Annotated in this window: 43 protein-coding genes, 3 tRNA genes and 1 pseudogene (2 of these 47 cut by a window edge); 32 read left to right on the forward strand and 15 right to left on the reverse strand. The window is 56.3% G+C overall.

Annotated elements, in window-relative coordinates:
* The 4 genes in view from recC to recD are tightly spaced (at most 56 nt apart) and all read left to right on the forward strand, a layout consistent with a single transcriptional unit that may run on beyond the window.
* Window positions 1–2,371, forward strand: the 3' portion of a protein-coding gene (recC, locus tag KW828_RS05235) for an exodeoxyribonuclease V subunit gamma (RefSeq protein WP_218335424.1). 998 nt of this gene lie to the left of the window's left edge; only the last 2,371 of its 3,369 coding nucleotides appear in the window; its start codon lies off the left edge, out of view; the stop codon is at window positions 2,369–2,371.
* A 56-nt stretch (window positions 2,372–2,427) separates the two neighbouring features.
* Window positions 2,428–5,313 (forward strand): pitrilysin, encoded by a 2,886-nt coding sequence (gene ptrA, locus KW828_RS05240; protein ID WP_218335425.1) that lies wholly within the window; start codon window positions 2,428–2,430, stop codon window positions 5,311–5,313.
* Window positions 5,310–8,852, forward strand: a complete 3,543-nt coding sequence (gene recB / locus KW828_RS05245) for an exodeoxyribonuclease V subunit beta (protein WP_218335426.1) — start codon at window positions 5,310–5,312, stop codon at window positions 8,850–8,852. Before ptrA ends, recB begins: the two co-directional genes overlap by 4 nt.
* On the forward strand, window positions 8,852–10,678 hold the full coding sequence (gene recD, locus KW828_RS05250) for an exodeoxyribonuclease V subunit alpha (protein ID WP_218335427.1): 1,827 nt from the start codon (window positions 8,852–8,854) through the stop codon (window positions 10,676–10,678). Before recB ends, recD begins: the two co-directional genes overlap by 1 nt.
* A 28-nt stretch (window positions 10,679–10,706) precedes the next feature.
* Here recD and argA read toward each other — a convergent pair whose 3' ends face one another.
* The gene (gene argA, locus KW828_RS05255; RefSeq protein WP_218335428.1) at window positions 10,707–12,038 is read right to left on the reverse strand and encodes an amino-acid N-acetyltransferase; all 1,332 of its coding nucleotides are present in this window, start codon (window positions 12,036–12,038) and stop codon (window positions 10,707–10,709) included.
* 239 nt (window positions 12,039–12,277) lie between these two features.
* Here argA and amiC point away from each other — a divergent pair, with 239 nt between their 5' ends.
* Window positions 12,278–13,531 carry an N-acetylmuramoyl-L-alanine amidase AmiC gene (gene amiC, locus KW828_RS05260; RefSeq protein WP_218335429.1) on the forward strand — a complete coding sequence of 418 codons (1,254 nt, stop codon included), beginning with the start codon at window positions 12,278–12,280 and terminating at the stop codon, window positions 13,529–13,531.
* 63 nt (window positions 13,532–13,594) lie between these two features.
* Here the strand turns inward: amiC and KW828_RS05265 are convergent.
* The 3 genes from KW828_RS05265 to KW828_RS05275 all read right to left on the reverse strand — a co-directional run bounded on the left by KW828_RS05265 (window position 13,595) and on the right by KW828_RS05275 (window position 13,923).
* Window positions 13,595–13,671 (reverse strand) — tRNA-Met (locus KW828_RS05265).
* Window positions 13,672–13,717: 46 nt separating this feature from the next.
* Window positions 13,718–13,794, reverse strand: a tRNA-Met gene (locus KW828_RS05270).
* Between the two features lie 52 nt (window positions 13,795–13,846).
* Window positions 13,847–13,923, reverse strand: a tRNA-Met gene (locus tag KW828_RS05275).
* 211 nt (window positions 13,924–14,134) lie between these two features.
* On the opposite strand from KW828_RS05275, the gene mltA reads away from it, so the two are divergent.
* Both mltA and tcdA read left to right on the forward strand, forming a co-directional pair.
* Window positions 14,135–15,238, forward strand: coding sequence for a murein transglycosylase A (gene mltA, locus KW828_RS05280; RefSeq protein ID WP_218335430.1), 1,104 nt, complete (start codon window positions 14,135–14,137; stop codon window positions 15,236–15,238).
* A gap of 67 nt (window positions 15,239–15,305) precedes the next feature.
* Entirely contained in the window at window positions 15,306–16,112 is an 807-nt protein-coding gene (gene tcdA, locus KW828_RS05285) for a tRNA cyclic N6-threonylcarbamoyladenosine(37) synthase TcdA (RefSeq protein ID WP_218335431.1), read from the forward strand.
* On the opposite strand, the gene csdE is transcribed toward tcdA, so the two are convergent.
* Window positions 16,103–16,546 carry a cysteine desulfurase sulfur acceptor subunit CsdE gene (gene csdE / locus KW828_RS05290; protein ID WP_218335432.1) on the reverse strand — a complete coding sequence of 148 codons (444 nt, stop codon included), beginning with the start codon at window positions 16,544–16,546 and terminating at the stop codon, window positions 16,103–16,105. The two genes, tcdA and csdE, sit on opposite strands and share 10 nt — an antisense overlap.
* Window positions 16,543–17,751: a cysteine desulfurase CsdA gene (gene csdA / locus KW828_RS05295; RefSeq protein ID WP_218335433.1), complete on the reverse strand. Its 1,209-nt coding sequence runs from the start codon at window positions 17,749–17,751 to the stop codon at window positions 16,543–16,545. The genes csdE and csdA overlap by 4 nt, the downstream gene beginning before the upstream one ends.
* 192 nt (window positions 17,752–17,943) lie before the next feature.
* On the opposite strand from csdA, the gene KW828_RS05300 reads away from it, so the two are divergent.
* From KW828_RS05300 to rlmM, 4 genes are all read left to right on the forward strand, one after another.
* A complete protein-coding gene (locus tag KW828_RS05300; protein ID WP_088221435.1) occupies window positions 17,944–18,171 on the forward strand; it encodes a YgdI/YgdR family lipoprotein in 228 nt (75 codons plus the stop codon).
* Window positions 18,172–18,520: 349 nt separating this feature from the next.
* The gene (gene gcvA / locus KW828_RS05305; protein WP_072569937.1) at window positions 18,521–19,435 is read left to right on the forward strand and encodes a glycine cleavage system transcriptional regulator GcvA; all 915 of its coding nucleotides are present in this window, start codon (window positions 18,521–18,523) and stop codon (window positions 19,433–19,435) included.
* A 43-nt stretch (window positions 19,436–19,478) separates the two neighbouring features.
* Window positions 19,479–19,874 (forward strand): DUF423 domain-containing protein, encoded by a 396-nt coding sequence (locus KW828_RS05310; RefSeq protein WP_072569938.1) that lies wholly within the window; start codon window positions 19,479–19,481, stop codon window positions 19,872–19,874.
* Window positions 19,867–20,967: a 23S rRNA (cytidine(2498)-2'-O)-methyltransferase RlmM gene (rlmM, locus tag KW828_RS05315; protein ID WP_218335434.1), complete on the forward strand. Its 1,101-nt coding sequence runs from the start codon at window positions 19,867–19,869 to the stop codon at window positions 20,965–20,967. Before KW828_RS05310 ends, rlmM begins: the two co-directional genes overlap by 8 nt.
* A 40-nt stretch (window positions 20,968–21,007) precedes the next feature.
* Here rlmM and xni read toward each other — a convergent pair whose 3' ends face one another.
* The 5 genes from xni to queF all read right to left on the reverse strand — a co-directional run bounded on the left by xni (window position 21,008) and on the right by queF (window position 27,539).
* Window positions 21,008–21,763 carry a flap endonuclease Xni gene (gene xni, locus KW828_RS05320; protein WP_218335435.1) on the reverse strand — a complete coding sequence of 252 codons (756 nt, stop codon included), beginning with the start codon at window positions 21,761–21,763 and terminating at the stop codon, window positions 21,008–21,010.
* A 146-nt stretch (window positions 21,764–21,909) separates the two neighbouring features.
* Entirely contained in the window at window positions 21,910–23,277 is a 1,368-nt protein-coding gene (locus tag KW828_RS05325; RefSeq protein WP_218335436.1) for an L-serine ammonia-lyase, read from the reverse strand.
* 57 nt (window positions 23,278–23,334) lie between these two features.
* Window positions 23,335–24,624, reverse strand: coding sequence for an HAAAP family serine/threonine permease (locus KW828_RS05330; protein ID WP_218335437.1), 1,290 nt, complete (start codon window positions 24,622–24,624; stop codon window positions 23,335–23,337).
* Between the two features lie 589 nt (window positions 24,625–25,213).
* Window positions 25,214–26,578: a nucleotide 5'-monophosphate nucleosidase PpnN gene (gene ppnN / locus KW828_RS05335; protein WP_218335438.1), complete on the reverse strand. Its 1,365-nt coding sequence runs from the start codon at window positions 26,576–26,578 to the stop codon at window positions 25,214–25,216.
* A gap of 115 nt (window positions 26,579–26,693) precedes the next feature.
* On the reverse strand, window positions 26,694–27,539 hold the full coding sequence (queF, locus tag KW828_RS05340; RefSeq protein ID WP_218335439.1) for an NADPH-dependent 7-cyano-7-deazaguanine reductase QueF: 846 nt from the start codon (window positions 27,537–27,539) through the stop codon (window positions 26,694–26,696).
* A 68-nt stretch (window positions 27,540–27,607) separates the two neighbouring features.
* On the opposite strand from queF, the gene syd reads away from it, so the two are divergent.
* From syd to KW828_RS05390, 10 genes are all read left to right on the forward strand, one after another.
* Window positions 27,608–28,153, forward strand: coding sequence for a SecY-interacting protein (gene syd / locus KW828_RS05345; protein WP_218335440.1), 546 nt, complete (start codon window positions 27,608–27,610; stop codon window positions 28,151–28,153).
* Between the two features lie 654 nt (window positions 28,154–28,807).
* Window positions 28,808–29,137, forward strand: a complete 330-nt coding sequence (locus KW828_RS05350) for a YqcC family protein (RefSeq protein WP_218335441.1) — start codon at window positions 28,808–28,810, stop codon at window positions 29,135–29,137.
* Window positions 29,137–29,919 (forward strand): tRNA pseudouridine(65) synthase TruC, encoded by a 783-nt coding sequence (truC, locus tag KW828_RS05355; RefSeq protein WP_218335442.1) that lies wholly within the window; start codon window positions 29,137–29,139, stop codon window positions 29,917–29,919. Before KW828_RS05350 ends, truC begins: the two co-directional genes overlap by 1 nt.
* Before the next feature lie 16 nt (window positions 29,920–29,935).
* The gene (locus tag KW828_RS05360; protein WP_218335443.1) at window positions 29,936–30,385 is read left to right on the forward strand and encodes a flavodoxin; all 450 of its coding nucleotides are present in this window, start codon (window positions 29,936–29,938) and stop codon (window positions 30,383–30,385) included.
* Window positions 30,386–30,510: 125 nt separating this feature from the next.
* Window positions 30,511–30,897 carry a type II toxin-antitoxin system RelE/ParE family toxin gene (locus KW828_RS05365; RefSeq protein WP_218335444.1) on the forward strand — a complete coding sequence of 129 codons (387 nt, stop codon included), beginning with the start codon at window positions 30,511–30,513 and terminating at the stop codon, window positions 30,895–30,897.
* Window positions 30,897–31,226, forward strand: a complete 330-nt coding sequence (locus tag KW828_RS05370; RefSeq protein ID WP_218335641.1) for a DNA-binding transcriptional regulator — start codon at window positions 30,897–30,899, stop codon at window positions 31,224–31,226. The genes KW828_RS05365 and KW828_RS05370 overlap by 1 nt, the downstream gene beginning before the upstream one ends.
* 309 nt (window positions 31,227–31,535) lie before the next feature.
* Window positions 31,536–32,891, forward strand: a complete 1,356-nt coding sequence (locus tag KW828_RS05375) for an MFS transporter (protein WP_218335445.1) — start codon at window positions 31,536–31,538, stop codon at window positions 32,889–32,891.
* Window positions 32,891–34,231 carry a glucarate dehydratase family protein gene (locus tag KW828_RS05380; protein WP_218335642.1) on the forward strand — a complete coding sequence of 447 codons (1,341 nt, stop codon included), beginning with the start codon at window positions 32,891–32,893 and terminating at the stop codon, window positions 34,229–34,231. The genes KW828_RS05375 and KW828_RS05380 overlap by 1 nt, the downstream gene beginning before the upstream one ends.
* 21 nt (window positions 34,232–34,252) lie before the next feature.
* Window positions 34,253–35,587 carry a glucarate dehydratase gene (gene gudD / locus KW828_RS05385; protein ID WP_218335446.1) on the forward strand — a complete coding sequence of 445 codons (1,335 nt, stop codon included), beginning with the start codon at window positions 34,253–34,255 and terminating at the stop codon, window positions 35,585–35,587.
* 89 nt (window positions 35,588–35,676) lie between these two features.
* Window positions 35,677–36,828, forward strand: a complete 1,152-nt coding sequence (locus tag KW828_RS05390) for a glycerate kinase (RefSeq protein ID WP_218335447.1) — start codon at window positions 35,677–35,679, stop codon at window positions 36,826–36,828.
* Between the two features lie 47 nt (window positions 36,829–36,875).
* Here the strand turns inward: KW828_RS05390 and barA are convergent, their stop codons facing one another.
* Entirely contained in the window at window positions 36,876–39,650 is a 2,775-nt protein-coding gene (gene barA / locus KW828_RS05395) for a two-component sensor histidine kinase BarA (RefSeq protein WP_218335448.1), read from the reverse strand.
* A 57-nt stretch (window positions 39,651–39,707) separates the two neighbouring features.
* Here barA and rlmD point away from each other — a divergent pair, with 57 nt between their 5' ends.
* From rlmD to eno, 5 genes are all read left to right on the forward strand, one after another.
* Window positions 39,708–41,021: a 23S rRNA (uracil(1939)-C(5))-methyltransferase RlmD gene (rlmD, locus tag KW828_RS05400; protein ID WP_218335449.1), complete on the forward strand. Its 1,314-nt coding sequence runs from the start codon at window positions 39,708–39,710 to the stop codon at window positions 41,019–41,021.
* A 48-nt stretch (window positions 41,022–41,069) separates the two neighbouring features.
* Window positions 41,070–43,313 carry a GTP diphosphokinase gene (gene relA / locus KW828_RS05405; RefSeq protein ID WP_088221453.1) on the forward strand — a complete coding sequence of 748 codons (2,244 nt, stop codon included), beginning with the start codon at window positions 41,070–41,072 and terminating at the stop codon, window positions 43,311–43,313.
* A gap of 60 nt (window positions 43,314–43,373) precedes the next feature.
* Window positions 43,374–44,165 carry a nucleoside triphosphate pyrophosphohydrolase gene (gene mazG, locus KW828_RS05410; RefSeq protein ID WP_218335450.1) on the forward strand — a complete coding sequence of 264 codons (792 nt, stop codon included), beginning with the start codon at window positions 43,374–43,376 and terminating at the stop codon, window positions 44,163–44,165.
* A gap of 227 nt (window positions 44,166–44,392) precedes the next feature.
* Window positions 44,393–46,030, forward strand: a complete 1,638-nt coding sequence (gene pyrG / locus KW828_RS05415) for a glutamine hydrolyzing CTP synthase (protein ID WP_129363400.1) — start codon at window positions 44,393–44,395, stop codon at window positions 46,028–46,030.
* 78 nt (window positions 46,031–46,108) lie between these two features.
* A complete protein-coding gene (gene eno / locus KW828_RS05420; RefSeq protein WP_088221456.1) occupies window positions 46,109–47,407 on the forward strand; it encodes a phosphopyruvate hydratase in 1,299 nt (432 codons plus the stop codon).
* A 54-nt stretch (window positions 47,408–47,461) separates the two neighbouring features.
* Here eno and KW828_RS05425 read toward each other — a convergent pair whose 3' ends face one another.
* Window positions 47,462–48,286, reverse strand: coding sequence for a MurR/RpiR family transcriptional regulator (locus KW828_RS05425; RefSeq protein WP_218335451.1), 825 nt, complete (start codon window positions 48,284–48,286; stop codon window positions 47,462–47,464).
* A 170-nt stretch (window positions 48,287–48,456) separates the two neighbouring features.
* Here KW828_RS05425 and KW828_RS05430 point away from each other — a divergent pair.
* From KW828_RS05430 to queE, 3 genes and pseudogenes are all read left to right on the forward strand, one after another.
* Window positions 48,457–50,015: pseudogene (locus KW828_RS05430) on the forward strand (maltose/glucose-specific PTS transporter subunit IIC).
* Window positions 50,012–50,716 (forward strand): N-acetylmannosamine-6-phosphate 2-epimerase, encoded by a 705-nt coding sequence (locus KW828_RS05435; protein ID WP_218335452.1) that lies wholly within the window; start codon window positions 50,012–50,014, stop codon window positions 50,714–50,716. The pseudogene KW828_RS05430 and the gene KW828_RS05435 overlap by 4 nt, the downstream one beginning before the upstream one ends.
* Before the next feature lie 54 nt (window positions 50,717–50,770).
* Window positions 50,771–51,442, forward strand: coding sequence for a 7-carboxy-7-deazaguanine synthase QueE (gene queE, locus KW828_RS05440; protein WP_218335453.1), 672 nt, complete (start codon window positions 50,771–50,773; stop codon window positions 51,440–51,442).
* A 50-nt stretch (window positions 51,443–51,492) separates the two neighbouring features.
* On the opposite strand, the gene KW828_RS05445 is transcribed toward queE, so the two are convergent.
* Entirely contained in the window at window positions 51,493–52,971 is a 1,479-nt protein-coding gene (locus KW828_RS05445) for an FGGY-family carbohydrate kinase (RefSeq protein WP_218335454.1), read from the reverse strand.
* Window positions 52,961–54,259, reverse strand: a complete 1,299-nt coding sequence (locus KW828_RS05450; protein ID WP_218335455.1) for a nitrate/nitrite transporter — start codon at window positions 54,257–54,259, stop codon at window positions 52,961–52,963. The genes KW828_RS05445 and KW828_RS05450 overlap by 11 nt, the downstream gene beginning before the upstream one ends.
* A gap of 320 nt (window positions 54,260–54,579) precedes the next feature.
* Between KW828_RS05450 and KW828_RS05455 the strand changes: the two genes are divergently transcribed.
* The 3 genes in view from KW828_RS05455 to KW828_RS05465 are tightly spaced (at most 52 nt apart) and all read left to right on the forward strand, a layout consistent with a single transcriptional unit that may run on beyond the window.
* The gene (locus tag KW828_RS05455) at window positions 54,580–55,365 is read left to right on the forward strand and encodes an SDR family oxidoreductase (RefSeq protein ID WP_218335456.1); all 786 of its coding nucleotides are present in this window, start codon (window positions 54,580–54,582) and stop codon (window positions 55,363–55,365) included.
* A 52-nt stretch (window positions 55,366–55,417) separates the two neighbouring features.
* Window positions 55,418–56,872, forward strand: a complete 1,455-nt coding sequence (locus tag KW828_RS05460) for an FAD-binding oxidoreductase (protein WP_218335457.1) — start codon at window positions 55,418–55,420, stop codon at window positions 56,870–56,872.
* On the forward strand, window positions 56,869–57,671 hold the 5' portion of the coding sequence (locus KW828_RS05465; protein ID WP_371316089.1) for an MFS transporter. 619 nt of this gene lie beyond the right edge of the window; 803 of the gene's 1,422 nt are visible here — the first part of the coding sequence; its start codon is at window positions 56,869–56,871; the stop codon falls past the right edge of the window. The genes KW828_RS05460 and KW828_RS05465 overlap by 4 nt, the downstream gene beginning before the upstream one ends.

Raw genomic sequence — 57,671 nt, forward strand, 5'->3', positions numbered from 1 at the left:
GCTGCTCAATAACCTGCAGTCGGACATTCTGGAACTAAAAAACAGCGTCGTGGCAGGCGTGACCGCCGAGGAGTATGCGCGCAGCGATGCGAAACGCCTACTCGACCCCGCCGACCGTAGTGTCACGGTGCACGTCTGTCACAGCCCGCAGCGTGAAGTGGAGGTGTTGCACGACCGGCTGCTGGCGATGTTGCAGGACGATCCGGAACTCTCGCCGCGCGACATCATCGTGATGGTGTCAGATATTGATAGCTACAGCCCGTTTATCCAGGCGGTCTTCGGCAGCGCCAGCGGGGCGCGTTTTATCCCTTATGCCATTTCTGACCGCCGCGCCGGGCAGGCGCATCCGGCATTGCAGGCCTTTCTCAGCCTGCTGTCGCTGCCAGACAGCCGTTTCCAGTCAGAAGACGTGCTGGCGCTGCTTGACGTGCCGGTGCTCGCCGCGCGTTTTGAGATTGATGAAGAAGGTCTGCGTTATCTGCGTCAGTGGGTCAATGAATCGGGCGTACGTTGGGGGATGGATGACGATAACGTGCGCGAACTGGAATTACCGCCTACCGGGCAGCACACCTGGCAGTTCGGCCTGATGCGTATGCTGCTGGGCTATGCGATGGAGAGCCGCCATGGGGAGTGGCGCTCGGTGCTGCCCTACGATGAATCCAGCGGGCTTATCGCTGAACTGGTGGGGCATCTGGCTTCGCTGCTGATGAAGCTTAACCTGTGGCGCAAAGGACTGTCACAGGCGCGCCCGCTCGCCGAATGGCTGCCGGTCTGCCGGGACATGCTTAATGACTTTTTCCTGCCGGATGCCGACACCGAAGCGGCGCTGGCGCTGATTGAACAGCAGTGGCAGGCCATTATCGCCCACGGCGTAGGGGCGGAGTACAACGAGTCGGTGCCGCTGACTCTGCTGCGCGATGAACTGACGCAGCGTTTGAACCAGGAGCGTATCAGCCAGCGTTTCCTGGCGGGACCTGTGAATATCTGTACCCTGATGCCGATGCGATCCATTCCTTTCAAGGTGGTCTGTCTGTTGGGTATGAATGACGGCGTCTATCCGCGCACCCTGCCGCCGCTGGGATTTGACCTGATGAGTCAGAAGCCGATGCGGGGCGACCGTAGCCGCCGTGACGATGACCGCTATCTGTTCCTTGAAGCGCTGATTTCTGCCCAGCAAAAACTCTATATCAGCTATATCGGACGTTCTATTCAGGATAACAGCGAGCGTTTCCCGTCCGTGTTGGTGCAAGAACTGGTGGACTACATCGCCCAGAGTCACTATCTGCCGGGGGATGCCTCACTCACCTGCGACGAGAGCGCCGCACGCGTGATCCAGCATCTGACTCACCTGCATACTCGCATGCCTTTTGATGCGGACAACTTTGTCAGCGATGAAGTGCAGAGTTTTGCACAAGAGTGGCTGCCCGCTGCCAGCCAGCAGGGCGTGGCCCATGAAACCTTTATCCAGCCGCTGCCCGCGCAGCCGCTGGAGACGCTGGCATTTGAACAACTGCAACGCTTCTGGACCCATCCGGTGCGCGCCTTTTTCCAGATGCGTTTACAGGTCAACTTCCGCCCGGAAGCGAGCGATATTCCTGACGCCGAGCCTTTTATTCTCGATGGCCTTAACCGCTATCAGCTTAACCAGACGCTGCTCAATACGCTGGTCGAGCAGGAAGACGCCGAAAAGCTGTTTCGTCGCTACCGCGCAGCGGGAGAACTGCCGTTCGGGGCGTTTGGCGAAATCGTCTGGGAAACGCAGCAACAGGAGATGCAGGCGCTGGCGGATCGCATTAACGAATGCCGCATGCCCAGTGAGAGCCTGGAGATCGATCTGCTGTGTGGCGGCGTGCAGTTAACCGGCTGGTTACAACAGGTACAGGCAGATGGCCTGCTGCGCTGGCGGCCCTCGCTACTCAGCGTATCCCAGGGGTTGCAACTTTGGCTGGAACACCTTGTCTACTGTGCGAGCGGGGGAACAGGCGAAAGCCGTCTTTTCGTGCGCAAAGAGGGCGAATGGCGCTTCCCACCGCTTGAGGCGGAGCAGGCGCGCCACTATCTGGAGCAGATGATCGCCGGGTATCGTGACGGGATGTCGCAGCCCTTACTTTTACTACCAGAAAGCGGCGGGGCGTGGATAAAAGCCTGTTATGACGCGCAAAATGATGCCATGTTAAAGGACGACGCGACGCTGGCTAAAGCGCGCGCGAAGTTTCTTCAGGCTTACGAAGGCAATATGGTGGTACGTGGCGAAGGGGACGATGTGTGGTATCAGCGTCTGTGGCGCACCCTCGAACCGGAACACTTTGACGCCATCACCGCCCAGGCGGAGCGCTATTTACTGCCGCTCTATCGTTTCAGTCAGTCCTGATAAAAATGAGTCGCTGGCGAGGCCAGTACAGCGTTTGTTAATGATGAGGTTTGTGAATGCCGAGCAGCACCTGGTTTAAAGCATTGATCATTTTTGTCGCCCTTTGGGCACCGTTAAGTCAGGCAGACATCGGTTGGCAACCCGTTCAGGAAAGCATTCGCAAAAGCGATAAAGATAACCGGCAGTATCAGGCGATCCGCCTTGATAACGGCATGGTAGTGCTGCTGGTTTCCGATCCGCAGGCGGTCAAATCCCTTTCCGCGCTGGTGGTGCCCGTGGGTTCCTTACAGGATCCCGATACTCATCCCGGCCTTGCGCACTATCTTGAGCACATGACCCTGATGGGCTCGAAAAAATACCCGCAGCCGGACAGCCTCGCCGAGTTTCTGAAGTCGCACGGCGGCAGCCACAACGCCAGTACGGCGCCTTATCGCACCGCCTTCTATCTGGAAGTGGAAAACAATGCGCTGGAAGGGACCGTTGATCGCCTCGCAGATGCCATCGCCTCGCCGCTGCTCGACAAGAAATATGCCGAGCGTGAACGTAATGCGGTCAATGCCGAGTTGACCATGGCCCGCGCCCGTGACGGTATGCGCATGGCGCAGGTCAGCGCCGAAACCATTAACCCGGCCCACCCCGGTGCGCGCTTTTCAGGGGGCAACCTCGAGACGCTGAGCGATAAACCCGGCAGCCCGGTGCATGACGCCTTGCTGGCATTCCGCGATAAATACTACTCCGCTAACCTGATGAAGGCCGTGGTGTACAGCAACCGTCCGCTGCCTGAGCTGGCTAAAATCGCCGCGCAGACTTACGGGCGCGTACCGAACAAAAACATCACCCCGCCGGAAGTCACGGTGCCGGTAGTGACCGAGGCGCAAAAAGGCCTGATTATTCACTATGTGCCCGCCATTCCGCGTAAAGTGCTGCGCGTAGAGTTTCGCATCGACAACAACACCCCGCAGTTTCGCAGTAAAACCGATGAGCTGGTGACCTATTTAATCGGCAACCGCAGTCCGGGAACCCTCTCCGACTGGCTGCAACAGCAAGGACTGGTTGAAGGCATCCGCGCCGATTCCGATCCGGTGGTTAACGGCAACAGCGGCGTGCTGGCAATTTCCGCCACGCTGACCGACAAAGGGCTGGCCCACCGCGATCAAGTGGTCGCCGCCATTTTCAGCTACCTGAAACTGCTGCGTGAGCAGGGCGTGGATAAACGCTATTTCGATGAGCTGGCGCACGTGCTGGATCTTGATTTCCGCTACCCGTCGATTACCCGTGACATGAGCTATGTCGAATGGCTGGCAGATACCATGATCCGTGTGCCGGTCGAACATACGCTGGATGCGGTAAATATTGCCGACCAGTACGATCCAAAGGCGCTGAAAGATCGTCTCGACATGATGACCCCGCAAAACGCCCGCATCTGGTATATCAGCCCGGATGAGCCGCATAACAAGACCGCCTATTTTGTGAATGCGCCTTATCAGGTAGATAAAATCAGCGCGCAGACCTTCGCCGACTGGCAGCAAAAAGCTGCCGCCATTCCGCTGAAACTGCCGGAGCTGAACCCCTATATCCCGGATGATTTCACCCTGATCAAGCCGGGGAAAACCTTTAAGCACCCGGAGCTTATCGTGGATGAGCCAGCGCTGCGGGTCGTCTATATGCCCAGCCGCTATTTCGCGCAGGAGCCTAAAGCCGATGTCAGCGTGGTGCTGCGTAATCCGCAGGCGATGGACAGCGCCAGAAATCAGGTGATGTTTGCGCTAAACGACTATCTGGCAGGTATCGCGCTGGATCAGCTCAGCAATCAGGCGGCAGTGGGCGGAATTAGCTTCTCCACCAACGCCAATAACGGCTTGATGCTCAATGCCAATGGCTATACCCAGCGGCTGCCGCAGCTGTTTGAGGCGCTGCTGCAAGGCTACTTCAGTTATGAACCGACCGAAGAGCAGCTGGCGCAGGCCAAATCCTGGTATGCGCAGATGATGGATTCGGCAGAAAAAGGCAAAGCCTACGATCAGGCTATCTTGCCCGCACAGATGCTCTCCCAGGTACCGTATTTCCAGCGGGAAGTGCGCCGCGAGTTGCTGCCCTCCATTACGCTAAAAGATGTCGTGGCCTACCGTAATGCGCTGAAAACTAACGCCCGTCCGGAATTTCTCGTGGTCGGCAATATGGCGGAAAGCCAGGCGACAGCGTTAGCGCACGCGGTACAGAAACAGCTCGGTACGCAGGGCAACGAATGGTGCCGAAACCGGGATGTGCTGGTGGATAAGAAGCAGTCGGTCATCTTTGAAAAAGCGGGCAGCAGCACCGATTCTGCGCTGGCCGCCGTGTTTGTACCGCCGGGTTATGATGAGTTCAGCAGCTCAGCCTACAGCGCCATGCTCGGGCAAATCATCCAGCCATGGTTTTACAACCAGCTGCGCACCGAAGAACAACTCGGCTACGCCGTGTTTGCCTTCCCGTTTAGCGTCGGACGGCAGTGGGGCATGGGCTTCCTGTTACAAAGCAGCGACCGTCAGCCAGCGTATTTATGGGCGCGTTACAAAGCCTTCTTCCCGACGGCGGAAGCCCGACTGCGGGCGATGAAGCCGGAAGAATTTGCCCAGCTCCAGCAGGGTGTGATCGCGCAAATGGAACAGGCACCGCAAACGCTGGGTGAAGAAGCCTCGCAGATCAGCAAAGATTTCGATCGCGGCAATATGCGCTTCGATTCACGTGATAAAGTAGTGGCCCAGATAAAACTGCTGACGCCGCAAAAGCTGGCGGATTTCTTCCACCAGGCGGTGGTTGAACCCAGCGGAATGGCGCTGCTGTCCCAGGTTTCCGGCAGCCACGATGGCAAAGCCGAGTACGCGCATCCTGAAGGCTGGAAAGTGTGGGATAACGTCAGCGCGTTGCAGCAAACTATGCCTCTGTTAAGTGAGAAACAATGACCGAACCCGCCCAGACCCTTGATCCACTGCGCTTGCCGCTGACAGGCGAGCGCCTGATTGAAGCGTCGGCGGGAACGGGAAAAACCTTCACCATTGCCGCGCTCTATTTGCGACTGCTGCTGGGCCTCGGTGGCCCGGCGGCCTTTCCACGGCAGTTAAGTGTGGAAGAGCTGCTGGTGGTGACCTTTACCGAAGCGGCTACGGAAGAGTTACGCGGGCGTATCCGCAGCAATATCCACGAGTTGCGCATCGCCTGCCTGCGCGGTTCTTCTGATAACCCGCTGTATGTCAGCCTGCTTAATGAAATCCCCGACCGGCAACAAGCCGCCAGTTGGTTGCTGCTCGCCGAGCGTCAAATGGACGAGGCGGCTGTCTTTACCATTCACGGCTTCTGCCAGCGTATGCTGAGCCTCAATGCCTTTGAGTCCGGCATGCTGTTTGAACAGCAACTGATCGAAGATGAATCTCTGCTGCGCGCGCAGGCGTGCGCGGATTTCTGGCGTCGTCACTGCTATCCGCTGCCGCGGGAGATTGCCCAGGTGATCCATGCGTCATGGCAGGGGCCGTTGGATCTGCTGAAATCCATTAATCGCTATTTGCAGGGAGAAGCGCCGGTGATCAAATCACCGCCGCCGGAAAATGAAACCCTGGCAGAGCGGCATCAGCAGATCATTACGCAAATTAATGACATGAAAGCCCAATGGCTTGCAGCCTGCGACGAAATCGACGCGGTGATCGAGCCGTCCGGCATTGACCGACGTAAATTCAACCGCGGTAACCAGGGGAAGTGGATCGAGAAGATCACCGCCTGGGCGCAGGAAGAAACGCGCAGCTATCTGCTGCCGGACGCGCTGGAAAAATTCTCGCAATCGTTTCTGACGTCCCGCACCAAACCCGATGGCGTGGTGCCGGCGCACCCGCTGTTTGTCGCCATCGAGGCCTTCCTGGCGCACCCGCTGACGTTAAGCGATCTGGTGCTGGTTAAGGCGATGAAAGAGATCCGCGAAGCCGTAGCGCGGGAAAAACGCCGTCGCGGCGCGCTGGGTTTTGATGACATGCTGAGCCGTCTCGACAGCGCTCTGCACAGCGATAACGGCGACGCACTGGCCGCGGCAATTCGTCAGCGTTTCCCGGTGGCGATGATCGATGAATTTCAGGACACCGATCCACAGCAGTATCGTATTTTCCGCCGTATCTGGCGGCAGCAGCCCGACACGGCGTTGCTGCTGATTGGCGATCCAAAACAGGCGATCTATGCGTTTCGCGGCGCTGATATTTTCACCTACATGAAAGCCCGTAGCGAAGTCAGCGCTCACTACACGCTGGACACTAACTGGCGCTCCGCGCCGGGCATGGTGGCCAGCGTGAACACGCTGTTTAGCCGCATGGATAACGCCTTTATGTTCCGCGAGATCCCCTTCCAGCCGGTGAAATCCGCGCCGAAAAATAGCGCGCTGCGCTTTGAGTTTAACGGCCAGATGCAGCCTGCCATGAGCCTGTGGCTGATGGACGGCGATGGCGTCAGCGTCGGGGATTATCAGACCTTTATGGCACAGCACTGCGCCGCACAAATCCGCGACTGGCTGATCGCCGGTCAGCAGGGCAGCGCCGTGCTCCACGAGGGTAAGGCCAGCCGCGCGGTAAAAGCCTCGGATATTACCGTGCTGGTACGCAGCCGCCACGAGGCGGCGCTGATCCGCGATGCGCTGACCTTGCTGGCGATCCCTTCCGTCTATCTCTCCAACCGTGACAGCGTATTTGAAACGCCTGAAGCGCAGGAACTGCTGTGGCTGTTACAGGCCGTGCTGGCACCGGAACGAGAAAGCACGCTACGCAGCGCCCTCGCCACCTCGATGCTGGGTCTGAATGCGCAGCACATTGAAGCGCTTAATCTTGATGAGCAGGCATGGGATGAGGTGGTGGAAGAGTTCGATGGTTATCGCCAGCTGTGGCAAAAACGCGGCGTGATGCCGATGCTGCGGGCGCTGATGAAGCATCGCAACATTGCGGAAAACCTGCTGGCGACCTCCGGCGGCGAGCGTCGTCTGACCGATATTCTGCACATCAGCGAGCTGTTACAGGAAGCAGGCGCGCACGCCGAGAGCGAACATGCGCTGGTGCGCTGGCTGGCGCAGCATATCGCCGAGCCGGACAGCAACGCGTCAAGCCAGCAACTGCGGCTGGAAAGCGACAAGCATCTGGTGAAAATTGTCACCATTCACAAATCCAAAGGCCTGGAATACCCGCTGGTCTGGCTGCCGTTTATCGCCAACTATCGTGCGCAGGATCAGGCTTTTTATCATGACCGCACGTCCTTTGAAGCGGTGCTCGATCTGAGCGATGCCGAGGAGAGCGTGGCGCTCGCGGAGGCTGAACGTCTGGCGGAAGATTTGCGTCTGCTGTACGTGGCGCTGACGCGTTCGGTGTGGCATTGCAGTCTGGGGATTGCGCCGCTGTTCCGTCGTCGTGGCGAGAAAGCAGGCGACAGCGATTTCCATCACAGCGCCTGCGGTCGGCTGATCCAGCAGGGCGAGCCGCGGGATGCCGCCGGGCTGCGGGCCTGTCTGCAAAGTCTGGAGAGCGATAATATCGCGCTGCACATTCCCGGCGTGCCAGATAACCGCCGCTGGCAATTTAACAGCGACGCGCCGCCGTCCCTACGCGCACGCGACATTGAACGCCTGGTGCGCGATGACTGGCGCGTCACCAGCTATTCCGGCCTGCAACAGCGCGGTCACAGCATGGCGCAGGATCTGCTGCCGCGCTTCGATCTGGATGCCGCCGGTGAGCGCGATGTCCAGGAAACGCCGACGCTGACGCCGCACCAGTTTCCGCGCGGCGCGTCGCCTGGCACCTTCCTGCACAGCCTGTTTGAAGATCTCGATTTTACCCAGCCGGTGGCCCCTGAATGGGTCGCCGAAAAGCTGGAGCTGGGCGGCTTCGACGAGCACTGGCAGCCGGTGTTAAGCGAGTGGATCAACGCGGTCTTACAGGTGCCGCTTAGCGGAGCTGGCATCTCGTTAAGCCAGCTACCGGCCCGCGAAAAACAGGTCGAGATGGAATTTTATTTGCCGATCAGCGCCACGCTGACCGCACCGGCCCTTGATGCCCTGATCCGCCGCTACGATCCGCTGTCGGCGGACTGTCCGCCGCTGGATTTTCGTGATGTACGCGGCATGTTAAAAGGCTTTATCGACCTTGTGTTTCGCCATAACGGACGCTATTACCTGCTCGATTACAAATCGAACTGGCTGGGGGAAAGCAGCGAGGCATACACGCAGCCGGCGATGGCCCAGGCCATGCAGGCGCACCGCTATGACCTGCAATATCAGCTCTATACCCTGGCGCTGCATCGTTATCTGCGTCATCGCATCGCCGGGTACGATTACGAGCAGCATTTCGGCGGCGTGATTTATCTGTTCCTGCGTGGTGTGGATCGCAACGTGCCGGGGCAGGGGATTTTTGCCACCCGCCCGGATGTGCAACTCATTAGCCAGATGGACGCGCTGTTCGCCGGTGAAATGCAGGAGAACAGATAATGAATATGCAGAACTTGTTATTAGACGCCGTAGCGCAAAAAGCGCTGCGCCCACTCGACGTGCAGTTTGCGCTGACCGTCGCCCGTGACGATGAACCCGCGGTGATGCTGGTGGCGGCGCTGTTAAGCCGCGATGCGGGAGAAGGGCACGTCTGTCTGCCGCTGTCGCGCCTCGGCGTGGCCGAATTTAATCGCATTTATCCGCAGTTGTTACCGTTGCTGGAAGAGGTTGGCGTGCCGGATGACTGGCATGAACTGCTGCTTGCATCGCCTGCGGTCAGCGCAGGCGATGAGCCGACGCCGATGGTGCTCACCGGCGAGCGGCTCTACCTCAACCGGATGTGGTGCAATGAGTTGACGGTGGCGCGCTTTTTCACCGAAGCTAACCAGCCGCTGCCGGTCAACGAAGAGGATATTAAACGCTCGCTGGATGCGCTCTTTCCGGCGACTGACGGCATCAACTGGCAGAAAATCGCCGCCGCCGTGGCGCTGACCCGCCGCATTTCGGTCATCTCCGGCGGGCCTGGTACGGGTAAAACCACCACCGTCGCTAAATTGCTGGCAGCGCTGGTGCAGACCGCCAACGGCGAGAAATGCCGGATCCGGCTGGCAGCGCCGACCGGTAAAGCCGCTGCACGTCTTACCGAATCACTCGGCGCGGCGCTGCGGCAGCTGCCGTTGAGCGAGGAACAAAAAACACGCCTGCCGGATGAAGCCAGTACGCTGCACCGTTTACTGGGCGCTCAGCCGGGCAGCCAGCGTCTGCGCTATCACGCCGGAAATCCGTTGCATCTGGACGTGCTGGTGGTGGATGAAGCCTCGATGATTGACCTGCCGATGATGTCGCGGCTCATCGACGCGCTGCCGCCGCACGGGCGGGTGATCTTTCTCGGCGACCGCGATCAGCTGGCGTCGGTGGAAGCGGGCGCGGTGCTGGGAGACATTTGCGCCTGGGTAAGTGCCGGATACAGCCCCCAGCGTGCCGAAGAGCTGTCGCGCCTGACCGGTATGCAGGTGCCGTGCGGTGAGCAACAGGGCGCAGAAGCGCTGCGTGACAGCCTCTGCCTGCTGCAAACCAGCTACCGCTTTGGCAGCGATTCCGGTATCGGACAGCTGGCCGCGGCGGTAAACCGGGGCGATAAGGCCGCCATGCGCGCGGTGTTCAGCCAGGGCTTTACCGACATCGGCAAAAGCACCTTACAGACCGGCGATGATTATCAGACCATGATTGACGACGCGCTGGCGGGCTATGAGCGTTATTTGCAACTGGTACGCGACGGCGCGCCGCCCGAGGCGGTGCTGGCGGCGTTCAGCGAGTTCCAGGTGCTGTGCGCGCTGCGTGACGGGCCGTTTGGCGTCGGCGGCTTAAACGAGCGGCTTGAGCAGCGGCTGGCGCAAAGGCGCTGGCTGGTGCGTCATGCCCATTCCCGCTGGTACGAAGGTAGACCGGTGATGATTGCCCGCAACGACAGCGCGCTGGGGCTGTACAACGGCGATATAGGCGTGGCGCTGGATCGCGGGCAGGGGACGCGCGTCTGGTTCCCGCTGCCGGACGGCACTATCAAATCGGTCCAGCCGAGCCGTTTACCAGAGCATGATACTGCCTGGGCGATGACAGTGCATAAATCGCAAGGGTCGGAGTTTGATCATGCGGCGCTGATCCTGCCGGGGCAGATTGTACCGGTGGTGACGCGCGAGCTGGTGTATACCGCCATCACCCGTGCGCGGCGCAGGCTGTCGCTGTATGCCGATGACCGTATTCTGGCGCAGGCCATTGCCACCCGCACCGAGCGGCGTAGCGGATTAAGCGACATCTTCTCCGCGTGAAATTCCCCCGCGCGAGGCGGGGGAAATCTTAGCCGAGATCCGCCATCAGCACTTTTGAACGGCGCTGATAGTTGTACATCTCTTTTTTACTTTCCGGCAGCGAATCAATATCCACCGGCGTAAAGCCGCGCTCCTGGAACCAGTGAATGCTGCGCGTGGTTAAGACGAAGAGTTTGCTTAACCCCATCTGCCGCGCCTGCAGCGCCACGCGCTCCAGCAATACTTCACCGCGGGACGAACTGCGGTAGTCCGGATGTACCGCCACGCACGCCATCTCACCGATTTTTTCTTCCGGGAAGGGATACAGCGCCGCACAGGCGATGGTCAGGTTATCGCGCTGGATAATCGTGAATTTGTCGATCTCCATCTCCAGTTGCTCGCGCGAGCGACGCACCAGGATCCCCTGCTGCTCCAGCGGACGGATCAGTTCCAGAATACCGCCGATGTCGTTGATGGTGGCGCGGCGGATCTGTTCGGCGCTCTCCATCACAATCTGCGTGCCGATACCGTCGCGGGAGAACAGCTCCTGCAACAGCGCGCCATCTTCCTGATAGCTGATGAGGTGGCTGCGGCGCACGCCACTGCGGCAGGCTTTGACCGCGCCACGCAGAAAGCGCACCGTACCTGACTGGTAATCCTGACGCGCTTCCAGCTCCTCAACGCGCGCCTGCGCATCATTGGGAAAGAGCTCAGAAACAATATTGCCGTCGTCGTTAATCACCCCCTGCGAGGAGCAGAAGCCGATCATCTTTTCTGCCTTCAGTTTAATCGCCAGTTGGGTGGCGATCTCTTCTGACGTCAGATTGAAGCTTTCACCCGTCACCGATACCGCCACCGGGCCCATCAGCACAATCGCGCCGCTGTCCAGCTGCCGGTGAATGGCTTCCTCGTCGATACGGCGAATACGGCCGCTGTGGCAGTAGTCGACGCCATCATCCACGCCCAGCGGCTGGGAGATAATAAAGTTGCCGCTCACCACGTTGATATGCGCGCCCTGGAGCGGGGTGTTGTTGAGGCTCATCGACAGCCGGGCGGTAATATCCAACTGCAGTTGGCCTGCCGCCTGCTTCACCAGCTCCAGCGTTTTGGCGTCGGTGACGCGGGTATGTTTGTGATAAACCGGCTCGTGATTATGCGCGGCAAGATTCGCGTCAATTTGTGGACGTGCGCCATACACCACCACCAGGCGGATCCCCAGGCTGTGCAGCAGGCCAATGTCGTTGACGATACTGGAAAAGTTCTCATGCTCGATGGCTTCGCCGCCCAGCATGATGACAAAGGTTTTTCCCCGATGGGCATTAATATAGGGAACAGAATGGCGGAATCCCTGGACCAGTTCGGTTCTACGCTCCTTCACCACGGCACAACCCTCACTGCATGATTATTCGAATTTTGTGTATTTTTATTCTTTTATGGCGACGGGCGCAAGCCCAAATTTGCTGCGCTGCCATTTTCGTTGCCCTGTTCGCGGCATGAGAATTAAGTTACGAATGCTATGTTTACCCTTTAGTTGATGACAGTGTAGGCGTCATTCGTTAAAGTTTTCGGTCAATTTGGACGTATAGATAGCTTATTAGATTTACTTTGCTCGGGAGAGGCATGTCAGGATCCAATTCAATTATTAGCCGCCGCCAGTTACTGCAAGGGGCAGGCGCGATGTGGTTGCTCAGCGTAAGCCAGGTGGGACTGGCTGCGGTAAGCCAGGTTATCGCCGTGCGCGTCTGGCCTGCATCCACTTACACGCGCGTGACCGTGGAATCGAACCGGTTATTAAAATATCGCCAGTTCGCCCTGAGTAACCCTGAGCGTCTGGTCGTGGATATTGAAGGCGTCAACCTGAACTCGGTCCTGAAGGGCGTGGGCATGCAGATCCGCGATGACGATCCCTTTATTAAATCCGCGCGCGTCGGGCAGTTCGACCCGAAAACCGTGCGTATGGTATTTGAACTCAAACAGAATGTGACGCCGCATCTGTTCTCGCTCGCACCGGTGGCGGAGTTTAAAGAGCGTCTGGTGATGGATCTCTATCCGGTAAACGGGCAGAACGAGCAGGATCCGCTGCTGGCCTTGCTGGAAGATTACAATAAGGGTGAACTGGATCGCCAGGTGCCGCCAGCGCAGAGCGGGCCGAAGCCAGGAAAAGCCGGGCGCGATCGCCCAATTGTGATCATGCTTGATCCAGGGCACGGCGGGGAAGATCCTGGCGCGATTGGCAAATATAAAACGCGGGAAAAAGACGTGGTGCTGCAGATCGCCCGTCGGCTGCGGGCGCTCATCGATCGCGAAGCCAATATGAAAGCCTATATGACGCGCAACGAGGATGTGTTTATTCCGCTGAAGGTGCGGGTGGCGAAAGCGCAGAAACAGCGCGCGGATCTGTTTGTCTCTATCCATGCGGATGCGTTCACCAGCCGGGCGGCGCGCGGTTCATCGGTGTTTGCGCTCTCCACCAAGGGCGCTACCAGTACCGCGGCAAAATTTCTCGCTCAGACGCAAAACGCCGCTGACCTGGTAGGGGGCGTCAGCAAAAGCGGCGACCGCTATCTTGATCACACCCTGTTTGACATGGTGCAATCGCTGACCATCAATGACAGCCTGAAGTTTGGCAAAGAGGTGCTAGAGCGCCTGGGCAGTATTAATAGCCTGCATAAAAATCGTGTAGATCAGGCGGGCTTTGCGGTACTGAAAGCACCTGATATTCCATCGATCCTCGTCGAAACGGCGTTTATCAGCAATATTGAAGAAGAGCGCAAACTCAAGACGGCAAAGTTCCAGCAGGAAGTGGCAGAGTCGATTCTGGCAGGGATTAAGGCGTACTTTGCAGAAGGCGGGGCACTGGCACGGCGCGGATAACGCGTCGTTTTGCTTTTCAGGAACACAGAAACAAAAAAACACCCGTCAGGGTGCTTATTGTGTTGGTTGCGGGGGCCGGATTTGAACCGACGACCTTCGGGTTATGAGCCCGACGAGCTACCAGGCTGCTCCACCCCGCGTCCGTCTTTACTCTTCCATCGAGTAAACTTTCTCTTTGTGCATAATTGGTTGCGGGGGCCGGATTTGAACCGACGACCTTCGGGTTATGAGCCCGACGAGCTACCAGGCTGCTCCACCCCGCGTCCGTCTTTTACTCTTTCAATCGAGTAAACGTCTTACTTTAATGCACTTAATTGGTTGCGGGGGCCGGATTTGAACCGACGACCTTCGGGTTATGAGCCCGACGAGCTACCAGGCTGCTCCACCCCGCGTCCGTGGAAGCGCACTATACTCCGCTCGCTCTTTGACGCAACCCTTTTTCCAAAAAAAGGCGAATTTCATTGAGCATCTGAATGAAAATAGTGCAATCAGGTGATTTTTTATACTCTCCGGGGCTGTGATGCCGTTCGCACATTTCATTAGCGACACGGGTTTGTTATCTTCAGAGCACGCATTCGGCTTAAGTAAGAAGACGAGATATTAATGAAAGGACGTTGGGCGAAGTACCTTCTCACTGGCGCGATGGTGGCAATCCTCGCAGCCTGTTCCTCCAAACCGACCGATCGTGGTCAACAATATACAGACGGGAAATTCACCCAGCCTTTCTCTCTGGTTAATCAGCCTGAGGCTGTAGGCGCGCCGATCAACGGTGGCGATTACGCCGAACAGGTAAGCCATGTGCGCACCGCGTCGCCACGTTTATATGGCAACCAGAGTGCCATCTATAATGCCGTTCAGGACTGGTTGCGCGCGGGTGGCGATACGCGCACCCTGCGCCAGTACGGTCTGGACGCCTGGCAGATGGAGGGCGCAGATAACTACGGTAACGTGCAGTTTACCGGTTACTACACGCCGGTGGTGCAGGCGCGTCATACACCGCAGGGGGAATTCCGTTACCCTATTTATCGTATGCCGCCAAAACGCGGACGCCTGCCGTCACGCGCGGAGATTTACGCCGGTGCGCTGAGCGACAACTATATCCTCGCCTACAGCAACTCGCTGATGGATAACTTCATTATGGATGTGCAGGGCAGCGGCTATATCGATTTTGGCGACGGCAGCCCGCTTAACTTCTTTAGCTACAGTGGCAAAAACGGTCATGCCTACCGCAGCATCGGCAAAGTGCTGATCGATCGCGGCGAAGTGAAGCGGGAAGAGATGTCGATGCAGGCGATCCGCCACTGGGGGGAAACGCATAGCGAGGCGGAAGTGCGCGAACTGCTGGAGCAGAACCCGTCCTTTGTCTTCTTCAAGCCGCAATCCTACGCGCCGGTGAAAGGGGCGAGTGGCGTGCCGCTGATTGGCCGTGCTTCCGTGGCGTCTGACCGCAGCATTATTCCGGCCGGGACAACGCTGCTGGCGGAAGTGCCATTGCTTGATAACAACGGCAAATTCAACGGACAGTACGAGCTGCGTCTGATGGTGGCGCTGGATGTTGGCGGTGCTATTAAAGGTCAGCACTTCGACATCTATCAGGGGATTGGCGCCGAAGCCGGTCACCGTGCGGGCTGGTATAACCACTATGGCCGCGTATGGGTATTGAAGACCGCGCCTGGCGCAGGATCCGGTAACGTGTTTAGCGGGTGATCGTGCTACTATTTTGCCCCTCTCCTGAACAGGAGAGGGTGATCATCCATTCCATATCTGAGGTTTTATGTCTGCGGTAATCAGCGACGCCTGGCGTCAGCGTTTTGGTGGCACGGCACGTCTGTATGGCGAAAGCGCGTTGCAGCTTTTTGCGAATGCACATATCTGTGTGGTGGGTATCGGCGGCGTCGGTTCCTGGGCGGCGGAAGCGCTGGCGCGCACCGGTATTGGCGCAATCACCCTGATTGATATGGATGATGTCTGCGTCACCAATACCAACCGACAGATCCATGCTCTGCGCGACAGCGTCGGCCTCGCGAAATCCGAGGTGATGGCGGAACGCATTCGCCAGATCAACCCGGAATGCCGGGTGACGGTGGTGGATGATTTTGTCACTGCCGACAACGTGGCGCAGTACATGAGCGCCGGATTCAGCTACGTCATTGACGCCATCGACAGCGTGCGGCCTAAAGCGGCGCTGATCGCCTGGTGCCGTCGCAATAAGATCCCGCTGGTGACCACCGGTGGCGCGGGCGGGCAGATCGATCCGACACAAATCCAGGTCAGCGATCTGGCGAAAACCATTCAGGATCCGCTGGCAGCAAAGCTGCGCGAAAGGCTGAAAAGCGATTTTGGCGTGGTGAAAAACAGTAAGGGTAAACTCGGCGTGGATTGTGTATTTTCCACCGAAGCGCTGGTCTACCCGCAGGCGGATGGCTCGGTATGCGCGATGAAAAGCACGGCGGAAGGGCCAAAACGTATGGACTGTGCTTCAGGTTTTGGCGCGGCGACCATGGTCACCGCCACCTTTGGATTTGTGGCCGTGTCCCATGCGCTGAAAAAAATGATGGCGAAAGCGGCGCGTCAGGCCTGACGCGCGGCATCCTGCACGACGGCGGCCAGCGCCGCCAGCCCCTGACTGCGGGAGGCGCTAAGCTGCCCGCGTAATCCCAGTTCATCAAACAGCGCCAGCGGATCCTGTGCCAGCAGAGTCGGCGCAGTTTTGCCTTCCACCGCCGTCAGCAGCACCGCCAGCAATCCACGCACAATGCGGCCTTCGCTGTCGCCGAAGAAATGCAGCTTTCCCTCGCCGGAAAGGGTGTAGCCAAGCCAGACGCGATTTTCGCAGCCGGGAATTTCCCGCGCCTGGGCTTTCAGTTCGTCCGACAGGGCAGGTAACTGCTTGCCGAGCAGGATCAGCTGACGGTATTTATCTTCCCACTGCGTCAGCGGGTTAAAGATCTGACGCAGGGTATCTTCAGTCACGGCGCTACCGAACGGGTGTCCGGCGAAAGCGGGGTTAGTCATTCATCCACCAGAAGTTCAAGGGCGCGGTCGATGGCGTTCACCAGCGCATCAACGTCGCTTTTTGTATTATAGGGCGCAAAAGAGGCGCGTAGCGTACCGCTGACGCCAAGCGCCGCCAGCAGCGGCTGGGCGCAGTGCTGGCCTGCCCGCAGGGCGATGCCGTACTCCGCCAGCAGCGTAACCATATCGCTGTGATGCACCCCGGCAAAATCAAAGGCCAGCAGGCTGGAATCCTGGCAGCGGAACGAGCGGAAGCCTGGCCGTTTTGCCAGCGCGTCCTCCGCCAGCGTCGCCAGCCCGCGGCTGTAGTTTTCGGCCTGTGCCATATCTATCTCTTCCAGCCACTCCAGCGCCGCGCTCAGACCAATCACCCCGGCCACGTTCGGCGTTCCCGCTTCCAGTCGATGTGGCACCGGCTGAGTTTTGAAGCCGTCAAAACTGACCTCGGTGATCATCTTGCCGCCGCCAAGCCAGGGTGACATCGCGTCCAGCAATTCCCCTTTTCCGTACAGCGCGCCGATACCGGTCGGGCCATACAGTTTGTGGCCGGAGAAGGCATAGAAATCGATGTCGAGTTTTTGCACATCCGCCGGGAAATGGACTGCGCCCTGGGCGCCATCCACCATCACCACCATACCTGCAGCGTGGGCCAGGGTAATGGCGCGCGCCAGATCCGGGCAGCCGCCGGTGACGTTGGACATCTGACCCATCGCCAGAATACGGCTGCGGGAGGAGATAAGAGCAGGGAGCTGATCAATGTCCGGCAGTCCATCGGCGGTCACCGGCAGCTTCACAACCTGCGCGCCGGTTTGCTCTGCCACCATCAGCCAGGGCACCAGATTAGCGTGATGTTCCGCCTCGCTGACGATGATCTCATTGCCTGCCTGCAAACGTGGACGCGCATAGCACTGGGCGACCATATTGATTGCTTCGGTGGTACCTCGCGTCCAGACGATATTTTTACCGGCGGGAGCGTTTAGCAGGGCAGCAACCTGATCGCGTGCGGCTTCATAGCGAGCCGTCAGTTTCTGCGCCTGCGCATACTGGCTGCGGTGCACGTTCCCCGCGCTCAGGCTGTAAAACTGCTGCGTGGCGTCAATGACGGCCTGCGGCTTTAGCGCCGTGGCTGCGCTGTCCAGATAGACACCCGCATCGGCAAGGGCAGGAAACTGGGCGCGGAAATGGGCAGGATTGAATGCGTTCATGGCGTTCCTCATAGTCAGACGCCGATCGTCGCGCAATTCGCCAGTCGATACAAGCGCCTGCGCTCCATCAGATTTTTCTGTTTATCCTGGCGCACTTTCGAAAGCAGGTTATGCTAAATAGTGTTGGGTGGACGTTGAACCCTGTTATTAAACAAGATTCAGATAGCATTAATTGCTAAAAGGAGAAGAATCATGAAAAAGACTGCCGCCATTATTACCGCATGTATGATGACTTTTGCACTGAGCGCCTGTTCTGGTCCGAACTATGTCATGCACACCAACGATGGTCGTTCCATTGTGTCTGAAGGCAAGCCAAAAACCGATGATCAAACCGGTATGATCTCTTATAAAGATGCTAACGGTAACAAGCAGCAGATCAACCGTTCTGACGTAAAAGAAATGGTCGCACTGGAAAAATAATAGCCAGTTTTTGACTAAAAAAAAGCACCGCAATTTGCGGTGCTACATTAATCACTATGGACAGACAGGGTAAATGTACAGGAAGTGAAAAGGGTAGCGATGCTACCGTGGTCTGAATAGCAGACCAATTGCAAACACAACAACACAACATCACAACCGCAAGCCAAAAGCCCCTCAGAACACGCATTCCGAAAAAGACTCTTCGTTCCGGCTCAGGAAGTGCCGCCACTATAGGTATTTGCTGGTAGTTCCTCAACGGACAATTTATAATGTCTCAGATAAAAAAAACTAATGGGTTAAACCTTGTTTCCTGTTTGTTAAATTCCATTAACATCTGAACCTTATAATCATGTCCAAGCGCTTACCACCTCTCAATGCATTACGTGTTTTTGATGCTGCCGCACGCCATTTAAGCTTCACTCGCGCCGCCGATGAGCTTTTTGTGACGCAGGCCGCAGTAAGCCATCAAATCAAGTCTCTTGAGGATTTCCTTGGACTCAAGCTCTTCCGCCGACGCAACCGTTCTCTGTTGTTAACCGAAGAAGGCCAGAGCTATTTTCAGGATATAAAAGAGATTTTTTCCCAGCTCACCGACGCCACCCGCAAACTGCAATCGCGCAGTGCAAAAGGGGCGCTGACCGTCAGTTTATTACCCAGTTTTGCCATTCAGTGGCTGGTGCCGAGACTTACCAGCTTTAACTCAGCTTATCCGGGAATTGACGTCAGGATCCAGGCGGTTGACCGTGAGGTGGACAAGCTGGCGGATGATGTGGATGTGGCGATTTTTTATGGGCGTGGCAACTGGCCGGGCTTGCGTGTCGAAAAATTATACGCAGAATATCTTCTGCCGGTCTGTTCGCCGTTATTGCTGACCGGCGATAAGCCGCTGAAAACCCCGGCAGATCTGGCAAAGCATACGCTGCTCCATGACGCTTCCCGCCGCGACTGGCAAACTTATACGCGGCAACTGGGTCTTAATCTAAACGTACAGCAGGGACCGATTTTCAGCCATAGCGCCATGGTGCTACAGGCGGCAATCCACGGACAGGGTATTGCGCTTGCCAACAATGTGATGGCGCAGTCCGAAATTGAGGCAGGCCGACTGGTCTGCCCGTTTAATGATGTACTGGTCAGTAAAAACGCGTTTTATCTGGTTTGTCATGACAGTCAGGCAGAACTGGGTAAAATAGCCGCCTTTCGACAGTGGATCCTGGCAAAAGCGGCATCAGAGCAAGAAAAATTCCGCTTCCGTTACGAGCAATAATTCAACGCGCACGATTTCGCGCATGACTTTTTAGGGTACTGACATGACCAGCCGGTTTATGCTGATTTTTGCCGCTATCAGTGGCTTTGTTTTTGTTGCGCTGGGTGCCTTCGGCGCGCACGTGCTGGGGAAATCTCTGGGCACGGTAGAGATGGGCTGGATCCAGACCGGCCTTGAATATCAGGCGTTCCATACGCTGGCGATTTTCTGCCTCGCTGTGGCGATGCAGCGTCGCATTAGCATCTGGTTTTACTGGAGCAGCGTCTTCCTGGCGCTGGGTACGGTGCTGTTCAGCGGGAGCTTATACTGCCTCGCGCTTTCCCATCTGCGCCTGTGGGCCTTCGTCACCCCGGTCGGCGGCGTCTGTTTCCTCGCCGGTTGGGTATTAATGTTAATTGGTGCTATTCGTCTGAAACGTAAGGGCGTTGTTCATGAATAAAGTCGTATTGTTGTGTCGCCCGGGTTTTGAGAAAGAGTGCGCCGCAGAAATCACGGATAAAGCCGGACGCCTTGAGGTGTTCGGTTTTGCCCGCGTGAAAGAAAACTCAGGCTATGTCGTTTTCGAATGCTATCAGCCCGATGACGCCGACAAAGTGGCAAAAGATCTGCCGTTCAGCTCGCTGATTTTTGCTCGTCAGATGTTTGTCGCCGGCGAACTGCTACAAAATCTGCCGCCAGAAGATCGCATCACGCCGATTGTCGGTATGTTGCAGGGCGTGGTGGAAAAGGGCGGTGAGCTGCGCGTGGAAGTGGCGGACACTAACGAGAGCAAAGAGCTGATGAAGTTCTGCCGGAAATTCACTGTACCGCTGCGCGCGGCGCTGCGTGAGGCGAAGATCCTTACCAGCTACGAAACCGCAAAACGCCCGGTAGTGCACGTGTTCTTTATCGCCCCCGGCTGCTGCTATACCGGCTATTCCTACACCACCAACAATTCGCCTTTCTATATGGGCATTCCGCGTCTCAAGTTCCCGTCCGATGCGCCCAGCCGCTCTACCCTGAAACTGGAAGAAGCGTTTCACATCTTCATTCCGGCAGACGAATGGGACGAGCGCCTGGCAAACGGCATGTACGCGGTGGATCTGGGTGCCTGTCCGGGCGGCTGGACCTATCAGCTGGTGAAACGCAACATGTGGGTGTCGTCGGTGGATAACGGTCCGATGGCGCAAAGCCTGATGGATACCGGGCAGGTCACCTGGCTGCGTGAAGATGGTTTCCGTTACCGCCCGACGCGCAATAACATTGCGTGGATGGTGTGCGATATGGTGGAAAAACCGGCAAAAGTGACCGCGCTGATGGTGCAGTGGCTGGTCAACGGCTGGTGCCGCGAAACCATTTTCAACCTCAAGCTGCCGATGAAAAAACGCTACGAAGAAGTGTCCAGTAACCTGGCCTATATTGAGGAGCAACTGGCGGAGAACGGCATTAATGCCACGATTCAGGCCCGTCAGCTGTATCACGATCGCGAAGAAGTGACCGTACACGTGCGCCGCTGGTGGGCCGCCGTGGGTGGCCGTCGCGACGAGCGTTAATGTTTCATCATGATCCTCTCCGTTCGGGGAGGATCAGCCGTTATCTCGCCAGCCGCAGCTGCTGCAAATTCCCTTCGACCTGGAGATCCGTTTTCAGCCTGGCCACCTCCCGACAGATAAACGCCATCTCCCGGTGTTCCGCAAGCTTTTTGCGCCACTTTTCCGGCACCTCTTCCAGCCGGACATAGAGATTTTCCAGCGTGCCATAGGCGGTAATAAGCTGCGTGGCGCTCTTCTGCCCGATCCCCGCCACGCCCGGAATTTTTGAACTGCTGATCCCCGCCAGCCCCCAGTAATCTGCCAGTTGCTCAGGCGTCACGCCAAATTCGCTGGCGATAAAGGGTGCATCCAGCCAGCGTTTCTGGAAATAATCGCGGATGCGGATGGTTGGCGAAAGCAACTGGCAGTAGCCTTTGTCCGTTGACACTATGGTGGCCTGATGCCCCGCCTGCGCCACTTTTACCGCCAAAGTGGCGGCCAGATCGTCGGCTTCGTTACCTTCAGATACCCAGCTTTGCACGCCATGGCTGGCAAAAGCTGCGCGCAGGGCGGGCATTTCCGCGTGCAGGTTGTCCGGCATCGGGGCGCGACCGGCTTTGTAATCCGGCAGGATCTGATGCCGCCAGCCTGTGTTGCGCGCCTCGTCGTCGAACACGGCGACCGCATGAGTGGGCTGGCTGTGAACGATCAACTGGTCGAGCGCATGCCGGCAGGCTTGCACACACGGGGAACCCTGTACGGCGTGGATCCGGCGAATAAGATTAAGCGCATCAACGATTAACAGATGAACAGCCACGGCACGCTCCCAAAAAAATGAATGCGCTAAGGGTAACATCGGCAGGGAGGGGGAGACCAGAAAGGGCGGGAAAAACGGGAAGACGCCTCGCAAAAAAGCCGGGTCACGCACGCGCGCCCGGCTGAGCAACCAACGGCTAACCGCGATTAATCGCAGGTAACGACTTTCATCGCCAGACCGCCACGCGAGGTTTCGCGATATTTGGCGTTCATGTCTTTGCCCGTTTCGTACATGGTTTCGATGACTTTATCGAGGCATACACGCGGCTCGCTGGTACGGCGTAGCGCCATGCGTGCGGCATTGACGGCTTTCACCGAGGCAATAGCGTTACGCTCGATGCACGGTACCTGCACCTGTCCGGCAACCGGATCGCAGGTCAGACCCAGGTTATGCTCCATGCCGATTTCGGCCGCGATGCATACCTGCGTCGGGCTACCGCCCAGTAACTCCGCCAGACCCGCCGCCGCCATGGAGCAGGCCACGCCTACTTCACCCTGACAGCCCACTTCCGCGCCGGAAATAGAGGCGTTCATTTTGTACAGCGAGCCGATGGCGCTGGCGACCAGCAAATAGCGGGCCAGCGAGTTGGCATTCACTTCACGAATAAACTTATCGTAGTACGCCAGCACCGCCGGCACGATGCCACAGGCCCCGTTGGTCGGCGCGGTTACTACTCGTCCACCCGCGGCGTTTTCTTCGTTAACCGCCAGCGCGAACATGTTGATCCAGTCGACAACCGCCATCGGATCGGTGGAGGTTTTATCGCCGCTGACCAGCATACGTCGCAACGCCGCCGCCCGACGCGGTACGCGCAGTTTGCCCGGCAGGACGCCTTCGGTGGTAATGCCGCGCTCAATGCCGCCGCGCATCACCTCCCAGACGTTTGCCAGATGTTGTTCCAGCTCGGCTTTGCTGTGCAGCGCCAGCTCGTTCTTCATCATCAGGCCGGAGAGGGATAAGCCGGTTTCCTGGCAATGACGCTGTAAATCAGCGGCATTTTTGTACGGGTACGGCACCGTGATTTCAGTATCACTGGTCAGGCCAAAATGCGCTTCATCGACGATAAAGCCACCGCCAATAGAGTAATACGTCTGGCTGTAGACCACGCTTTCACCCGCCAGTGCGCTGATGCGCATACCGTTTTCGTGCAGCGAAAGGTTATCGGCATGAAAGTTCATGCACTTGTCGACAGGAAATTCCACTTCATGCTGACCGTTCGCCAGCAGCAGACGGCCATGGGTATTCACGTCCTGAATAAAGCCCGGAATGCTGTCAATATCGACGCTGTCCGGCAGGTTGCCCGCCAGTCCCATAATAATGGCTATATCGGTATGGTGGCCTTTGCCGGTGAGGGACAGTGAACCGTAAACATCCACCACTACGCGAGTGATGTCGTTGAGAATGCCACGCGCAACCAGGTCGTCCGTAAACTGTTTACCTGCTTTCATTGGTCCCACGGTGTGGGAACTGGAAGGGCCAATGCCGATTTTGAAAATATCGAATACGCTAATCATGATGCATCATCCGTTGCTATGAGTAGAGAGCGCCGCCCGTAAAGGCGGCACAAGGGATTAGCTGAACAGAGAGTAGAAAATAGCGGAGATCGCAATCAGACCCATGCCGATAACGAAGACATTGCTGATGTGACCGCTGTATTTGCGCATCGCCGGGACTTTCTGAATGGCGTACATCGGCATCAGGAACAGGATCATCGCAATAATCGGACCGCCCAGGGTTTCGATCATGCCGAGGATGCTCGGGTTCAGGGTTGCCACAATCCAGGTGGTTACCAACATAAACAGCGCGGTGATTTTATTCAGACGGCTGATTTCAATGGTTTTGCCACGGCTACGCAGGGACTTGATCACCATACCGTTGAAGCCTTCGCGCGCACCCAGATAGTGACCGAGGAATGATTTGGTGATGGCGATGATGGCGATAATCGGTGCCATCCATGCGATGATCGGCGCGTTAAAGTGGTTAGCCAGGTAAGACAGAATAGAGATGTTCTGATCTTTCGCAGCCTGTAAATCAGCTGGGGTCAGGCTCAGCACGCAGCTGAACACGAAGAACATGACCGTCAGCACCATCATGATGTGTGCGAACGCCAGAATGCGGGAGCATTTTTTCTCAGCAGCATCGCCGTATTCTTCACGCTTCGCCACGGCGAAGGAGGAGATGATCGGGGAGTGGTTGAACGAGAACACCATCACCGGAATGGCAAGCCACAGGGTCATCCACAGGCCTTTACCGGTGCTGGCTGCCGCATCAAACGACAGCGTTTCCAGCGCGGCACCGCTCCACTGCGGGATCAGGTACAGGGCCAGCAGCATCAGCGCGAACACAAACGGGAACACCAGAATACTCATCGCTTTCACGATCATCTGCTCGCCGAAGCGCACGATGGTCATCATGCCGACGATCAGGATCAGGGAAAGAATGAAACGTGGTGGAGGCGTCATACCCAGCTGGTGGGTCATAAAGCTGTCAACGGTATTGGTGATCGCCACGCTGTAGACCAGCAGGATCGGGTAAATCGCGAAGAAATAGAGCAGGGTGATGAGTTTACCTGCGCCGATACCAAAGTGTTCTTCAACGACTTCAGTAATATCCTCACCCGGATTTTTGCCGGAAAGCACAAAGCGGGTCAGACCACGGTGAGCAAAGAAGGTCATCGGGAAGGCGATAAGTGCCATGATGATCAGCGGGATCATGCCGCCGACACCGGCGTTAATTGGCAGGAAGAGCACACCTGCGCCGATAGCGGTGCCATAAAGGCCCAGCATCCACATCGTGTCGGTTTTACGCCATGTGCTGCGCGTTTCTACGGCAGCAATAGTGCTGGTTTGAGTTGTTTCCATCTGTATCTCCTGGAGGAAGCTAAATATCAGGTTTTTCAGTGCAATCTAATGAAAAGTGGCCTGACGGTAATATGAAATTTGTTCAGCGATGGTTTTTTTATAATTTCTTGCCGTAATTATTGGCGGGCGGAAAGATACATTTATGTAATGAATGTATCAGTGATCGCGATCGCAAATGCAATAATCCGCTTTTGATGTGGTGATTATCAGGTCATCCCACTGAAAAGCGATCACACCCCAAAATTAATGGTGGCGCAGGCTAACACCGACAACATATGCGCGCAAAGCCTGCACTGCGAAATACGATAAAATCGCTGTAAAAGATGATGTAAACAGGGTTTTCTGGGGCGTTTCTGGGCTAACAGTGAATTTTTAGCGGTAGAGGAGAGTGCGCAACCGTTTGGCAATGGGCGGGGTGATAAGTTTAGCTTATGGCTGCTGGGGTGATGTTGCCCGGCGGTACAGGCTTGCCGGGCCTGTGAAATGAACGCTGCATGGCAGAGGGAAGGCCGGGTAAGCGCAGCGCCACCCGGCAAGACAGTACAACAGGCCGGGTAAACGTTGCGCCACCCGGCAAACGAACCTGCTATCAGGTCATAATTTCATAGCACGGAATATACGCGGAGCCCGGCAGCTTCATGCGGTGCTGGGCGACAAAGCCCTGCAGCAGATCGTCCATGCGGCGCATCATGTTGCTATCGCCGTGGATCTTATACGGCCCATACTTTTCAATGGCCTGGATCCCGGCTTCTTTAACGTTACCGGCGACAATCCCCGAGAAGGCGCGACGCAAATCCGCTGCCAGGATTTCTACCGGCTGATCCGGATAGAGCTTCAGGTTTGCCATATTTTCATGGGACGGGATGAACGGCACCTGCAACTCTGGCGCGATACGAATTGACCAGTTAAAGCTGTAAGCATCGCCGGTATCGCGACGGTTTTCTTTCACCAGCGGCATCGCTTTTTTCATCTGCCGCGCCACTTCATGGGCATCATCGATAATCACGCGGTAATAACGACGCGCGCCTTCGCCCAGCGTATTCACAATAAATTCGTCGAGCACGCGGAAGTAATCGGCGCTCTGTTTTGGCCCGGTGAGGATCAGCGGCAACACCTGGTCCTGGTTGGCCGGATTCATCAGAATGCCCAGCAGATACAGCAGCTCTTCCGCCGTGCCGACGCCGCCCGGGAAGATGATAATGCCGTGGGCAATACGTACGAAGGCTTCCAGACGTTTTTCAATGTCCGGCATGATCACCAGCTCATTGACTAAGGGATTCGGTGGTTCAGCGGCGATAATCGACGGCTCGGTCATGCCGATAAAACGGCCCTCTTTGTAACGCTGCTGCGCATGACCGACCGCTGCGCCTTTCATGGGCGCTTCCATCGCTCCCGGCCCGCAACCGGTGCAGATGTTCAGTTCGCGCAGGCCCAGCTGGGTGCCAACGCGACGCGCGTACAGGTATTCGGTTTCGTTAATCGAGTGGCCTCCCCAGCACACCACCATGTTCGGTGCTTCACCGACATGCAGCGCACGGGCGTTACGCAGGATCGAAAACACCAGGTTGGTAATGTGGATCGAGCTTTCCAGATCTAAATGCTGGAAACGACCGGCGTTGTGGATCTGGCCATTAACGAACAGGATGTCGCGCAGCACGGCAAACAAGTTGGCCTGCAGCGCACGGATAATGCGGCCATCCACAAAAGCATCTTCCGGGGGATTGATCAGTTCAAGCTTCACGCCGCGCTCGCGGCGCAACACGTTAATGTCGAAACTTTCAAAACGCGACAGCAGCTCTTTGCTGTTATCGGTCAGACTCCCTGAGTTAAGTACGGCAAGTGAACAGTTGCGAAATAGCTGGTACAGGTCGCTGCTGGCCGTGCGTTTAAGCATATCGACTTCCAGCTGCGACAACATATCCATTGAGCCTAGCGGGCTAATATGTGTAATCAAGTGAGCTCCTTACGGGGCGAAAATCGCCACTCCCAGTGATTACAATAGCCCTGGCTTATGACGTTTAACAACCTCGCGCGCCGAATGTGCGGCGCAAATGCAGAAAATGATAGTTTTACTGGCGAACCAGTCGCCCGGTGGATGGCGTAAAGTCGCTGTTGGTGCGCCATGGATTAATATCCAGCCCACCGCGACGGGTGTAACGCGCGTACACGCTCAGATGTTCTGGCTGACAGAAACGCTGCACATCGTTGAAAATGCGCTCGACGCACTGCTCATGAAACTCGTTGTGATGGCGAAAAGACACCAGGTAGCGCAGCAGCTTTTCACGATCGATTTGCGGCCCGCGATACTGGATCTGCACCGAGCCCCAGTCCGGCTGGTGGGTGATCAGGCAGTTGGATTTCAGCAGATGGCTGACCAGGGTTTCTTCGACAATCCTGCCGCTGGCGGCCTGATGCAGGTGCTCCGCGCTGAAGTCGTAGCTGTCGATAACAATGTCCTGATCGTCAATGCAAATGCCGTTAAAAGGCGCGATCGGCTGGCCTTCCAGTTCATGAAGACGGAACAGGACCACGCTCACGTCACCCTGCGCACAGGCGCTGAGATCGCGTTGCAGCGTGGCCTGCACTTCATCCCAACTGGCGAATCTCGTCTGGTTAAAGCTGTTGAGATAGAGCTTAAAACTCTTGGATTCAACCAGATTGACGCTGGCATAATCAAGCTCCACCTGACCGACCGCCACCTGCGGTAGACCGTTGCTGTTAAGCCATGACAGCTCATACAGCGTCCAAATATCGCCACCGTGGAAGGGCAGGTTATCGGCATGCAGGCCGAGCGGATCGCGGTTCAGGCTGCGCGGCACACCCTGCAACAGGCTGGCGTCGTAGGTATCGCGGTACGCGGTGGATTTGCCGAGCGTCAGGCCAGCCAGCGCCTGGTGGTTATCATAAGAAGACATGTTTCATCGCCATTTTGCAGGTAAACTATCCGCCAAGTTTATCCTGGCTTTAGTGAAGAGAGAAATCGGTGGACACAGAAACGGCGCTTGCCCTGAAAGCATTTACCGCACGCTATTGCGATGCCTGGCATGAGACACACAACAGTTGGCCGCAGAGCGAGGAACTGTATGGCGTGCCTTCGCCCTGCATTATCTCCACCACCCAGGACAGCGTGTTCTGGCAGCCGCAACCCTTTACGGGGGAAGCCAATGTAAACGCGGTTGAACGGGCTTTAGATATTGTGGTACAACCCGCGCTGCATGCGTTTTATGCCAGTCAGTTTGCCGGCGATATGCCCGCGCGTTTTGGCGCACAGACGCTGACGCTACTGCAAACCTGGAGCCCGGACGACTTCCGTCGCGTGCAGGAAAATCTGATAGGCCATCTGGTAACGCAAAAACGTCTTAAGATTTCACCCACGCTGTTTATCGCCACGCTCGACAGCGAACTTGACGTTATCGCCGTTTGCAACCTGACCGGACAAGTGATTGTCGAAACCATCGGCACCACAACGCGCACGGTGCTTGCCCCGTCGGTTACGGAATTCCTTAATCAGCTTGAGCCTGTTCTGTAATCCAAAACACTACCGATTTTGTGAGAGATCTCTTACAGAGCCTGTAGGAGATCACCAGGACTTTCTTATTTTATCGCGCGCCGAATTCCTCTCTTAAAATATTAAATTCAAGAAGTTAAGTCTGTAAGTTGATACTTTCGTTCGAAGCTTATCTCATGATGTTCGTAAGCACCTCCTTGTAGGACAGCAAGAAAAAGCAGATTCTTACCCTCGTTGAACAGGAGTTCACAGTGCGAAGTGGATGCCGGGATGGTGTAGCTTCGCAGCAGGAACACCAGGACGGTGCTGCAAGGAAAGGCTTCTGGATGAAGCAAAGTGGATAACGCAGGACGCGTTCAAGGACACCTCCAGGATGGAGAATGAGAGCCGGTCAGGATGCCCGGCGGACCAGGATGTTCAGGGAAGGGCGTTACGGATAACGCAAATCGTATCAGGATGATGCGAGCAGGATGCAGTAGTTTACGGATGAATGGTTTATGGATGAACAGGTCAGGAGACCGCAGGAAAAGTTGTCACGGACGAGCAGGGAGCAACAAAAGTAGCTGGAATGCTGCGAAACGAACCGGGAGCACTGTTTTTACAGTGCTCCCTTTTTTTGTTCAGGCCCGACTAATGCTATCCTGCGCGCCAGTTTTATTTTCAGTCGAGGTTGATATGACTACCCATCATCACGTGCGCCAGCAACTGTTCAGCCTGGAAACCCTGTTAAACGAGCAGGGGATCTGGCAATCCAGTGCTCCGGCCACCAGCGCTTTTGAAAGTACCGAACCCTTTTGTCTGGACACCATGGAGCCGTTTGAGTGGCTGCAATGGGTGCTGATCCCGCGCCTGCATGCCCTGTTAGACAGCGGGCAGCCGTTGCCACAGACCTTTGCCATCGCCCCTTATTATGAAGTCGCCCTCGATGCCAGCCACCCGGCCCGGGATGTCGTGCTGGTGCAGTTACAGCAACTTGATGCGCTCTTTGCCGGCGATAACGCCTGATGCTGGAGATCATCTATCAGGACGAATGGCTGGTGGCGGTGAACAAACCGTCCGGCTGGCTGGTACACCGTAGCTGGCTCGATCGCGATGAAAAAGTCGTGGTGATGCAAACGGTGCGCGACCAGATTGGTCAGCACGTGTTTACCGCCCATCGCCTCGATCGTCCTACCTCCGGCGTGCTGCTGATGGGATTGTCCAGCGAGGCGGGACGCCTGTTATCTCAACAGTTTGAACAACACCAGATGCAAAAGCGCTACCACGCGATCGTGCGCGGCTGGCTGATGGATGAGGCCGAGCTGGATTATCCGCTGGTAGAAGAGCTGGATAAAATCGCCGACAAATTTGCCCGCGATGACAAAGGCCCGCAGCCAGCGGTGACGCACTATCGCGGCCTTGCCACCGCCGAAATGCCCGTCGCCACCGGCAAATTCCCGACCACCCGCTACGGGCTGGTAGAGCTTTTGCCCAAAACAGGGCGCAAGCACCAGCTACGCCGCCATCTCTCGCATTTGCGCCATCCGATTATCGGCGACAGCAAACACGGCGATTTAAAGCAAAACCGCAGCGCCGCCGAGCACTTCGGCTGCCAGCGTCTGATGCTGCACGCCAGCGAACTGTCGCTGACCCATCCCTTTACCGGCGAACCACTCGTGCTGCGTGCCGGGCTGGACGAGGTGTGGATGCAGGCAATGGAGCACTTTAGCTGGCGCGGGCTTCTCCCTTTAAATGAAAGGGTTGAGTTTGCCGCACACAGCGGTCAGGATGATGAGAGTCAAGTCTGAGCAAGGAGTGGATAGCATGGCAGAAGTAGGCATATTTGTCGGCACAACGTATGGCAACGCCCTGCTGGTGGCGGAAGAAGCAGAAGCGATCCTTAATGGCCTTGGGCATAAAGCCACGGTCTATGAAGATGCCGTGCTCGCCGACTGGCAGCGCTATCAGGATAAAATCATTCTGGTGATCACCTCCACCACCGGACAGGGGGATTTTCCGGACAGTATCGCCCCGTTATTCCATGCGGTGAAAGATCAGATCGGCGTACAGCCCGATTTACGCTACGGCGTGATCGCCCTTGGCGACAGCACCTACACGCACTTTTGCGGCGCGGGTAAAACCTTTGACGCCCTGTTGCAGGAGCAAAATGCGCAGCGGCTGGGCGACGTGTTACTGATCGACGCCAGCGAAGACCCGGAGCCGGAATCCGTCGCTAACCCGTGGGTTGAACACTGGGCGACGTTACTTAACTGACCCGAAACGGGCCACTTTCCTGCACAAAGGAGGGCGGCCTGACTAACACCTCTTTTAGCGCAAATCATCTCTTCACTTTTATAGTAATGATTACTATAGTAACAGTGATTACATGGAGGTGGTCAGTGGCATACTACAAAACCAGGCTTTTCAAGCGAAAAACTAAACACACGAGCCTAAGTGACGAGTCGCTTTTAAAGGCCGCCAAAGAAGTAGAATCAGGGCAACACGATGGCGATCTTGGCGGTGGCGTGATTAAAAAACGTATCGCCATCAAAAACGCCGGTAAGCGCGGTGGGGCCAGAACGATAATTTTCTTCAAATCCGGCAGTCATGTGTTTTTTGTCGATGGGTGGGAAAAGAAAGATGTGCCTAAAAGCTCAAAGGAGATTGAAGAGGACGAACTGGAGACGTACAAAGACCTTGCCTCCGCGTTCTTAAACTACAATGAGGCCAACATCGCCGCGCTGATTGAGCAGGGAATACTGTCCGAAGTGAAAGAGGTGAAATGATGAGCGCTACTATGCAAGATCTGCTGGAGTTCTCAAAAGAGCTGCATGCTGCGGGTGGATTGAGCGATGAGAAAATGTCGCGCATTTCTGCGCGTGCTAAGGCCAACGAGTTAAGCAAGCGCATTCCTAAAGTGCAGCCTATGACGGGTGAAGACATTCGTGCCGTCCGCGTGAAATACGGTATGTCACAAGCCGTTCTCGCTACTGCGATGGGCATGACTGTTGCCTCAGTCTCTAAATGGGAACGCGGAGAGATAAAACCCAGCGGACCCGCGCTACGGCTTCTGAATACCCTTGCCGTGAAGGGGCCAGACATTTTTACCTACTAACCAAAAGCCACCCATGAGGTGGCTTTTGGTATTTTTATTTCCCCCGATGTTCATTTCCGTGAAGTACTCCCCATAGCCCTGGGCTTTTGCATCAAACCTTCACCCCACGTTTACGCAATGTTGTGGGGTTGCACAGTGAGAGTTCGTAGCCCGCTTTTTATACTTTTTGAGCCAGATACAAATGCAGCCTGCGGGGGAAAGCGACCTGACAGAGGCGCTGCAAAAAACATAACAGCATGATCCTGGAACACCCTACAACTGTCCCGCCAGGATACGTGCAACGAACATCTACGCTTCGGGAGTACAACCATGAGTTCATTAAGCCACGCGGCGAGCAGTGCGGAAAAGCGCACCAACGCCCGTTACTGGATAGTGGTGATGCTGTTTATCGTCACCTCCTTCAACTACGGTGACCGCGCCACGCTGTCTATCGCCGGTTCGGAAATGGCCAAAGATATTGGCCTTGATCCTATCGGAATGGGTTATGTTTTCTCCGCATTTTCATGGGCCTATGTCATCGGTCAGATCCCTGGTGGCTGGCTGCTTGACCGTTTCGGATCCAAACGTGTCTATTTCTGGTCCATTTTTATCTGGTCCGCCTTCACCCTGTTGCAGGGCTTCGTCGATATTTTCAGCGGTTTCGGCATCATCGTCGCGCTCTTTACCCTGCGCTTCCTGGTCGGGCTTGCGGAAGCGCCCTCCTTTCCCGGTAACAGCCGTATTGTTGCCGCCTGGTTCCCGGCACAGGAGAGGGGCACCGCCGTCGCCATTTTTAACTCCGCGCAGTATTTCGCCACGGTGATCTTCGCGCCGATCATGGGCTGGTTAACCCATGAAGTGGGCTGGTCGCATGTGTTCTTCTTTATGGGCGGTCTGGGAATTGTGATCAGCTTCATCTGGCTGAAAGTGATCCATGAACCTAATGAACATCCTGGCGTAAACAAAAAAGAGCTGGAGTACATCGCCGCAGGCGGCGGGCTGATCAACATGGATCAGAAAGGCCCCAAAGTGCATGTGCCACTGCGTCAAAAATGGGGGCAGATCAAACAGCTGATCGGCTCGCGCATGATGGTCGGCATCTATCTGGGGCAATACTGTATTAACGCCCTGACTTACTTCTTTATTACCTGGTTCCCGGTTTATCTGGTGCAGGCGCGCGGCATGTCGATCCTGAAAGCGGGCTTTGTCGCCTCAGTACCGGCGATCTGCGGGTTCATTGGCGGCGTGCTGGGCGGGGTGATTTCCGACTGGCTGATGCGCCGTACCGGTTCGCTGAATATCGCCCGTAAAACGCCCATCGTACTCGGCATGATGCTCTCGATGGTGATGGTGTTCTGTAACTACGTCGATACGGAATGGATGATCATCGGCTTTATGGCGATGGCATTCTTCGGCAAAGGCATCGGCGCGTTGGGCTGGGCGGTGATGGCGGATACCGCGCCCAAAGAGATCAGCGGCCTCTCCGGTGGGTTGTTCAATATGTTCGGCAACGTCTCCGGCATCGTTACGCCGATCGCCATCGGTTATATCGTCGGCACCACTGGCTCCTTTAACGGTGCGCTGATTTACGTCGGTATCCATGCGCTGGTGGCGGTACTGAGCTATCTGGTGCTGGTCGGTGACATCAAACGTGTCGAACTGAAACCTGTGACAGGACGAGAATGATGAATACACAAGCCAGCCCGCGGGTCACCAGCATGCGCGTCATCCCGGTTGCCGGACACGACAGTATGCTGATGAATATCGGCGGCGCACATAACGCTTATTTCACTCGCAACATCGTGGTGCTGACCGATAACGCCGGAAATACTGGTGTCGGTGAAGCGCCGGGTGGGGAGACGATTTACCAGACGCTGATGGATGCCATCCCGCAGGTCGTGGGTCAGGAAGTCGCCCGTCTCAATAAGGTCGTTCAGCAGGTACATAAAGGTAATCAGGCTGCGGATTTCGACACCTTCGGCAAAGGCGCATGGACGTTTGAACTGCGCGTCAATGCGGTGGCCGCGCTGGAAGCGGCGCTGCTGGATCTACTGGGCAAAGCGCTGAACGTGCCGGTGTGTGAACTGCTCGGCCCCGGTAAACAGCGCGATGCGGTAACCGTGCTTGGCTATCTGTTTTACGTCGGCGACCGCACGCAAACGCCGTTGCCGTACCTTGATGCCACGCCGGGCAATCATGAGTGGTATCACCTGCGTCATCAGCAGGCGATGACCAGCGAGGCGGTCGTGGAGCTGGCGCAGGCCGCTCAGGATCGCTACGGCTTTAAAGACTTCAAACTCAAGGGCGGCGTGCTGCCCGGCGAGCAGGAAATCGACACCGCACGTGCGCTCAAGAAACGTTTTCCGGATGCGCGTATTACGGTGGACCCCAATGGCGCCTGGCTGCTTGATGAGGCTATCCGCCTGTGCAAGGGACTGAACGATGTGCTGACCTACGCGGAAGATCCGTGCGGCGCAGAGCAGGGCTTCTCAGGGCGCGAAGTGATGGCGGAATTCCGTCGCGCCACCGGTCTGCCGGTCGCGACCAATATGATCGCCACCAACTGGCGGGAAATGGGCCACGCCGTCATGCTCAATGCGGTCGATATTCCGCTGGCGGATCCGCACTTCTGGACGCTGTCCGGCGCGGTGCGCGTGGCGCAGTTGTGCGATGACTGGGGGCTGACCTGGGGTTGTCATTCCAACAACCATTTCGATATTTCGCTGGCGATGTTTACCCATGTTGGCGCGGCCGCACCGGGTACGCCAACGGCAATCGACACCCACTGGATCTGGCAGGAGGGCGATGCCCGTCTGACGACACAGCCGTTGGAAATTAAAGCAGGCAAAATTGCCGTCCCTGATGCGCCGGGACTGGGCGTGGACATCGACTGGGGCCAGATTGAGAAGGCCCATGCGCTCTACAAAACCTTGCCGGGCGGCGCGCGTAATGACGCCGGCCCTATGCAGTACCTCATCCCGGGCTGGACGTTTGATCGCAAACGCCCCGTCTTTGGACGCCATTGATCAGACTAAAAGGATGACAGAATGAGCACGACTACTCCCGTTGTTACTTCCATGCAGGTGATCCCGGTTGCCGGTTACGACAGTATGCTGATGAATCTGAGCGGTGCCCATGCGCCGTTCTTCACCCGCAACATTGTGATCATCAAAGACAACGCTGGACAGACTGGCGTGGGTGAAATCCCCGGCGGCGAGAAGATCCGCACAACGCTGGAAGACGCCGCCGCGCTGGTGGTGGGTAAAACCGTCGGCGAATACAAAAATATCCTCACCGCCGTGCGCCAGGCCTTTGCGGATCGCGATGCCGGTGGCCGTGGGCTGCAAACGTTCGATCTGCGCACCACCATCCACGTGGTGACCGGTATTGAAGCGGCGATGCTGGATCTGCTCGGCAAACACCTCGGCGTTAACGTGGCTACGCTACTGGGCGACGGGCAACAGCGCAGCGAAGTCGAAATGCTCGGCTACCTGTTCTTTGTCGGCGATCGCAAACGCACGCCGTTGCCGTACCAGAGCCAGCCGGACGAGAAATGCGACTGGTATCGCGTGCGTCACGAAGAGGCCATGACGCCGGATGCCGTCGTGCGGCTGGCGGAAGCGGCCTACGAAAAATACGGCTTCAACGATTTCAAACTGAAAGGCGGCGTGCTGGCCGGTTTTGAAGAGGCTGAAGCGATTGTCGCGCTGGCAAAACGCTTCCCGCAGGCACGCGTCACTCTCGATCCAAACGGGGCCTGGTCGCTGGATGAAGCCATTGCCATCGGTAAAGAGCTGCGCGGCGTGCTGGCCTACGCCGAAGATCCGTGCGGTGCGGAGCAGGGCTTCTCCGGGCGTGAAATCATGGCGGAATTCCGTCGCGCCACCGGCCTGCCGACCGCCACCAATATGATCGCCACTGACTGGCGTCAGATGGGGCATACGCTGTCGTTGCAGTCGGTGGACATTCCGCTGGCGGATCCACACTTCTGGACCATGCAAGGCTCAGTGCGGGTGGCGCAAATGTGTCATGAATTTGGCCTGACCTGGGGCTCACACTCCAATAACCACTTCGACGTTTCGCTGGCGATGTTTACCCATGTCGCGGCGGCAGCACCGGGCAAAATTACCGCCATTGATACACACTGGATCTGGCAGGAAGGCAATCAGCGCATCACCAAAGCGCCGTTCGAAATTAAAGGCGGCATGGTGCAGGTCCCCAACACACCGGGGCTGGGCGTCGAACTGGATATGGACCAGGTGATGAAGGCGCACGAGCTGTATCAGAAACACGGCCTGGGCGCGCGCGACGATGCCATGGGCATGCAGTACCTGATCCCCAACTGGACGTTTGATAATAAACGCCCGTGCATGGTGCGTTAAAGAAATCCCGCCGGTTCTTGCGGGAACCGGCATCTTCCCGGCTCATTCGGGCGGATAATACTGGCAGTCAACATACCTAAGGACAGCATATGAAAATTGTGATCGCACCGGACTCATACAAGGAAAGCCTGAGTGCGCTCGATGTCGCTACCGCGATAGAACGCGGTTTTAAAGAGATTTTCCCGGATGCGGAGTACGTCAAACTGCCGGTGGCGGATGGCGGGGAAGGCACGGTAGAAGCGATGGTGGCGGCCACCCACGGCAGGATAGTGAAAGTCAACGTTACCGGCCCGCTCGGAGAGCCGGTGGCGGGCTTTTATGGTATTTCCGGCGATGAACAGAGCGCTTTTATTGAAATGGCCGCCGCCAGCGGTCTGGAGCTGGTACCTGCGGCACAACGCGACCCATTAATAACAACATCCTGGGGCACCGGCGAGCTGATCCGTCACGCCCTCGATGCGGGCGTGAAACACATTATTATCGGGCTTGGCGGCAGCGCCACCAATGACGGCGGTGCCGGAATGGTACAGGCACTGGGCGCGACGCTGTTGAATGCGCAGGGTAACGCGCTGGGGCAGGGCGGTGGCGAACTGGCGTCGCTGGCACGGATCGACGTCAGTGAACTGGATCCGCGTCTGAAAACCTGCCGCATCGAAGTGGCCTGTGATGTGACCAACCCGCTCACCGGCGACGATGGCGCCTCGGCGATTTTCGGCCCGCAAAAGGGCGCAACAGACGAGATGATCGCCCGTCTCGACAATGCGCTGCATCACTATGCAAAAATCATTCAGCGCGATCTGGATGTGGACGTGCTGACGCTGGCGGGCGGTGGGGCGGCGGGCGGTATGGGAGCCGGACTGTATGCCTTTTGCGGCGCAGAACTGCGTCGCGGCATTGAGATCGTTACCGATGCGCTGCATCTGGCTGAGCACGTCGCTGATGCCGATCTGGTGATCACCGGCGAAGGGCGTATTGACAGCCAGACCGTGCACGGCAAAGTGCCGGTCGGCGTGGCGAAAGTCGCGAAAAAGTACCATAAACCGGTGATTGGTATCGCCGGCAGCCTGACGGCAGACGTGGGGGTCGTGCATGAACACGGCCTGGACGCCGTATTCAGCGTCATCTACTCGATCTGTTCGCTGGACGATGCGCTGAAAAATGCCGGTGAAAATGTCCGCATGACCGCGCGCAACGTCGCGGCAGTGTTAAAAGCCGGACGGGGATTACCGCCGTCAGCCTGACAACGTCTCCCTCTCCCTGCGGGAGAGGGCCGGGGTGAGGGGGAGTATTATCCCAGAATTTTACTCGCTTCCCGCCCGACGTTATCCATCTCATCCAGCAGTTCGAGGAGCTCCGGCTCCAGATCGGCGGCGGGCGTTCCGCTGCGTAACTGATGCTCGATCAGATGGCAGAGGTTTTTCAGCCGTGGCACACCGCTATAGCCGCAGCTGCCGTGCAGCTTATGAATGGCGTCAACCAGCCCCTCCGGCGCTTCACCTACCAGTTGCTCTTCCACTTTATTGCGGATCTCCGGCAGGAAGGCGAGCAGCATCTGCAACATCTCGCGAGCCAGATCCGTCTTTCCGGCAGCCTGGCGCAGCGCCAGCTGCCAGTCGAGGGTGACGTTGGGATTCACTGGCGTTTCCACCGGTTCAGCCACCGGCTGCGGCTCAGGGGGTATCAGCCACTGGCTCACGCCGGGGCCAGGCAGATACCGCAACAGCAGGCTGCGTAACTTATCTTCTTCAATCGGCTTCGCCAGATAGCCGTTCATGCCAGCGCTGAACAGCTTCTCTTTTTGATCGGCAAGGGCATGGGCGGTGACCGCCACCACCGGCGTTTGCTGCTGGTGTGGCAACTGACGGATTAACTCGCAGGCGCGAATGCCGTCCATTTCCGGCATCTGAATATCCATCAGGATCAAATCAAACTGCATCTGCCGCGCCCGGTCGATGGCCTGTTGCCCGCTTTCGCACAGCTCCACCTGCTGCACCTGGTCGTCGAGCAGCGCGCCGATCAGTTTCAGGTTGGCTGGGTTGTCATCCACGGCCATTACGCTCATCGCCAGCTTGTCGGCGTTCTCCAGCAGCAGCGGCGCACGGCGGTTGAGGCGGCAATATTCCGTCAGCGCGGGCAGCAGTCGCGCCGCGGTGAGCGGTTTAAGCAGGCAGGCTGCCGCGCCATTTTGTTTCAGATCCTCGGCATTGATTTGCGCATGGCAGGGCAGCGCCAGCAGCAGGAAGTCGGTCATCTGCGCCGCTTTCGCCAGCCGGGTATGCTGCATGGTCAGCGGCTCCTGCAACGTCACCGGCACCGCCAGCAGCAGAATATCGTAATGATCCTCCGGCAGCCCTGACAGCGTCGGGCTGTAGATCACCTCCAGCGGCGTGCTGCTGAGTAAATCCAGCGTGCTTTGCGCCGCCGCCGCGTTCGGCTCAATATAGGCCAGCCGTTTCCCGGCCAGGCACAGGGTTGATGGCCCTTCGCCAATGACGTTTGGATTAAGATCCAGATTGATATGGAACCAGAAAGTGGATCCGCGCTGCGGCTGGCTATGGAAGGAAATATCGCCGCCCATTTCTTTCACCAGTTTTTGCGTGATCACAAGCCCCAGTCCGGTACCGCCATGACGCCGGGAAATGCTGGCATCCGCCTGACGGAACGCCTGGAAGAGCCGCGACTGATCGCGCTCAGGGATCCCGATGCCGGTGTCGCGGATCTGCACCTCGATCTGCACTTTGTTATTACTGATCGAGCGTTTTTCCACCACCACATCAATATTGCCGTTTTCGGTAAACTTAATGGCGTTGCCGACCAGATTCGTGATCACCTGCTGCAAACGCAGCGGATCGCCAATGACGTTGTCCGGGACGTCGTTCTTGATGTTCAGCGTCAGCTCAAGGCCCTTATCGTGGGCGGAGTGCGCCAGCAGCGTGACCACTTCATCCAGCGCGTTGCGCAGCGGGAACGGAATGCTTTCAAGGATCAGCTTACCTGCTTCAAGCTTCGAGAAATCAAGCACATCGTTGATGATGGTCAGCAAATTATTGGCGGAGCGCTCAATGGTGTGCAGATGATCTTTTTGGGTAGGCGTCAGCTCGGATTTCAGCGTCAGGCGCGTAAAGCCGATCACGCCGTTAAGCGGGGTGCGCAGCTCGTGGGACATATTCGCCAGAAACTCGGATTTAATCCGCGCTGCTTCCTGCGCTCGCTTCTTCGCCAGATCCAGCTCGACGTTTTGGATCTCCATCTGTTCGAGGGTTTCCCGTAGATCGGAAGTGGCCTGATCGATATTGTGCTGCATCTCTTCGTGATAGGCCGCCAGCGACATCGCCATCGAGTTGATGCCGTTTTTCAGCATATCCAGCTCGCCCAACATGAAACCTTCCACGCGGCTGTCCAGCTGGCCGCGACGTATACGGTCAACGGTATTCACCATATTGCGGATCGGCCCGGTCACGTCGCGCATCAGCCGCCAGCCGAAAATCAGGGCGATGCCGATACAGAACAGCATCATTACGCTGGAAACAAAGATCTCTTTGTACTGCTGTAGCCGTACGGAACGCAGATCCAGTTCCAGCGCCACATAGCCCAACATATTGTTCGCCTGCTTGGCATCCGCCGTGGAAGATTCGTCAGGTGAATACCTTTCTGAGATAATCGGCGTGCGCAGGATCATAAAATCACCGTGGCGCACCACGCTTAAGCGGCGCGGAAACGGCGTGCCTTTCGACAGTTTTAGCTCGTCCGGATCGAGATGAAAATTTGAGGTAACAAACAGATTGTTATGCTCATCATAGATGGAGATCGCCCGCACGATGTCTGAGTGGCGGCGGTGCAACACGCTGATAAGCTGCTCGATTGACTCCCGGTTTTGCAGGTTCATGCCATATTCGCTGGAGACGGCGAGCGGCTCGATAATACTGGCACCGGCATCTTCAAGCTGACGCTGTAAGTCATTGTAGCGATGGACAACAAAGAAGATGCTGAGCAACAAACCGATCAGTACGGTAGGGGCCAGAATCAAAATCATCATGCGCGCGCGCAGGCTGTAGTTGGTCATGGAGTTCCGTTATGGGACAATTAGGGCAATTATGTTTGATTGAGAAAATTCCCGGCAATGGCGCAATTCTACTCTGCAAAACGACGCGTGGCGACGCGTCAGATCATAACTGTTGAAGTGAGCGACCTCGATCCCTTTGGTCAGGGCGTGGCTCGTCACAACGGTAAAGCGCTGTTTATTCCAGGTCTGTTGCCTGGCGAACGGGCGGAAATCATTCTGACGGAAGACAAACGTCAGTATGCCCGCGGGCAGGTTAAGCGTCGTCTTAACGATAGCCCGGAACGGGAAACGCCGCTGTGCCCGCATTTTGGCGTCTGCGGCGGCTGTCAGCAGCAACACGCCAGCGTGGAGCTGCAACAGCGCAGTAAACGCAGTGCGCTGGCGCGCATGATGAAGCGCGACGTGGACGAGGTGATTGCTGATAAGCCCTGGGGCTATCGTCGTCGTGCCCGTCTGAGCCTGAACGTGGCGGCCAAAAGCCAGCAACTGGAAATGGGGTTTCGCAAGGCCGGTTCAAATGAAATCATCGACGTGAAGCGTTGCCCGGTTTTGGTGCCCCGTCTTGAGGCACTGCTGCCATTATTGCGCAATTGCCTCCAGACGCTGGACAATCCGCAGCATCTCGGGCATGTCGAACTGGTGCAGGCCGACAACGGCCCGCTGCTGGTATTGCGTCATACCGCGCCGTTAAGCGCGCAGGATCATGAAAAACTGGAACGCTTTTCGCATTCCGAGGACGTGGCGCTGTTTCTTGCGCCACAAAGCGACATACTGCAACCCGTCACCGGTGAAGCGCCCTGGTACACGTCGGGTGGACTGCGCTTAACCTTCAGCCCGCGCGATTTCATTCAGGTGAATGATGGCGTTAATCAGCAGATGGTGGCAAAAGCGCTGGCATGGCTGGAAATCACCGCCACCGATCGGGTGCTGGATCTGTTCTGCGGAATGGGCAATTTTACCCTGCCGCTGGCAACACGCGCCGCGAGCGTGGTGGGTGTGGAAGGTGTCGAGGCGCTGGTGGAAAAAGGCCGGCAGAACGCCGAACAGAATGCGTTGCACAATGTGACATTTTTTCATGAAAACCTGGAAGAAGATGTCACGATGCAGCCCTGGGCGCGCCACGGAATAGACAAAGTGCTGCTCGATCCGGCGCGCGCAGGTGCGCCAGGCGTGATGGCACACATTATAAAACTTGCTCCGTCAAAAGTAGTCTATGTTTCCTGTAACCCGGCCACGCTTGCCCGCGACAGTGAAGCATTATTAAATGCGGGGTACCAGATTCAGCGGCTGGCGATGCTGGACATGTTCCCGCACACTGGGCATCTGGAATCTATGGTGTTATTTGCACGCAGTGTGAGCACAGGTAATTAACTTCGGCTTGTCGAATTCGACAGGCTTCGTCCCTGAAAGGAGAGGACAATGGTTGCGGTAAGAAGTGCACATCTTAATCGGGCAGGAGAATTCGATTCAGAAAAATGGATCGCCAGTCTGGGAATATCCAGTCAGCCCTCGTGTGACCGCTTAGCCGAAACCTGGGCGTACTGCCTGCAACAAACCCAGGGCCATCCTGACGCCGATCTGCTGCTGTGGCGCGGCGTCGAGATGGTTGAAATCCTCTCCATGTTAAGCATGGATATTGAAACGCTGCGTGCAGCGCTGCTGTTCCCGCTGGCTGACGCCAACGTGGTCAGCGAAGACGTGCTGCAGGAAAGCGTCGGCAAAGCCATTGTCGATCTGATCCACGGCGTGCGCGATATGGCCGCCATTCGCCAGCTGAAAGCGGCGCATAACGATTCCGTCTCTTCTGAACAGGTGGATAACGTCCGCCGTATGCTACTGGCGATGGTTGACGATTTCCGCTGCGTGGTGATTAAACTCGCCGAGCGCGTGGCGCATCTGCGGGAAGTGAAAGACTCGCCGGAAGATGAACGCGTGCTGGCGGCGAAAGAGTGCACCAACATCTATGCGCCGCTGGCGAACCGGTTAGGCATCGGTCAACTGAAATGGGAGCTGGAAGACTACTGCTTCCGCTACCTGCATCCGGATGAATACAAGCGCATCGCCAAACTGCTGCATGAGCGCCGTATCGACCGTGAACATTACATTGATGAATTCGTCGGCCACCTGCGCGCGGAAATGAAAACCGAGGGCGTGAAGGCGGAGGTGTATGGCCGCCCGAAGCACATCTACAGCATCTGGCGCAAAATGCAGAAAAAACAGCTCGCCTTTGACGAGCTGTTTGACGTGCGCGCGGTGCGCATTGTGGCCGAGCGGTTGCAGGACTGCTACGCGGCTCTTGGGATCGTGCACACCCATTATCGCCACCTGCCCGACGAGTTCGACGACTACGTTGCCAACCCGAAACCCAACGGCTATCAGTCTATTCACACTGTCGTGCTGGGGCCGGGCGGTAAAACCGTTGAGATCCAGATCCGTACCCGCCAGATGCATGAAGATGCCGAACTGGGCGTGGCGGCGCACTGGAAATACAAAGAAGGCGCTGCCGCCACCGGCGCGCGCGCAACCGGCCATGAAGATCGTATCGCCTGGCTGCGTAAGCTTATCGCCTGGCAGGAAGAGATGGCCGATTCCGGCGAAATGCTCGACGAAGTGCGCAGTCAGGTGTTCGACGACCGCGTTTACGTGTTTACGCCAAAAGGCGATGTGGTCGATCTGCCGGCAGGCTCCACGCCGCTCGACTTTGCCTACCACATTCACAGTGATGTCGGTCATCGCTGCATCGGGGCGAAAATCGGCGGGCGTATCGTACCCTTTACCTATCAGCTACAGATGGGCGATCAGATCGAGATCATCACCCAGAAGCAGCCGAACCCCAGCCGCGACTGGCTGAACCCGAACCTTGGCTATGTAACCACCAGCCGTGGGCGCGCCAAGATCCATAACTGGTTCCGCAAACAGGATCGCGATAAAAACATTCTTGCCGGGCGGCAGATCCTCGATGACGAGCTTGAACATTTGGGGATCAGCCTGAAAGAGGCGGAAAAACAGCTGCTGCCGCGCTACAACTTTAACGAAGTGGAAGAGCTGCTGGCGGCCATCGGCGGCGGCGATATTCGCCTTAACCAGATGGTTAACTTCTTACAGGCGCAGTTCAATAAACCGAGCGCCGAAGAGCAGGATGCCGCTGCGCTTAAGCAGTTGCAGCAGAAAACCTGGGCACCGCCGCATCGTAACACCAATAAAGACAAAGGCCGCGTAGTGGTGGAGGGCGTCGGTAACCTGATGCACCATATCGCCCGCTGCTGCCAGCCGATCCCCGGCGACGAGATCACCGGCTTCATCACCCAGGGCCGCGGTATTTCTATTCACCGCGCCGACTGCGATCAGCTGACCGAGTTGCAGTCCCACGCGCCGGAACGCATTGTCGACGCGGTATGGGGCGAAAGCTATTCGGCGGGCTATTCGCTGGTGGTGCGCGTCACGGCTAACGATCGCAGCGGCCTGTTGCGCGACATCACGACCATTCTTGCCAATGAGAAGGTCAACGTGCTGGGCGTGGCGAGCCGCAGCGACACCAAACAGCAGCTGGCGACCATCGATATGAACATCGAAATCTACAATCTGCAGGTGCTTGGTCGCGTCCTCGGCAAACTGAATCAGGTGCCGGATGTGATCGACGCGCGCCGCCTGCACGGCGGTTAACTTTACTTTTCCGGCCCGATGGCATGTTGCTGTCGGGCCTGTTTTTTTCAGGATATTCCAATGACTCAAATTGATCGCCTGCTGGGCATCATGCAACGCCTGCGCGACCCGGAAAACGGCTGTCCGTGGGATAAAGAGCAGACCTATGCCACCATCGCGCCTTACACCCTCGAAGAAACCTATGAAGTGCTTGATGCGATTTCCCGGGAAGACTTTGATGATTTGCGCGGTGAGCTGGGCGACCTGCTGTTCCAGGTGGTGTTTTACGCCCAGATGGCGCAGGAAGAGGGGCGTTTTGACTTCAATGATATTTGCGCGGCCATTAGCGATAAGCTTGAGCGCCGCCACCCGCATATTTTTGGCGATGCCACCGCTGGCAACAGCACGGAAGTGTTAGCCCGCTGGGAGCAAATTAAGCACGAAGAGCGCGCTGAAAAAGCGCAGCACTCGGCGCTGGACGATATTCCGCACAGCTTCCCGGCACTGATGCGCGCACATAAAATTCAGAAACGCTGTGCCACGGTTGGCTTCGACTGGAACTCCATCGGTCCGGTACTGGAAAAAGTTTACGAAGAGATCGACGAAGTGATGGATGAGGCGAAACAGGCTGTTGTCGATCAGGCGCGGGTGGAGGAAGAGATGGGCGATTTGCTGTTCGCCACGGTGAATTTATCCCGTCATCTAGGGGTGAAAGCGGAAGTGGCGCTGCAAAAAGCGAACCTCAAATTTGAGCGACGTTTCCGGGAAGTGGAGCGCATTGTGGCGTCCCGCGGGCTGACCATGACCGGCGTTGATCTCGAAACGATGGAAGAAGTCTGGCAGCAGGTAAAACGGCAGGAATCTGATCTCTAACGAGTTTTGCAGATCAAGCGCGATTTGTGTGATTTTTTAAATAACAAGCGCTTGATTTGCGTCAAAAACATTTAGCCAAAAGCGGCTATTTTCTCACTCCTTATCAATGTCAGAACCTGTGGAAGAGGAGGAAGAATGAAAGTTTGTGGCGATTGCCTTGTTCCGGTATACTGCTTTCCCGTCCTGGTTATTCCATCGTCTTTTAAACCTAACTTCTCAGGTTCAGCATGACAACGAACTATATTTTTGTGACCGGCGGGGTCGTATCCTCTCTGGGAAAAGGCATTGCCGCAGCCTCCCTGGCAGCCATTCTTGAAGCCCGTGGCCTCAATGTAAGCATGATGAAACTGGATCCGTATATCAACGTCGATCCGGGTACCATGAGCCCAATTCAGCACGGGGAAGTGTTCGTTACAGAAGACGGCGCTGAAACCGATCTTGACCTGGGCCACTACGAGCGCTTCATTCGCACCAAGATGAGCCGTCGTAACAACTTCACCACCGGTCGTATCTACTCCGACGTTCTGCGTAAAGAGCGCCGTGGCGACTATCTGGGCGCGACCGTTCAGGTTATTCCACACATCACCAACGCTATCAAAGAGCGCATCATCGAAGGTGGCGAAGGCCACGACGTGGTGCTGGTTGAAATCGGCGGTACGGTCGGTGACATCGAGTCGCTGCCGTTCCTGGAAGCGATTCGCCAGATGGCCGTTGAAGTGGGCCGCGAACACACCATGTATATGCACCTGACGCTGGTGCCGTATATGGCGGCAGCGGGTGAGGTGAAAACCAAACCAACACAGCACTCGGTGAAAGAGCTGCTTTCCATCGGTATCCAGCCGGATATTCTGATTTGTCGTTCAGATCGCGCGGTTCCTGCCAACGAACGTGCGAAAATTGCTTTGTTCTGTAACGTTCCAGAAAAAGCCGTTATTTCTCTGAAAGACGTCGATTCGATTTATAAAATTCCGGGCCTGTTGAAATCGCAGGGACTGGACGATTATATTTGTAAACGATTCAGCCTGAACTGCCCGGAAGCGGATCTCTCTGAATGGGAACAGGTTATTTACGAAGAAGCGAATCCAGCGGGCGAAGTGACCATTGGCATGGTCGGCAAGTACATTGAACTGCCGGATGCCTATAAATCGGTGATCGAAGCGCTGAAACACGGTGGCCTGAAAAATCGCGTTACCGTCAACATCAAGCTTATCGATTCGCAGGATGTTGAAACACGCGGCGTTGAGATCTTAAAAGGTCTGGACGCGATCCTCATCCCGGGTGGTTTCGGTTACCGTGGCGTTGAAGGCAAGATCGCCACTGCACGCTTCGCACGTGAAAATAATATTCCTTATCTGGGTATTTGCCTGGGTATGCAGGTTGCGCTGATTGAGTTTGCGCGCAACGTAGCGGGAATGGATAACGCCAACTCAACGGAATTTGTGCCAGACTGTAAGTACCCTGTTGTGGCGCTCATTACCGAATGGCGTGATGAAGATGGCAATGTCGAAGTCCGCACTGAAAAGAGCGACCTGGGTGGTACGATGCGTCTTGGTGCGCAGCAGTGCCAGCTGGATGACGACAGCCTGGTTCGTCAGTTGTACGGTACGCCAACCATTGTTGAACGTCACCGTCACCGCTATGAAGTCAACAATATGCTGTTGAAACAAATTGAAGCTGCGGGTCTGCGTGTCGCAGGCCGTTCCGGCGATGATCAGTTAGTTGAGATCATCGAGGTGCCTAACCATCCGTGGTTTGTCGCCTGTCAGTTCCACCCGGAATTTACTTCAACGCCGCGTGATGGACATCCGCTGTTTGCAGGCTTTGTGAAAGCCGCCAGCGATTTCCAGAAGCGTCAGGCGAAGTAAGAGTTAGAACGACAATGCACCCGGATGGGTGCATTGTTTGTCTGGAGTTTTAGTTTAACTTGTACTGAGGAAATCCTAATGTCCAAAATCGTTAAAGTCATCGGTCGTGAAATCATCGACTCCCGTGGTAACCCGACTGTTGAAGCCGAAGTACACCTTGAAGGTGGTTTCGTCGGTATGGCTGCTGCCCCGTCAGGTGCTTCTACCGGTTCCCGTGAAGCTCTGGAACTGCGCGATGGCGACAAATCCCGTTTCCTGGGTAAAGGCGTAACCAAAGCCGTTGGCGCGGTTAACGGCCCGATTGCTCAGGCAGTGCTTGGCAAAGACGCCAAAGACCAGGCTGGTATCGATAAGATCATGATCGATCTGGACGGTACTGAAAACAAATCTAACTTCGGTGCGAACGCTATCCTGGCGGTGTCTCTGGCAACCGCTAAAGCGGCGGCGGCTTCTAAAGGTCAGGCACTGTACGAGCACATTGCTGAACTGAACGGCACCCCAGGCAAATACTCCATGCCGGTTCCGATGATGAACATCATCAACGGTGGCGAGCACGCAGACAACAACGTTGATATTCAGGAATTCATGATCCAGCCTGTTGGCGCTAAAACGCTGAAAGAAGCTGTGCGTATGGGTTCTGAAGTGTTCCATAACCTGGCTAAAGTTCTGAAAGCTAAAGGTATGAACACTGCTGTTGGTGACGAAGGTGGCTATGCGCCGAACCTGGGTTCCAACGCTGAAGCACTGGCTGTTATCGCTGAAGCTGTTAAAGCTGCTGGCTACGAGCTGGGTACCGACATCACTCTGGCGATGGACTGTGCAGCTTCCGAATTCTACAAAGACGGTAAATACGTTCTGGCTGGCGAAGGCAACAAAGCATTCACCTCTGAAGAATTCACCCACTTCCTGGAAGATCTGACCAAGCAGTATCCGATCGTTTCCATCGAAGATGGTCTGGACGAATCTGACTGGGATGGTTTTGCATACCAGACCAAAGTGCTGGGCGACAAAATCCAGCTGGTTGGTGACGACCTGTTCGTAACCAACACCAAGATCCTGAAAGAAGGTATCGAAAAAGGCATCGTTAACTCCATCCTGATCAAATTCAACCAGATCGGTTCTCTGACCGAAACTCTGGCTGCGATCAAAATGGCGAAAGACGCTGGCTACACTGCGGTGATCTCTCACCGTTCTGGCGAAACTGAAGATGCGACCATTGCCGACCTGGCAGTAGGTACCGCTGCAGGCCAGATCAAAACCGGTTCCATGAGCCGTTCTGACCGCGTTGCTAAATACAACCAGCTGATCCGTATCGAAGAAGCGCTGGGCGAAAAAGCACCGTACAACGGTCGTAAAGAGATCAAAGGCCAGGCATAATCCCCTGACTGACGTTCTTTAAAAAAACCCGCTTCGGCGGGTTTTTTTTGGTCTTTACAGCAGCAGCGGCAAGGTCGCGCTGGCGGTTTGCTGGCTGGTATCGCTGTAATGCGCGTCCTGAGACATCAGGGCGGTGATCAGCAGTTCCACCAGCAGCATCGCCCCCACTTTGGCATTCAACGCCCCGGCGCTGAGCGGTCCTTCAGGTTTTGCCGCCACCAGCAGCATATCGCTTATCGACGCCAGCGGGCTGCGCGGTGTATTGCTTAACGCCAGCACCGTCGCCCCGCGCTTACGCGCCAGTTTCACCACATGCAGCAAATCGCGCGTAGAGCCGGAACTGGAAATCGCGATCACCAGCTCATCACTGCCGAGCGTCGTGGCATTCATCGCCGCACGATGCATGTCGCTGAACAGCTGCGCGGTTTTGCCGAGGCGTAAAAGTTTGTAGTGCAGGTACTCCCCGATGATGGCGCTGGCTGCCACGCCATAAATCTGCACCGTGCGTGCCTGGTGTAGTTTCACCGCTGCTCTGGCAAGCACCTCGCGATCCAGTAGCGTGGCTGTATCGCGCAGGGCCATCACTGATTCTTCCACCAGCGTATCAATCTCATCACCCTGTTCACGCGGCGCACCGGCGCGTTGCACATCCAGCGCCAGCGCCATTTTAAATTCGGTATAGCCTTTGCAGCCCAACATACGGCATAAGCGCGTTACGCTGGCTTCGCTGGTGGTGCTCTCCCGTGCCAGCTCGGTAATGGTCTGATAAAGCACGCGGGAAGGTTCCGCGAGGATGTACTCCGTCAACTTCTGCTGCGTGGGGCTGTACCCCGACATACCCTGGCGAAGGCGCAGCAGCACATTTTCATTGTCAGACATTCCGGGATCCTTTACGTCGTTGATACCCGATAGTGTGGCGGAAAGAGGGGATCGGTTGCCAGTCATTTTAAAATAGTATGATCCGCTTCTGACTTTTTGATGATAATTTTCATTTTATTATTTTTTTATGGTAAAAATTTTCATCAACACGCAGCGAGCGGAGAAAGAGCATGACAATATTCAGTGGCGCATCCTCTGGGGGATGGTTTGAAAAAGCACAGCGTTTTGGTAAATCCTTTATGCTGCCGATTGCGATCCTTCCGGCGGCGGGCTTGCTGCTCGGCATCGGCGGCGCGCTGTCAAATCCGAATACGCTGACGGCGTATCCTTTTCTCGACGTAGCCTGGCTACAGGCGATTTTCACTGTCATGAGCAGCGCCGGGGCGATTGTGTTTGCCAACCTGTCGGTACTGTTTGCGGTGGGCGTGGCGGTCGGGCTGGCGAAAACCGATAAGGGCACGGCAGGACTGGCCGCGCTGCTGGCTTATCTGGTGATGAATGCCACCATCAACGCCTTACTGATCCTCACCGGTACGCTGGCAAGCAGCGATCCCGGCGCAGTCGGGCAGGGCATGACTCTGGGGATCCAGACGCTGGAAACCGGCGTTTTTGGCGGCGTGGTCATCGGCCTCGTCACCTGCGCGCTGCATCACCGCTTTAACAAGATCGCGCTACCACAGTTCCTCGGCTTTTTCGGCGGCTCGCGCTTCGTGCCCATTATCAGCTCGCTGGCGGCGATCCTCGTCGGTGCCATCATGACGGTGGTCTGGCCGCATTTTCAAAAGCTGATCTTCGGCCTTGGCGGGCTGGTGGACGCTACCGGTTATCTCGGTACGTTGCTGTACGGTTTTATTTTGCGCATGCTTGGCCCGTTCGGGCTGCACCACATCTTCTATCTGCCGTTCTGGACCACGGCGCTGGGCGGCAGCGAGATCGTCAATGGCCAGCTGGTCGAAGGTACGCAGCGGATCTTCTTCGCCCAGCTTGCTGACCCCGCCACACAGCAGTTTTACGAAGGCACCTCACGCTTTATGTCCGGTCGCTTCATCACCATGATGTTCGGGCTGGTAGGGGCTTGTCTGGCGATGTACCACACCGCAAAACCCGAGAACAAAAAACGCGTAGCGGGCCTGCTGATCTCGGCGGCGCTAACGTCGTTTCTAACCGGTATTACTGAACCCATTGAGTTTTCGTTCTTGTTTGTCGCGCCGGTGCTCTACGTCCTGCATGCGTTCTTTGACGGGCTGGCTTTCATGCTGGCGCATATGCTGCACATTACTATCGGGCAGACGTTTTCCGGCGGCTTTATCGACTTCGTGCTGTTCGGCATTTTGCAGGGCGAAGCGAAAACCCACTGGCTTTATGTGCCGATGGTCGGCATTCCGTGGTTCTTCCTTTACTACTTCACCTTCCGCTTCCTGATCACCCGCTTCAATTTCCTCACGCCGGGCCGGGAAAAAGAGCAGGTTGGGCAGCTGTCTGCCGTCAGCGGCACCCAACGGGCCGAGGCCATCGTGGCGGCGCTGGGGGGCGGGACAATCTTGAAGAGGTCGATTGTTGCGCCACACGCCTGCGTGTGACGGTGAAAGCAGGCAGCCAGGTAGACGAACCCGCCCTGAAAGCCACAGGCGCGCGCGGGGTGATCGTTCGCGGCAATGGGGTTCAGGTGATTTACGGGCCGCACGTCACCATCATCAAAAACGAAATGGAAGAGATGTTAGCGTTATGAATGCATTAGATCAGATCAAACACGCGCTGGTGGTGTCCTGCCAGGCGCTGGAAAACGAACCGCTGCACAGCGATTTTATTATGTCCCGTATGGCGCTGGCGGCCCTGCAGGGCGGTGCCGCAGGCATTCGTGCCAACAGCGTGGTAGATATAAAAGCCATCAAAGCGCAGGTGTCGCTGCCGGTGATCGGCATCATTAAGCGCGATTATCCGGACAGCGAGGTGTTTATTACCGCCACGCTGCGGGAAATCGACGAACTGATGACGGTCGCCCCTGAAATCATTGCGCTGGATGCTACTCAGCGTAAGCGGCCAGGCGGCGACACGCTTGCTGCGCTGGTCAGTGCGATCAGCCGTCGCTATCCGCAGGTCCTGCTGATGGCTGACATAGCCACCCTGGACGATGCGCGTATTGCCGGTGAACTGGGTTTTGATTGCCTGGGCACCACCCTTTATGGCTATACGGCTGAAACGGCGGGCCACCGACTACCGGAGAACGATCTGCAATTTTTGAAAGAGGTGCTGGCGATCGCCACCATCCCGGTGATTGCTGAAGGCAACGTGGATACACCAGAGATTGCTGCCCGCTGCCTTGCGCTGGGCGCGCATTCGGTGGTGGTCGGCGGTGCCATCACCCGCCCGCAGCAGATTACACAGCGATTCATCAACGCGATAAATACCCAGGGCGCGAATGGCACATGATCGATGTCCCAGGATCTGCGATACTTAGGGTTTACACGCTAAACAGAGATGAGTATGCAGTACCCGATTAATGAAATGTTCCAGACCTTGCAAGGCGAGGGTTACTTTACCGGCGTTCCTGCCATTTTTATTCGTTTGCAGGGATGCCCGGTTGGCTGTGCCTGGTGCGACACCAAACACACATGGGACAAGCTCTCCGATCGGGAAGTGTCGCTCTACAGCGTTATCGCCAAAACCAAAGAGAGTGATAAATGGGGCGCGGCGAGCAGCGAAGATCTGCTGGCGATCATCAGCCGTCAGGGTTACACCGCGCGTCATCTGGTGATCACCGGCGGCGAGCCCTGCATCCACGACCTGCTGCCGCTGACCTCATTGTTTGAGAAAAACGGTTTTAGCTGCCAGATTGAAACCAGCGGCACCCATGAGATCCGCACCACGCCGGGCACCTGGGTCACGGTATCGCCGAAGGTGAATATGCGCGGGGGCTATGAAGTGCTGTCACAGGCGCTGGAGCGTGCCGACGAGATCAAACATCCGGTAGGCCGTATGCGTGACATTGAAGCGCTGGACGAACTGCTGGCGCGTATTCACGACGACAAATCCCGCGTCATCGCCCTGCAACCCATCAGCCAGAAAGAAGACGCCACGCGTCTGTGCATCGACACCTGCATCGCCCGCAACTGGCGGCTGTCGATGCAGACGCATAAGTATCTGAATATTGCCTGATTGCTCCAAAGGCCGGGTGTCACATGCACCCGGCGCAACAGCACTATTTCTTACGCGTTTGACCAGCTTTGTATGGAATCTACCTCGTTAAGATCGCCGTGAAACACCTGCCAGGATTTTTTCAGGATCGTATCGGTGTGCGTGGTTAGCTCCCTGAAAATCCCCTTGTTCATCGCCTCGTATAACGCTGCGTTTTTCTCAACCGGCAGAAAAGTATCTTTTACCTGCACCATGTTTTCCACGGCGTCTGGATACGACGCATAGATCCCAAGACTCACCGCCGTATTTATCGCCGCCCCTAAACTGGCGCAGCCGTTGATCATATTGCGTCGCGCAGGCAGGTTGAACACGTCGGCAAAGATCTGCATGAATAGATCGCTGTTGGAACCGCCGCCGGTGATGATGATCTCGCGGGCGAAGTGGTTCCTTTCCTGGCACATCTTGTCGTAATTATTTTTCAACGTCAGCGCCACGCTCTCCAGAATAGAACGGTAAATCCATGCGTAATCCATACTGGCGTTAAAGCCGATCATGATGCCGCGCTTATACGGCTCCCACGGATTGGTCAGCCAGTCGAGCACCGTCATCAGCCCGTCGCTGCCTGGCGGCACGAGGGAGGCCTTTTCATTTAACAGATCTTCCGGGGAGAGATTACGCGCGCGGGCGTCCTGAAGTAAGGATTCGCCGAGCATGTCCCGTAACCAGCTCACCGTCCACATGCCTTTGCGAATACCGTAGCCCTCGTACAGCAGGGTGCCAGGTACAGAAGACATAATCGGCCAGTACCATTGCGGATTATCCGGCAGTTGCTTGCCATTCATCATCAAGGCGATGTAGGTGCCAAGGGAAATGACCGCCGTATTATCGTTTAGCAGGCCTGCACCGAGCGCTTCCACCGCTTTGTCGCTGGTGGTACATACCACCGGCAGCCCCTGTGGAAAGCCCGTCGCCCGTGAGGCTTGCGCTGTGATATAGCCCGTCACGCTGCCCGGCAGTTGCACATTGAACAGCATAGGGCGCGGAATATTAAATTTCTTAAGCACCTCTGGATCGTCGCTCCACGTCCAGGTCTTATAATCCACCGGCCACTGGCCGAAATAGTTGCCAATATTGTCGTTAAACTCGCCGGTCAACCGGTGGGATAAATACCCGGAGAAGGAAGTGACATAGGCGACGTCAGGATCCGTATGTTCGTAAGGCCGCGTAACCCGCGCATCCTGCCAGCTTATAAGTGGCGCAGCGGGCGTGCCATCAGCTTTTAATAACGCCCGGCAACAGCGAATGGAACCGAGGCCAATACCAACAATATCGTTTTTATCCCCCGCAAAGTGGCGCATCAGATCCTGGGCGGCATCACACAGCGATACCCATAAATCGTCGTCGGGATGTTCAGCGGTGTCGGCATCGGGCGTGTGCATGGGTTGTAATAATCCTTTGCCTTCGCATACCACCTTTCCCTGCACGTCATACATCACCACTTTGGTACTCTGGCTGCCGCCATCAATTCCGATAATATATTTATTCGACATGACCTATCTCCTGTAATTTTTCCCCGTCACTGTCCGCTGCGAGCGGGGTTACGCGTATTTTTCGATATAACAGAAAAGTGAAAATAATCACCAGGCTGGTGGCGCAAAGGCCCATCAGCCACATATTGCGGTACGCGTCGGCGGCGGGCAGGGTGTCCTGCCAGTGGCCAACAATCGGGTAGACAAAGACATCCGGTAAAAAGCCGACCACCGAACAGATGCCAACCGTCGTGCCCATAATAAATCCCGGCGTTCTGGCCTCGCCGGGGCAGGCGAAATAGAGTCCACGCGAGGCGTAACAGGCAAACGCCAGCAGTAAAATCAGGCCGATGCCCACGGTGACGGACTGAGGATGGGTATTGGTCATTAACAGCATCAGCAGGGTGACAAGGCTAATTACAGACAGGATCTGGATCACGCGGGTCGGGGATTTGATACGGCTGTAGGTGGTGATCAACCCGCCAAGCGGGCCGCAAAACGCGCGGAAAATCTTATTAATCACAATGCCCATATAACTCGCCGCCACCAGACCCATGCCGTACATTTCGGTCAAATAATTGGTGGAGTAGCTGAGAATGGCGTAAATCGTATACACGCCAAAAATAATCATGCTGCAATACCAGGTGGTGCTGATGCGCAGTACAGAAACAATGTCGCTGAACTGAAAGGCCTTTTTCGTGCTGTCGTCCTGCGGAGCGGTTTTGCCGTCGCTGACGAAAAACCAGCACAGAATGCCCAGCAGGATATAAACCGCGCTGTAAATCAGGATCACCGCCTTCAGGCTGCGGCTGTCCTCCGGCGTGAAAAGGGAAAACACCCACATGGTGAACACTGCCAGCGACATCACGCCGACGCCGCGCAGCCCCTCCATCCAGCCCATGATCTTGCCCTGCTCGCTGTGATCGCCCAGCAGCGATGCCGCTTTGATCGACACTGACCACAGCATCAAAATAGTGGTGATAGCAAATGCCACCTGGATTGCCAGCATCACCCATAAGGGAGGGTACGTCGCCATCACTAATCCCAGTAACCCGGTTAATATCATGGCGAAGGTGATCATTTTGCGGTGGGAAAATTTATCGGCGATAATCCCACTGGGCGCGTAGAGAATAATCGCGGTGATGCCAAAGGTACTCATAATTAAGCCGATTTCGGTATTAGTAAAACCCATAAATTTTGCCATGGGAATTTGGTATATATAGCGTAAATAAGCGAGGTCAAAGCTGACGCCGCCACTAAAACTAATAATGGCGAGCGTGATCCAACGACGATATGAAGGTTTTTGCATAGCATAATCCCATCCGATGCAGACGAAAAAAAGAGAAAAGCAAGCCCGCCTTTTCAGGTGGCTTACTTTTCTCTGGTCTCTAGTAATGGCGTTAGAAATAACATGCCTGTGGCAAATGCAGTGTGAGAATAATCACGCTTCTTGTTTTTCCGTGAAAATAGCCGTGTAAATGGCTGGTTGTGATTTTCATCACGTTTAAGCACCAGGCGCTATGCTAAAAATTCAACCCAGTTACCAGAGACGATGAGAAAGGTGACTTCCCTTTAACCGGGGAAGTTGCCTTTCTTTTTTTTTGCCTGAATGGAATGTCGGAGAAAATTATGTCAATCAGTTCACTTAATGCATTTTCACTGGATTTTTTCTCCCTGAAAGGGAAGACCGCGATTGTCACTGGCGGCAACAGCGGACTGGGTCAGGCGTTCGCCATGGCGCTGGCAAAAGCGGGGGCTAACCTGTTTATTCCAAGTTTCATCAAAGATAACGGCGAAACGAAGGAAATGATTGAAAAACAAGGTGTTGAAGTCGAATTTATGCAAGTGGATATTACCGAAAAAGGCGCGCCGGGGAACATCATTGCCGCCTGCTGCGAGCGTTTCGGGACGGTTGATATTCTGGTGAATAACGCCGGAATTTGTAAGCTGAATAAGGTGCTGGATTTTGGTCGCGCCGACTGGGATCCGATGATCGATATTAACCTGACGGCAGCTTTCGAACTGAGCTATGAAGCAGCGAAAATTATGATCCTGCAGCAGAGCGGGAAAATCATTAATATCTGTTCCCTTTTCTCGTATTTAGGTGGTCAGTGGTCGCCTGCTTATTCCGCCACCAAACATGCGCTGGCCGGATTTACCAAAGCATACTGCGATGAATTAGGTCAGTACAATATTCAGGTCAATGGCATTGCGCCAGGATACTACGCTACCGATATTACGCTGGCGACCCGCAGTAATCCTGAAACTAACCAGCGGGTGCTGGATCATATTCCGGCTAATCGCTGGGGTGACACCCAGGATCTGATGGGCACCATGGTATTTCTTGCCAGTCGGGCTTCTGATTATGTTAACGGGCATTTAGTCGTCGTTGATGGCGGATATTTGGTTCGCTAAACCTTTCACCGATTTTGAATAACTATTGTAGCCACAAACAGGAGAGCGTTTTATGTCTTTATCCCGAGAGGCGATTGTCGAACAATTAAGTAAAATTGTTGGCCCGGCGCGCGTCATTACCGATGAAAATGTACTGAAAAAAAATAGTATCGATCGCTTTCGCAAATACGCGGACATCCACGGTGTTTACACCTTGCCGATCCCGGCGGCAGTGGTAAAACTGGCGTCAACGGAACAGGTTTCCCGCGTGCTGGCATTTATGAACCAGCACCGTATTAACGGCGTGCCGCGCACCGGTGCATCGGCCACGGAAGGCGGTCTGGAAACGGCGGTGGAGAACTCGCTGGTGCTCGACGGGTCCGGTATGAACCAGATCATCAGTATTGATATTGAAAATATGCAGGCCACCGCGCAGTGCGGTGTGGCGCTGGAGGTGCTGGAAAACGCCCTGCGCGAAAAAGGTTATACCACCGGCCACTCGCCGCAATCTAAACCCCTGGCGCAGATGGGCGGCCTGGTTGCCACCCGCAGCATCGGCCAGTTCTCCACACTCTATGGCGCTATCGAAGACATGGTCGTCGGGCTGGAGGCGGTGTTCCCGGACGGGAGCATTACCCGCATTAAAAACGTCCCGCGTCGTGCTGCCGGGCCGGACATTCGTCACGTCATCATCGGTAACGAAGGCGCACTGTGCTACATCACCGAAGTGACGGTGAAGATCTTCAAATTTATGCCAGAGAACAACCTCTATTACGGCTACATTCTTGATGACATGAAAACCGGTTTTCAGGTGTTGCGCGACGTGATGGCGGAAGGTTATCGCCCGTCGATTGCCCGCCTGTACGACGCGGAAGACGGCTCGCAGCACTTCACCCATTTTGCCGACGGAAAATGCGTGCTGATTTTCATGGCAGAAGGCAACGCCCGTATCGCGCGCGCCACCGGCGAAGGGATCGCCGAGATCGTCGCACGCTATCCGGAGTGCCAGCGCGTCGATAGCAAACTGATCGAAACCTGGTTCAATAACCTGAACTGGGGGCCGGAAAAAGTGGCCGCCGAACGGGTGCAGATCATGAAAACCGGCAATATGGGCTTCACCACCGAGGTGTCCGGCGACTGGTCCTGCATTCATCAGATTTATGAAAACGTCCTTACCCGCATCCGCAATGAGTTTCCGTATGCCGACCATATCACCATGCTGGGCGGGCACTCGTCGCACAGCTATATCAACGGCACCAATATGTATTTCGTCTACGACTACAACGTGGTGGACTGCAAGCCGGAAGAGGAAATCGACAAATACCACAACCCGCTTAACAAGATCATCGTGGAAGAAACCCTTCGCCTCGGGGGGTCGATGGTGCATCACCACGGTATTGGCAAGCACCGCGTACACTGGAGTATGGCGGAACACGGCTCAGCGTGGAAAATCATGGCCGGGCTTAAGCAACAGTTCGATCCGCACGGCATCATGAACGCCGGGACCATCTACCCGCTTGAAAAATAAACCTTAGCGCGGCTTCCCACGGGGGGGCCGCACTTTTATTACCGGAAAACAAAGGGCTGGCTATGAACACTCCCCCGGTGCATATGGATGACCTGCCGCTTAGCCGTTTTCACTGCCGCATTGCCGCGCTGACCTTTGGCGCACACCTTACCGATGGCTATGTGCTGGGCGTGGTGGGCTACGCCATGATGCAACTCTCCCCGCAGATGCAGCTGACGCCATTACAGGAGGGGCTGATTGGCGGCTCGGCATTACTGGGACTGTTTGCCGGTAGCCTGCTGCTGGGCTGGATCTCAGATCGCATTGGGCGACAAAAAATCTTCACCTTCAGTTTTGTGCTCATCACCCTGGCCTCGTTTGGGCAATTCTTCGTCACCACGCCGGAACAACTGTTTATTCTGCGGCTACTGATTGGCTTCGGGCTGGGTGGCGACTATGCCGTTGGTCATACGCTGCTGGCGGAGTTTGCCCCGCGCCGTTATCGCGGCGTTTTACTTGGCGCATTCAGCGTGGTGTGGACGATAGGGTATGTGCTGGCCAGCGTGGCTGGCCACTGGCTGATCCAGATCAGCCCCGATGCCTGGCGCTGGCTGCTGGGATCAGCCGCCTTCCCGGCGCTGCTGATCACGCTTTTGCGTTGGGGGACGCCGGAATCACCGCGCTGGCTGCTGCGGCAAGGGCGTATCAGCGAGGCGCATCAGGTGATACGCCGTTATCTGGGGGCGAACGTGCTGCCCGGCGACGAAGTGGCGGTGGCGACCTCGCAGCACATCGGCGTGCTGTTCTCCTCGCGCTACTG

Origin of the sequence: Enterobacter sp. ENT03 (genome assembly GCF_019218745.1) — a bacterium.
GTDB lineage: Bacteria > Pseudomonadota > Gammaproteobacteria > Enterobacterales > Enterobacteriaceae > Enterobacter_D.

Bases quoted from the DNA above. Each gene is read 5' to 3' on its own strand.
- ptrA (WP_218335425.1), top strand. From the start codon at position 2,428: ATGCCGAGCAGCACCTGGTTTAAAGCATTGATCATTTTTGTCGCCCTT.
- recB (WP_218335426.1), top strand. From the start codon at position 5,310: ATGACCGAACCCGCCCAGACCCTTGATCCACTGCGCTTGCCGCTGACA.
- recD (WP_218335427.1), top strand. From the start codon at position 8,852: ATGAATATGCAGAACTTGTTATTAGACGCCGTAGCGCAAAAAGCGCTG.
- amiC (WP_218335429.1), top strand. From the start codon at position 12,278: ATGTCAGGATCCAATTCAATTATTAGCCGCCGCCAGTTACTGCAAGGG.
- mltA (WP_218335430.1), top strand. From the start codon at position 14,135: ATGAAAGGACGTTGGGCGAAGTACCTTCTCACTGGCGCGATGGTGGCA.
- tcdA (WP_218335431.1), top strand. From the start codon at position 15,306: ATGTCTGCGGTAATCAGCGACGCCTGGCGTCAGCGTTTTGGTGGCACG.
- csdE (WP_218335432.1), bottom strand. From the start codon at position 16,546: ATGACTAACCCCGCTTTCGCCGGACACCCGTTCGGTAGCGCCGTGACT.
- csdA (WP_218335433.1), bottom strand. From the start codon at position 17,751: ATGAACGCATTCAATCCTGCCCATTTCCGCGCCCAGTTTCCTGCCCTT.
- KW828_RS05300 (WP_088221435.1), top strand. From the start codon at position 17,944: ATGAAAAAGACTGCCGCCATTATTACCGCATGTATGATGACTTTTGCA.
- gcvA (WP_072569937.1), top strand. From the start codon at position 18,521: ATGTCCAAGCGCTTACCACCTCTCAATGCATTACGTGTTTTTGATGCT.
- KW828_RS05310 (WP_072569938.1), top strand. From the start codon at position 19,479: ATGACCAGCCGGTTTATGCTGATTTTTGCCGCTATCAGTGGCTTTGTT.
- rlmM (WP_218335434.1), top strand. From the start codon at position 19,867: ATGAATAAAGTCGTATTGTTGTGTCGCCCGGGTTTTGAGAAAGAGTGC.
- KW828_RS05325 (WP_218335436.1), bottom strand. From the start codon at position 23,277: ATGATTAGCGTATTCGATATTTTCAAAATCGGCATTGGCCCTTCCAGT.
- KW828_RS05330 (WP_218335437.1), bottom strand. From the start codon at position 24,624: ATGGAAACAACTCAAACCAGCACTATTGCTGCCGTAGAAACGCGCAGC.
- queF (WP_218335439.1), bottom strand. From the start codon at position 27,539: ATGTCTTCTTATGATAACCACCAGGCGCTGGCTGGCCTGACGCTCGGC.
- KW828_RS05350 (WP_218335441.1), top strand. From the start codon at position 28,808: ATGACTACCCATCATCACGTGCGCCAGCAACTGTTCAGCCTGGAAACC.
- truC (WP_218335442.1), top strand. From the start codon at position 29,137: ATGCTGGAGATCATCTATCAGGACGAATGGCTGGTGGCGGTGAACAAA.
- KW828_RS05360 (WP_218335443.1), top strand. From the start codon at position 29,936: ATGGCAGAAGTAGGCATATTTGTCGGCACAACGTATGGCAACGCCCTG.
- KW828_RS05370 (WP_218335641.1), top strand. From the start codon at position 30,897: ATGAGCGCTACTATGCAAGATCTGCTGGAGTTCTCAAAAGAGCTGCAT.
- KW828_RS05375 (WP_218335445.1), top strand. From the start codon at position 31,536: ATGAGTTCATTAAGCCACGCGGCGAGCAGTGCGGAAAAGCGCACCAAC.
- KW828_RS05380 (WP_218335642.1), top strand. From the start codon at position 32,891: ATGAATACACAAGCCAGCCCGCGGGTCACCAGCATGCGCGTCATCCCG.
- gudD (WP_218335446.1), top strand. From the start codon at position 34,253: ATGAGCACGACTACTCCCGTTGTTACTTCCATGCAGGTGATCCCGGTT.
- KW828_RS05390 (WP_218335447.1), top strand. From the start codon at position 35,677: ATGAAAATTGTGATCGCACCGGACTCATACAAGGAAAGCCTGAGTGCG.
- barA (WP_218335448.1), bottom strand. From the start codon at position 39,650: ATGACCAACTACAGCCTGCGCGCGCGCATGATGATTTTGATTCTGGCC.
- rlmD (WP_218335449.1), top strand. From the start codon at position 39,708: ATGGCGCAATTCTACTCTGCAAAACGACGCGTGGCGACGCGTCAGATC.
- relA (WP_088221453.1), top strand. From the start codon at position 41,070: ATGGTTGCGGTAAGAAGTGCACATCTTAATCGGGCAGGAGAATTCGAT.
- mazG (WP_218335450.1), top strand. From the start codon at position 43,374: ATGACTCAAATTGATCGCCTGCTGGGCATCATGCAACGCCTGCGCGAC.
- pyrG (WP_129363400.1), top strand. From the start codon at position 44,393: ATGACAACGAACTATATTTTTGTGACCGGCGGGGTCGTATCCTCTCTG.
- eno (WP_088221456.1), top strand. From the start codon at position 46,109: ATGTCCAAAATCGTTAAAGTCATCGGTCGTGAAATCATCGACTCCCGT.
- KW828_RS05425 (WP_218335451.1), bottom strand. From the start codon at position 48,286: ATGTCTGACAATGAAAATGTGCTGCTGCGCCTTCGCCAGGGTATGTCG.
- KW828_RS05435 (WP_218335452.1), top strand. From the start codon at position 50,012: ATGAATGCATTAGATCAGATCAAACACGCGCTGGTGGTGTCCTGCCAG.
- queE (WP_218335453.1), top strand. From the start codon at position 50,771: ATGCAGTACCCGATTAATGAAATGTTCCAGACCTTGCAAGGCGAGGGT.
- KW828_RS05445 (WP_218335454.1), bottom strand. From the start codon at position 52,971: ATGTCGAATAAATATATTATCGGAATTGATGGCGGCAGCCAGAGTACC.
- KW828_RS05450 (WP_218335455.1), bottom strand. From the start codon at position 54,259: ATGCAAAAACCTTCATATCGTCGTTGGATCACGCTCGCCATTATTAGT.
- KW828_RS05455 (WP_218335456.1), top strand. From the start codon at position 54,580: ATGTCAATCAGTTCACTTAATGCATTTTCACTGGATTTTTTCTCCCTG.
- KW828_RS05460 (WP_218335457.1), top strand. From the start codon at position 55,418: ATGTCTTTATCCCGAGAGGCGATTGTCGAACAATTAAGTAAAATTGTT.